49 protein-coding genes, 1 pseudogene and 1 riboswitch (1 of these 51 only partly in view) are annotated in these 48,458 nt (G+C 40.2%); of the genes and pseudogenes, 31 read left to right on the forward strand and 19 right to left on the reverse strand.

Annotated features, from left to right (window positions below; genetic code table 11):
* Positions 1 to 131: the end of an Hsp20 family protein gene (locus tag HC725_RS11825; RefSeq protein ID WP_190332026.1), read on the forward strand. 307 nt of this gene lie to the left of the window's left edge; 131 of the gene's 438 nt are visible here — the last part of the coding sequence; its start codon lies off the left edge, out of view; it ends in the stop codon at positions 129 to 131.
* 59 nt (positions 132 to 190) lie between these two features.
* Here HC725_RS11825 and HC725_RS16920 read toward each other — a convergent pair whose 3' ends face one another.
* From HC725_RS16920 to glyQ, 6 genes are all read right to left on the reverse strand, one after another.
* Positions 191 to 376 (reverse strand): KTSC domain-containing protein, encoded by a 186-nt coding sequence (locus tag HC725_RS16920; RefSeq protein ID WP_190332027.1) that lies wholly within the window; start codon positions 374 to 376, stop codon positions 191 to 193.
* 334 nt (positions 377 to 710) lie between these two features.
* Positions 711 to 1,499, reverse strand: a complete 789-nt coding sequence (locus tag HC725_RS11835; protein WP_190332028.1) for a carbohydrate-binding protein — start codon at positions 1,497 to 1,499, stop codon at positions 711 to 713.
* Positions 1,500 to 1,716: 217 nt separating this feature from the next.
* A complete protein-coding gene (locus tag HC725_RS11840; RefSeq protein ID WP_190332029.1) occupies positions 1,717 to 2,973 on the reverse strand; it encodes a valine--pyruvate transaminase in 1,257 nt (418 codons plus the stop codon).
* 141 nt (positions 2,974 to 3,114) lie between these two features.
* Positions 3,115 to 4,143: an ion channel gene (locus tag HC725_RS11845; RefSeq protein ID WP_190332030.1), complete on the reverse strand. Its 1,029-nt coding sequence runs from the start codon at positions 4,141 to 4,143 to the stop codon at positions 3,115 to 3,117.
* 137 nt (positions 4,144 to 4,280) lie between these two features.
* Positions 4,281 to 6,347 (reverse strand): glycine--tRNA ligase subunit beta, encoded by a 2,067-nt coding sequence (gene glyS, locus HC725_RS11850; RefSeq protein WP_190332031.1) that lies wholly within the window; start codon positions 6,345 to 6,347, stop codon positions 4,281 to 4,283.
* A gap of 2 nt (positions 6,348 to 6,349) precedes the next feature.
* A complete protein-coding gene (glyQ, locus tag HC725_RS11855; protein WP_190332032.1) occupies positions 6,350 to 7,279 on the reverse strand; it encodes a glycine--tRNA ligase subunit alpha in 930 nt (309 codons plus the stop codon).
* A gap of 214 nt (positions 7,280 to 7,493) precedes the next feature.
* Here glyQ and HC725_RS11860 point away from each other — a divergent pair, with 214 nt between their 5' ends.
* A complete protein-coding gene (locus tag HC725_RS11860) occupies positions 7,494 to 8,048 on the forward strand; it encodes a manganese efflux pump MntP (RefSeq protein ID WP_190332033.1) in 555 nt (184 codons plus the stop codon).
* A 110-nt stretch (positions 8,049 to 8,158) separates the two neighbouring features.
* Here HC725_RS11860 and tusA read toward each other — a convergent pair whose 3' ends face one another.
* The gene (gene tusA, locus HC725_RS11865; RefSeq protein WP_190332034.1) at positions 8,159 to 8,404 is read right to left on the reverse strand and encodes a sulfurtransferase TusA; all 246 of its coding nucleotides are present in this window, start codon (positions 8,402 to 8,404) and stop codon (positions 8,159 to 8,161) included.
* Positions 8,405 to 8,407: 3 nt separating this feature from the next.
* The gene (cyaY, locus tag HC725_RS11870; RefSeq protein ID WP_190332035.1) at positions 8,408 to 8,722 is read right to left on the reverse strand and encodes an iron donor protein CyaY; all 315 of its coding nucleotides are present in this window, start codon (positions 8,720 to 8,722) and stop codon (positions 8,408 to 8,410) included.
* 135 nt (positions 8,723 to 8,857) lie between these two features.
* Here cyaY and lptM point away from each other — a divergent pair.
* The 9 genes and pseudogenes from lptM to HC725_RS11915 form a co-directional block, all read left to right on the forward strand.
* Positions 8,858 to 8,956: pseudogene (gene lptM, locus HC725_RS16720) on the forward strand (LPS translocon maturation chaperone LptM); the annotation flags it as partial.
* 137 nt (positions 8,957 to 9,093) lie between these two features.
* Positions 9,094 to 10,344 carry a diaminopimelate decarboxylase gene (lysA, locus tag HC725_RS11880; protein ID WP_190332037.1) on the forward strand — a complete coding sequence of 417 codons (1,251 nt, stop codon included), beginning with the start codon at positions 9,094 to 9,096 and terminating at the stop codon, positions 10,342 to 10,344.
* 79 nt (positions 10,345 to 10,423) lie between these two features.
* Positions 10,424 to 11,254 (forward strand): diaminopimelate epimerase, encoded by an 831-nt coding sequence (dapF, locus tag HC725_RS11885; RefSeq protein ID WP_190332038.1) that lies wholly within the window; start codon positions 10,424 to 10,426, stop codon positions 11,252 to 11,254.
* A gap of 26 nt (positions 11,255 to 11,280) precedes the next feature.
* Positions 11,281 to 12,030, forward strand: coding sequence for a DUF484 family protein (locus HC725_RS11890; RefSeq protein ID WP_342365950.1), 750 nt, complete (start codon positions 11,281 to 11,283; stop codon positions 12,028 to 12,030).
* A 2-nt stretch (positions 12,031 to 12,032) separates the two neighbouring features.
* Entirely contained in the window at positions 12,033 to 12,983 is a 951-nt protein-coding gene (xerC, locus tag HC725_RS11895; RefSeq protein ID WP_190332039.1) for a tyrosine recombinase XerC, read from the forward strand.
* 51 nt (positions 12,984 to 13,034) lie between these two features.
* On the forward strand, positions 13,035 to 13,763 hold the full coding sequence (yigB, locus tag HC725_RS11900; protein WP_190332040.1) for a 5-amino-6-(5-phospho-D-ribitylamino)uracil phosphatase YigB: 729 nt from the start codon (positions 13,035 to 13,037) through the stop codon (positions 13,761 to 13,763).
* 143 nt (positions 13,764 to 13,906) lie between these two features.
* Positions 13,907 to 14,701, forward strand: coding sequence for a transporter substrate-binding domain-containing protein (locus tag HC725_RS11905; RefSeq protein ID WP_190332041.1), 795 nt, complete (start codon positions 13,907 to 13,909; stop codon positions 14,699 to 14,701).
* Positions 14,702 to 14,795: 94 nt separating this feature from the next.
* Positions 14,796 to 15,743, forward strand: coding sequence for an amino acid ABC transporter permease (locus HC725_RS11910; protein ID WP_190332042.1), 948 nt, complete (start codon positions 14,796 to 14,798; stop codon positions 15,741 to 15,743).
* Positions 15,744 to 15,783: 40 nt separating this feature from the next.
* On the forward strand, positions 15,784 to 16,509 hold the full coding sequence (locus HC725_RS11915) for an amino acid ABC transporter ATP-binding protein (protein WP_190332075.1): 726 nt from the start codon (positions 15,784 to 15,786) through the stop codon (positions 16,507 to 16,509).
* 30 nt (positions 16,510 to 16,539) lie between these two features.
* Here the strand turns inward: HC725_RS11915 and HC725_RS11920 are convergent, their stop codons facing one another.
* On the reverse strand, positions 16,540 to 17,172 hold the full coding sequence (locus HC725_RS11920) for a tRNA-uridine aminocarboxypropyltransferase (RefSeq protein ID WP_190332043.1): 633 nt from the start codon (positions 17,170 to 17,172) through the stop codon (positions 16,540 to 16,542).
* A gap of 90 nt (positions 17,173 to 17,262) precedes the next feature.
* Positions 17,263 to 18,816 carry a hypothetical protein gene (locus HC725_RS11925; RefSeq protein WP_190332044.1) on the reverse strand — a complete coding sequence of 518 codons (1,554 nt, stop codon included), beginning with the start codon at positions 18,814 to 18,816 and terminating at the stop codon, positions 17,263 to 17,265.
* Between the two features lie 84 nt (positions 18,817 to 18,900).
* Between HC725_RS11925 and HC725_RS11930 the strand changes: the two genes are divergently transcribed.
* Complete coding sequence (locus HC725_RS11930; RefSeq protein WP_190332045.1) at positions 18,901 to 19,353, forward strand: EVE domain-containing protein; 453 nt, start codon at positions 18,901 to 18,903, stop codon at positions 19,351 to 19,353.
* Between the two features lie 63 nt (positions 19,354 to 19,416).
* Here the strand turns inward: HC725_RS11930 and HC725_RS11935 are convergent, their stop codons facing one another.
* Entirely contained in the window at positions 19,417 to 20,241 is an 825-nt protein-coding gene (locus HC725_RS11935) for a Cof-type HAD-IIB family hydrolase (RefSeq protein ID WP_190332046.1), read from the reverse strand.
* A gap of 114 nt (positions 20,242 to 20,355) precedes the next feature.
* Entirely contained in the window at positions 20,356 to 21,351 is a 996-nt protein-coding gene (locus tag HC725_RS11940) for an alpha/beta fold hydrolase (protein WP_190332047.1), read from the reverse strand.
* A 208-nt stretch (positions 21,352 to 21,559) separates the two neighbouring features.
* On the opposite strand from HC725_RS11940, the gene HC725_RS11945 reads away from it, so the two are divergent.
* Entirely contained in the window at positions 21,560 to 22,570 is a 1,011-nt protein-coding gene (locus tag HC725_RS11945) for an amidohydrolase family protein (RefSeq protein WP_238928495.1), read from the forward strand.
* On the opposite strand, the gene HC725_RS11950 is transcribed toward HC725_RS11945, so the two are convergent.
* Positions 22,554 to 22,895, reverse strand: a complete 342-nt coding sequence (locus HC725_RS11950; protein ID WP_190332048.1) for a DUF2500 domain-containing protein — start codon at positions 22,893 to 22,895, stop codon at positions 22,554 to 22,556. The two genes, HC725_RS11945 and HC725_RS11950, sit on opposite strands and share 17 nt — an antisense overlap.
* Before the next feature lie 171 nt (positions 22,896 to 23,066).
* Between HC725_RS11950 and HC725_RS11955 the strand changes: the two genes are divergently transcribed.
* From HC725_RS11955 to HC725_RS11965, 3 genes are all read left to right on the forward strand, one after another.
* The gene (locus tag HC725_RS11955) at positions 23,067 to 23,438 is read left to right on the forward strand and encodes a DUF4145 domain-containing protein (protein ID WP_190332049.1); all 372 of its coding nucleotides are present in this window, start codon (positions 23,067 to 23,069) and stop codon (positions 23,436 to 23,438) included.
* 797 nt (positions 23,439 to 24,235) lie between these two features.
* Positions 24,236 to 24,862, forward strand: a complete 627-nt coding sequence (locus HC725_RS11960) for a lysoplasmalogenase (RefSeq protein WP_190332050.1) — start codon at positions 24,236 to 24,238, stop codon at positions 24,860 to 24,862.
* A 53-nt stretch (positions 24,863 to 24,915) separates the two neighbouring features.
* A complete protein-coding gene (locus HC725_RS11965) occupies positions 24,916 to 25,500 on the forward strand; it encodes a YhgN family NAAT transporter (protein WP_190332051.1) in 585 nt (194 codons plus the stop codon).
* A 142-nt stretch (positions 25,501 to 25,642) separates the two neighbouring features.
* Here the strand turns inward: HC725_RS11965 and HC725_RS11970 are convergent, their stop codons facing one another.
* Positions 25,643 to 25,915, reverse strand: coding sequence for a DUF1145 domain-containing protein (locus HC725_RS11970; RefSeq protein ID WP_190332052.1), 273 nt, complete (start codon positions 25,913 to 25,915; stop codon positions 25,643 to 25,645).
* 3 nt (positions 25,916 to 25,918) lie between these two features.
* Positions 25,919 to 26,518, reverse strand: a complete 600-nt coding sequence (rsmD, locus tag HC725_RS11975; RefSeq protein ID WP_190332053.1) for a 16S rRNA (guanine(966)-N(2))-methyltransferase RsmD — start codon at positions 26,516 to 26,518, stop codon at positions 25,919 to 25,921.
* A gap of 215 nt (positions 26,519 to 26,733) precedes the next feature.
* Between rsmD and ftsY the strand changes: the two genes are divergently transcribed.
* The 8 genes from ftsY (at position 26,734) to ubiA (ending at position 34,218) form a co-directional block, all read left to right on the forward strand.
* Positions 26,734 to 27,984 carry a signal recognition particle-docking protein FtsY gene (gene ftsY, locus HC725_RS11980; RefSeq protein ID WP_190332054.1) on the forward strand — a complete coding sequence of 417 codons (1,251 nt, stop codon included), beginning with the start codon at positions 26,734 to 26,736 and terminating at the stop codon, positions 27,982 to 27,984.
* A gap of 100 nt (positions 27,985 to 28,084) precedes the next feature.
* Positions 28,085 to 28,759, forward strand: a complete 675-nt coding sequence (ftsE, locus tag HC725_RS11985) for a cell division ATP-binding protein FtsE (RefSeq protein WP_190332055.1) — start codon at positions 28,085 to 28,087, stop codon at positions 28,757 to 28,759.
* Entirely contained in the window at positions 28,749 to 29,723 is a 975-nt protein-coding gene (gene ftsX / locus HC725_RS11990; RefSeq protein ID WP_190332056.1) for a permease-like cell division protein FtsX, read from the forward strand. The genes ftsE and ftsX overlap by 11 nt, the downstream gene beginning before the upstream one ends.
* Before the next feature lie 316 nt (positions 29,724 to 30,039).
* Entirely contained in the window at positions 30,040 to 30,894 is an 855-nt protein-coding gene (gene rpoH / locus HC725_RS11995; RefSeq protein ID WP_190332057.1) for an RNA polymerase sigma factor RpoH, read from the forward strand.
* Positions 30,895 to 31,448: 554 nt separating this feature from the next.
* On the forward strand, positions 31,449 to 31,772 hold the full coding sequence (gene glpE / locus HC725_RS12000; RefSeq protein WP_190332058.1) for a thiosulfate sulfurtransferase GlpE: 324 nt from the start codon (positions 31,449 to 31,451) through the stop codon (positions 31,770 to 31,772).
* Positions 31,773 to 31,843: 71 nt separating this feature from the next.
* A complete protein-coding gene (glpG, locus tag HC725_RS12005) occupies positions 31,844 to 32,671 on the forward strand; it encodes a rhomboid family intramembrane serine protease GlpG (protein WP_190332059.1) in 828 nt (275 codons plus the stop codon).
* Between the two features lie 102 nt (positions 32,672 to 32,773).
* Entirely contained in the window at positions 32,774 to 33,319 is a 546-nt protein-coding gene (locus HC725_RS12010) for a chorismate lyase (RefSeq protein ID WP_190332060.1), read from the forward strand.
* Positions 33,320 to 33,363: 44 nt separating this feature from the next.
* On the forward strand, positions 33,364 to 34,218 hold the full coding sequence (gene ubiA / locus HC725_RS12015) for a 4-hydroxybenzoate octaprenyltransferase (protein ID WP_190332061.1): 855 nt from the start codon (positions 33,364 to 33,366) through the stop codon (positions 34,216 to 34,218).
* An 89-nt stretch (positions 34,219 to 34,307) separates the two neighbouring features.
* Here ubiA and plsB read toward each other — a convergent pair whose 3' ends face one another.
* Positions 34,308 to 36,743, reverse strand: coding sequence for a glycerol-3-phosphate 1-O-acyltransferase PlsB (plsB, locus tag HC725_RS12020; RefSeq protein WP_190332062.1), 2,436 nt, complete (start codon positions 36,741 to 36,743; stop codon positions 34,308 to 34,310).
* A 278-nt stretch (positions 36,744 to 37,021) separates the two neighbouring features.
* Here plsB and lexA point away from each other — a divergent pair, with 278 nt between their 5' ends.
* The 3 genes from lexA (at position 37,022) to dinF (ending at position 40,111) form a co-directional block, all read left to right on the forward strand.
* Entirely contained in the window at positions 37,022 to 37,645 is a 624-nt protein-coding gene (gene lexA / locus HC725_RS12025; RefSeq protein ID WP_190332063.1) for a transcriptional repressor LexA, read from the forward strand.
* A 202-nt stretch (positions 37,646 to 37,847) separates the two neighbouring features.
* The gene (locus HC725_RS12030; RefSeq protein WP_190332077.1) at positions 37,848 to 38,633 is read left to right on the forward strand and encodes a class I SAM-dependent methyltransferase; all 786 of its coding nucleotides are present in this window, start codon (positions 37,848 to 37,850) and stop codon (positions 38,631 to 38,633) included.
* Between the two features lie 128 nt (positions 38,634 to 38,761).
* Positions 38,762 to 40,111 carry an MATE family efflux transporter DinF gene (gene dinF / locus HC725_RS12035; RefSeq protein WP_190332064.1) on the forward strand — a complete coding sequence of 450 codons (1,350 nt, stop codon included), beginning with the start codon at positions 38,762 to 38,764 and terminating at the stop codon, positions 40,109 to 40,111.
* 98 nt (positions 40,112 to 40,209) lie between these two features.
* On the opposite strand, the gene sthA is transcribed toward dinF, so the two are convergent.
* Positions 40,210 to 41,610, reverse strand: coding sequence for a Si-specific NAD(P)(+) transhydrogenase (gene sthA, locus HC725_RS12040; protein ID WP_190332065.1), 1,401 nt, complete (start codon positions 41,608 to 41,610; stop codon positions 40,210 to 40,212).
* Between the two features lie 237 nt (positions 41,611 to 41,847).
* Here sthA and fabR point away from each other — a divergent pair, with 237 nt between their 5' ends.
* Positions 41,848 to 42,465, forward strand: coding sequence for an HTH-type transcriptional repressor FabR (gene fabR, locus HC725_RS12045; RefSeq protein WP_190332066.1), 618 nt, complete (start codon positions 41,848 to 41,850; stop codon positions 42,463 to 42,465).
* Between the two features lie 85 nt (positions 42,466 to 42,550).
* Here fabR and trmA read toward each other — a convergent pair whose 3' ends face one another.
* On the reverse strand, positions 42,551 to 43,657 hold the full coding sequence (gene trmA, locus HC725_RS12050) for a tRNA (uridine(54)-C5)-methyltransferase TrmA (protein ID WP_190332067.1): 1,107 nt from the start codon (positions 43,655 to 43,657) through the stop codon (positions 42,551 to 42,553).
* 171 nt (positions 43,658 to 43,828) lie between these two features.
* Positions 43,829 to 44,070: riboswitch (cobalamin riboswitch) on the forward strand.
* Positions 44,071 to 44,105: 35 nt separating this feature from the next.
* On the opposite strand from trmA, the gene HC725_RS12055 reads away from it, so the two are divergent.
* From HC725_RS12055 to murI, 3 genes are all read left to right on the forward strand, one after another.
* Positions 44,106 to 45,923 carry a TonB-dependent receptor domain-containing protein gene (locus HC725_RS12055; RefSeq protein ID WP_190332068.1) on the forward strand — a complete coding sequence of 606 codons (1,818 nt, stop codon included), beginning with the start codon at positions 44,106 to 44,108 and terminating at the stop codon, positions 45,921 to 45,923.
* An 86-nt stretch (positions 45,924 to 46,009) separates the two neighbouring features.
* Positions 46,010 to 46,672, forward strand: coding sequence for a Dph6-related ATP pyrophosphatase (locus tag HC725_RS12060; RefSeq protein ID WP_190332069.1), 663 nt, complete (start codon positions 46,010 to 46,012; stop codon positions 46,670 to 46,672).
* Between the two features lie 54 nt (positions 46,673 to 46,726).
* Positions 46,727 to 47,536 carry a glutamate racemase gene (gene murI / locus HC725_RS12065; protein WP_446751367.1) on the forward strand — a complete coding sequence of 270 codons (810 nt, stop codon included), beginning with the start codon at positions 46,727 to 46,729 and terminating at the stop codon, positions 47,534 to 47,536.
* Here the strand turns inward: murI and HC725_RS12070 are convergent.
* Positions 47,490 to 47,945, reverse strand: a complete 456-nt coding sequence (locus HC725_RS12070) for an RNA recognition motif domain-containing protein (protein WP_190332071.1) — start codon at positions 47,943 to 47,945, stop codon at positions 47,490 to 47,492. The two genes, murI and HC725_RS12070, sit on opposite strands and share 47 nt — an antisense overlap.
* Between the last annotated feature and the right edge of the window lie 513 nt (positions 47,946 to 48,458).

Genomic DNA, 48,458 nt, shown 5'->3' on the forward strand with positions numbered 1-48,458 from the left:
ATTATGTCAAAGTGATTGGCGCGACCATGGAAAATGGTTTGCTGCATGTCGATCTCGAGCGTGAAATTCCAGATGCGATGCAACCGCGTAAAATTGCGATTAATGGCAGTAAACTTCTCGAAGATAAATAATCGAGTCGGTTGATATGTTAATAAATGAAGATAAGGGTGCTGATTAGCACCCTTTTTTGTTATTTAGAAAGTTTTATATATGGGTAAGTTCCTTTTATTTCTTTGTTTAAAAATGTCCCTTTTGACTCTGAAGTTTTAAAGGATTCAAATATATCACTGGGCACATGGTTATAACGATATATTAAGGAGTCTTGAAATTTTATATCTAGAACTTGGCTTAAATATGAATATCCATAACTGAGCATTGCAGTGCTATTACTAGGGTATTGATTAGCAATTGATGGTTGATGTTAAGTTCTGTAAACTTATGTAAAGCGACTTGTTTGAATTGCTGTAAGAAAGGCTCACTTGGGTTCCAAGAACCACTAGAGCTAATGCTAATATTAGGTGTTTTATCTTTTAAATTATCTTGAATGAAATTATGTAGTTAAATTATGTAGTTAAATTATGTTTTTGTTATAGCTTTTTTGATTTGTGAACATCCCATTAACGTAGTAAACGCTTGTGCTATCCACATTGTCGATACAATTAGCATAAGATAAATTAGAAATAGATAAGATAAAATAATTATATATTTCATTACTTCACCTTAAATGATTGACAAATTTTTTCATCAATATAATTTTTATTCATATCGATTATTTTTGCTAGTTTTGATTCTGCCATACGATAAGCGTAAGAACGGTTAATAGTATTAAAATATAATTCTGAAGGTGGTGTGTATTCGTTATTTACATAATATTTATCTTGAGAGCAAGAGTATAATGAGCTGGATAAGGTAGTTATATTTTTAGCTGTTTCTTTATCTATTAATTCTGGCTCTATAAAATAAAATTCACTTATTGATCTCCAGCTTATCCCTAAAGCCTTAGCCAGTTCCTTATCTTTTTCATTACTGTAAGTCTCTTCAATTTTTTCTTCATACACATCATCAAGGCCATTATTGTTTGAGTCTATCCCTAAAATTGCTTCTTTACTTTCGGGATCTAAAGGTGTGTCTGGTTTCGTGGGCGGAGTTGGTTTCTCTGCTCCAATTAATATCAACCAAGAGTCACTATTATGCGGTGTCGAGCCATTGTTCCAGTATTTAGATAAATAGAATTTGTCTTGATAGGCAACCATATCACCACCGTGGTATGTAGTTGATGCATCCCATTCTGGCTTGTTGTTTGGGAATTTAATCCAGCCATCCCAATTGTTTTCATTATTGACTGGCGGTGAACTTTTGTTCCAGTGAGTAGAAACATAAATTACACCGTCTTTCGTGACCATATCCCCAGATAGGTAAGCTGTATTTTTATTCCAAGCCTCATAGGAATAGCTCAAAGATGAGTATAAAAATAAGCTTGATAGCAATAGCCTTTTCATTATTTTTCCTTTGTTTAATCAATTGTTCAAAGGAAATTACTTAATTTTATGGGTAATGTTGAGTGAATTTTTTCTTAGGAAGAAAGAGAATGTTTTATTTTAGAAAGAGGTGAAATTTTAATGGATGAACATCAATAATTTCTTATTTTTGAGAGAAAAAACACCAAGATAACTAGGTTGTATATTGGTGCTTTTATCGGGATAAATAAGATGAGCTTTAGCCTTGATACGCCTTATTCACTTCCTCGGCAATGATCTCAATACCTCGCTGCATATCTTCATCACTTTGCACATAGTTCATGCGCAGGCATTGATGCGCGTGATCCCATTTTTCTGCTTTAGATTCTTGCCCAAAGAAAAAGTATTCGCCGGGAACAATTAATACCCCGCGAGCTTTTAAGCGTTGATACAATTCCATGGTAGTGATTGGTAGCTCGTCAAACCATAACCATAGAAAAATAGCCCCTTCCGGTTTATGAATTTTAAAACGAGGATCAGAAATAGCGGCTTGCAATAATTCCACCGCATGCAGGGCTTTGCGCTGGTAAAATGGCTTAATTACATTTTCGCTTAATGGTAATAAGTCACCTTGTTCTATCATGTGATTGGCAATAGCTGGGCCGATGCTGCACGGCGCGAGGTTAACAATGCCGTTAATGTTGGTCATGGCTTGCGTCATTTCCTCACTGGCGATCACGATGCCGCAGCGCACACCAGGTAAACCCAGTTTTGATAAGCTCATGCACAATATGGTGTTTTGATTCCAAAAGGGCGTCACATCTTCAAAGATAATATTGGGGAACGGGGTTCCATAGGCGTTATCGATGATCAGAGGAATATTATTATCGCGAGCCAGTTTATCGAGCTTGCGAACTTCTTCATCAGTTAATACATTACCGGTTGGGTTGGTGGGGCGTGAAGCGCAAATAGCCGCTATCGAATCATCCACATGCACTTGCTCAAAATCAACGTGATATTTGAACATGCGATTTTCCAGTATTTCAATTTCTGGATGGTAAGACACAAAGATATCGTCATCGATTCCCGCATCGCTGTAGCCAATATATTCAGGTGCAAGTGGCAGAAGTATTTTCTTATGATGCCCATCACTTTGCTGACCTGCGAATAGATTAAAAATGGAGAAAAAAGCACTTTGGCTACCGTTAGTGAGGCTGATGTTTTTACTGCTAATATCCCAACCATAAGTGTCTTTTAATAGTTTGGCTAAACTTTCAGTAAAGGTATTTTTGCCTTGCGGGCCATCGTAGTTGGTCATGGCATTAATGAGTTCACCACTGGCGAGCATGTCGGCGCTGGCTTGTTTAAAATATTCCACCATTTCTGGGATAGCGGCTGGGTTTCCCCCCCCAAGCATAATTGCACCCGGTGTACGCAGGCCGTCATTAAGATCATCCATTAACTGGGTAATACCAGAATAACGATTGAACTTGTCACCAAATTTAGAAAACTGCATATTTTATATCCAAGGTTACGGTTATCGATTGAATGCTGAAACATACCTGATTGTGGTGTTGATAAAAAGAGGCAGTGTAGAGGCGAGCAACAAAAAAGCCATGAGTTGAGTCATGGCTTTAAGGGCTCGGTGAATAAGATATTAAATAAAGGCTTTCCAATCAATGTTGGTGATGCGTTCATCTGCAATATAAACCAACACATCGCCAGATTGAATGACATGTTCCAGCGGTGGATTGAGAGCCAAGCCATTACCTTGATTAATGGCGATTAAAATCGCATCGTATTGCTGCTTAAAGCGAGAAAATATTGTATTAAAGCTGGTGGGTTGGCCTTGATATTTGACCATGTATTGCGTCATGCCGAGCGCGTTATTCACCAGTTCATAATGCAATTGACTTGAGCCGGGATCAACGGCTGATTTGGCTATCATTTCTGAGGCAATGGATGGAATGCATTCGACATTCTTACAGTGCTGCTTAAGTAGGGTACCAAGATGTGCATCTCTAAAGTAGGTCACGATATGTGCGTTAGGATTTTCATTAGCACAATTTAATCCAGCCGCCATAATGTCGTTATCGCTGTCTAAATCAATGATGATGGTTTTAGCTTTATTGACACAGGCTTTTTGCATATCGGCTTGGTCGGTAAAAGAGCTGACATGAACAAATTCGATCTTGCTTGGAAACGGGTTTTCAATTTCTTGTGCTGAACACAACACGATGTCTTGATGTGAGCTTTTGATTTCATGTAACAGCATTTCGATAAGGTGGGGTGTGCGTTCTTCGCTCCAACCTAAAATTAAAATATGATTTTCTACGTTCACTTTTTTGTGTCCCATTAGTCGTGCTTTCCATAGTTGAATAGCATTAGCCGCTAAGCGGCCAACCACCATTGCAAATAGCCCCACGCCACCGGGAATAATAAATAGAGCGGTGATCCATTTTCCTAGTTCGGTTTGGGGTGACATATCGCCATAACCGACGGTTGATCCCGTTACCATGATGTAATAAATAAAATCAGAAAAAGGCGTTAAAGCCTCTTCTTGAGCAAAATTCAATAAACCCCAAGCGATGACCAAGTAGATCAGTAAAGCGAACAGTAGGTTTTGCCCGCTGAGTCGATTGAATTTAGCCGTGAACCAGCGGTGAAGCTGTTGCAATATTGGCACGTAAATCGAATCCTTTTCTTTTCGTACTCAAAAATAAAAAGCCCAAGCTAAATTATAGCTTGGGCTTATCATGACCAATATTAACGTTAATCCCAAGAGTCTTTTAGTAACAACTCTTATCGGTTCACGTTATTGGTTTATTTTTGCAATAAAGAGATGTCCGCGATCTGTAAGAACAAGTTACGTAAGTTATTCAGCAGAGTTAAACGATTTTTCTTTAGTGCTTCATCGTCGCTCATAACCATCACGTTATCAAAGAAAGCATCCACTGGCTCACGCAGTGCTGCCAATTTACTTAACGCTTGTTGGTAATCACCCGTTGCGAATGCAGGTTCGAGTGCTTCGGTCATCACTTCAACTTCTTCTGCTAAAGCTTTTTCAGCATCTTCTTGCAATAAAGTAAGATCAATGTCGGCGCTTAATTTACCATCAAATTTAGCCAGAATATTACCCACACGCTTGTTTGCCGCCGCAAGTGCTTCGGCTGCATCTAGACCACGGAAGTGTGATACCGCTTTTACGCGTTGATCGAAATCTAATGGTTTAGTCGGACGACGAGCCAATACCGCTTGGATGATATCGATGCTAAAGCCAGCATCTTGATACCAAGCGCGGAAGCGACCAAGCATGAATTCAAGTACGTCGTCTTCTACATTCTTGTTACTAAGATCAACTTTAAATTGAGCTTTGGCTTGAGCAATTAATTCCACTAAGTCTAGGTTATAACCTTTCTCAACGATGATGCGCAAAATACCTAATGCAGCGCGACGCAACGCAAATGGATCAGAACCTTTTGGCGCTTGGCCAATACCGAAAATACCCACCAGCGTATCCAGCTTATCTGCCATAGCAACGCTTGCTGCTACATCTGAACTTGGTAGTGAGTCACCGGCAAAGCGTGGCATGTATTGCTCATTTAGCGCCACTGCTACTTCTTCATCTTCACCATCATGGCGAGCATAGTGCATACCCATGACGCCTTGAGTGTCGGTAAATTCAAATACCATTGACGTCATCAAGTCGCACTTAGCTAATAAGCCTGCTCGTTTTGATTTAACCACATCCGCGCCAATAGCTTCGGCAATTAAGCCCGCCAATTCAGTGATGCGATCGGTTTTGTCTTTAATGGTGCCAAGTTGTTTTTGGAAAATAGCCGTTTCAAGCTCTGGCAGATGGGATTCTAGCGTGCGCTTGCGGTCTGTATTAAAGAAGAATTCCGCATCGGCTAATCGTGGACGAACCACTTTCTCATTCCCTTCGATCACTTGGCGAGGGTCTTTTGATTCGATGTTCGATACGAAGATAAAGTTAGGTAATAGCTTCTTGTTGTCATCGTAGACAGGGAAGTACTTTTGGTCGCCTTTCATAGTGTAAACCAAAGCTTCAGAAGGCACTTTTAAGAACTCTTCTTCAAACTTAGCGGTTAATACTACTGGCCATTCAACCAAAGAAGTCACTTCTTCGACTAGATCATCTTCTAGATCCGCAGTACCGCCAACCGCTGCTGCCGCTTTTTGTGAATCACGTAAAATGATCGCTTTACGTTCTTCGTAATCGGCCATTACTTTGCCTTTTTCAGCCAGTAATGTTGGGTATTGATCGGCGTTATTGATAGTAAACTCACGTTCACCCATAAAGCGGTGACCACGAATAATGCGAGCAGACGCCACACCTAAGATTTCACCTTCGATAAGCTCATCACCTAACAAAATGGTCAAGGTTTTGACTGGGCGAATAAATTGGATGTCTTTATCTGCCCAACGCATTGGTTTGGCGATCGGAAGATTAGCCAGTGCTTTAGCGGCCATATCAACCACTAAATCTTTTACCGCTTGGCCTTTGACTTGTTGTTTGTGCAGTAACCATTCGCCTTTATCGGTTTTCACACGCTCGGCTTGCTCAACCGTAATGCCATTACCGCGAGCCCAGCCTTGAGCCGCTTTGGTTGGGTTACCATCAGCATCAAATGCAGAAGCGATCGCGGGGCCACGCTTTTCAATGATTTTATCTTGTTGGCCTTCTTCCAAATCGGTTACTTTTAATGCTAAGCGACGAGGTGTGGCGTACCATTTAATTCCAGCGTGAGCGATATTCGCGGCTTTTAATTCAGATTCAAAGTTAGCTGCAAAGCTTTCCGCTAGCGTGCGAAGTTGTGTTGGTGGCAGTTCTTCTGTTCCGAGTTCGATTAAGAAATTCTTCGCCATGATTACTTCTCCTCGCTAGTGTTGGATGTATTTTTAAGCATCGGGAAACCTAATGCTTCGCGAGAGGCGTAATAAGCTTCTGCAACTGATTTGGTTAAATTACGAATACGCAAAATATAACGCTGACGTTCAGTTACTGAGATCGCTTTACGCGCATCGAGTAAGTTAAACGCATGACCGGCTTTTAGAATACGTTCGTAAGCAGGAAGGGAAAGCGGTTTATCTAGCGCAAGTAGCTCCTGACATTCTTTTTCACATTGGTCAAAGAAGCCAAATAGGAAGTCCACATCTGCGTGCTCGAAGTTGTAAGTTGATTGTTCAACTTCATTTTGATGAAAAATATCACCGTAAGTTACTTTACCTAATGGGCCATCTGTCCACACTAAGTCATAAACAGAATCAACACCTTGGATGTACATCGCCAAGCGTTCAATACCGTAAGTGATTTCGCCGGTTACTGGTTTACACTCAAGGCCACCGACTTGTTGGAAGTAAGTAAATTGTGTTACTTCCATACCGTTTAGCCATACTTCCCAGCCTAAACCCCAAGCGCCCAGCGTTGGGTTTTCCCAGTTGTCTTCTACAAAACGAATGTCGTGCACTAAAGTATCAATGCCTAACGTTTCAAGTGAACCGAGGTACAGTTCTTGAATGTTGTCTGGAGATGGTTTGATGATTACTTGAAATTGATAGTAATGCTGTAAACGGTTCGGGTTTTCACCGTAACGACCATCAGTAGGGCGACGTGATGGTTGAACATAAGCCACTGCAATTGGCTCGGGACCGATCGCGCGAAGGCAAGTCATAGGGTGAGAAGTGCCAGCGCCTACTTCCATATCTAAAGGTTGAACAATGGTACAGCCTACTTGGGCCCAATAATCCTGCAGCGCGAGGATCATTCCTTGAAAGGTTTTGACGTCGTATTTTTGCATAATGTGATTTGCCTACTAATGTTCGCGCGATCTTTTAAAATAGTGGATTAGTATAGCGAGTTCACTTATTCGCCTCAATCTGTGATTACAGTAAAAGCTAAGGATTGCAGTAAAAGAGAAGAACTTATAAGCTTTGGCCGAAAAATAAGCCTGAAAAAGGCAAAAAGAATCACATTGATGTAAGTTGAGTGGCGATATTGGAGAGAGATAAGCAATGTTGGATGTAATTTTGTTGGCTTTAGCGTTAAGTATGGATGCTTTTGCGGTATCGATTGGATTGGGATCCAAAATAGGCACAGAGCAAACTAAGCCAATTAATTTAGCATTAAAAGCGGGTATTTATTTTGGCGTGTTTCAGGCATTAATGCCATTTATTGGTTTCCTTGGAGGTCATGGCGTTTTAGGGTGGGTTGAAGATTATGCTCCTTACATTGCTTTCATTTTATTGTTATTTATTGGCGGCAAGATGGTGTATGAGTCTTTTTCAGAAGGAATTGAAGAGGATATTAGCCAAATTACTCACCGTATAATGCTTACGCTTGCGATTGCGACCAGTGTCGATGCGATGGCTGCAGGATTTAGTTTACCTTTATTGGATGTGAATCCATTTTTAGCTTGTGCCATTATTGGTTTCATCACTTTTGTATTCAGTTTCTTGGGTGTGTTTATTGGTCGAAGAAGTGGGACTTGGCTTGAAAGTAAAGCTGAACTGGCTGGTGGTGTGGTGTTGATATTGATCGCGTTTAAGTTTTTATTGCTTGATGCTTGATGCTTGATGCTAGGCAAAGTATCAACTGGGTAATACAAGTTCTATCATGTTTTAAGGCCGTTAAGTGAATACCACTCAACGGCCTTTTTGATTTTGGAATACTGAGAAACTCATAACCCTTTTTTGATCAAAAACTGATAAGGCAATTGCTCAATTTGAGCGGCAATCAATTGATGATCCATAAAACGGCAAAAGCTTGGAATATCACGCGTGGTGGAGGGATCATCGGCGGTAATAAGCAAAGTTTCTCCATCTTGCAGTGTGCGGATGGTTTTACGCACCATCATTACCGGTTCAGGGCAGCGCAGTCCATTAGCATCTAAAACCTTATTAGCGTTGTTGGGATCAAAAGGCATCGCTTATACCCACTCAATCTCTTCATCGGCATGCTTGGCACATTCTTCTTTGACCAAGGCAAATAATTCAATGCCTGTTTTTGAGCAGATCCAGTTGTTATCAACATACTTAAAATGATAACCGCCTGATTTAGACGCCAGCCAAATTTCATGCATTGGTTCTTGGCGATTAATAATAATTTGACTACGGTTTTCAAATTCAAGCGTCATCACATTTCCCGACACTTCGTAATCAATATCTGCGCCTGAATCGTCAATGGCTTCTTCGATGGCGGTCATTTGAATATCGACCAATTGGTGGAATTCGGTATCATTCATTGTTTGGTTGTCCTTTGTTGATAAACATGGGCAGATAATGCTTTCGATATCACTTGATCTTGGGGTGTTTGGTATTGCTTTTCTTGTGTGTGGTGCGATTATAGAGGGCATTAAATCATTAATCACGATATCGATATGAAAAAACATACTTTAGCATGGTTTGCCTTGATGGTAACAACGTTAGCAGGATGCGGTCAGACGGGTCCACTTTATTTACCAAAAGATGAACCAAAGCCAACCAATACGGGCACAATCTCGATTAAAGGTTCTGATGGTTCGGTTACCACTACACCAGTAGAAAGTGATGAAAAATCGAAGACAGAAACGCAACAATCTCAACCTACAGAATCGGCACAGTAAGGAAGACAAAATTGGATTATTTTAATTATCAGGATGATGGTCAGCTTTGGGCTGAAGATGTATCGCTTACTGAACTTGCACAACAGCACGGAACTCCACTTTATGTGTATTCACGTGCCACTCTTGAGCGTCATTGGAAAGCCTTTGATTCTTCGGTAGCAAACCATCCTCATTTGGTGTGCTATGCCGTTAAAGCCAATTCGAATATTGGTGTGTTAAATGTGTTGGCTCGCTTAGGTTCTGGTTTTGATATTGTTTCTGGCGGTGAGCTTGAGCGTGTTATTGCAGCCGGTGGCGATGCGAAAAAAATCGTATTCTCTGGTGTGGGTAAAACTGCCGCAGAAATGAAGCGAGCTTTAGAGTTAGGGATTAAATGTTTTAACGTTGAATCAGAACCTGAGCTTGAGCGTTTAAATAAAGTGGCGGGTGAGTTGGGTGTGATTGCCCCGATTTCTCTGCGTATTAATCCTGATGTTGATGCGCATACTCATCCTTATATTTCCACTGGTTTGCGTGATAATAAATTTGGTATCGCGTTTGATCGTGCGCCACAAGTATATGCGTTTGCTAACAGCTTACCGAATTTGAATGTGCAAGGCATCGATTGCCATATTGGTTCTCAGTTAACCGAACTAACGCCATTTATTGATGCCACTGATCGTTTGCTGGCCTTAATTGATGAGCTAACCTCGCAAGGGATTCATATTCGTCATCTTGATGTTGGTGGCGGTTTAGGTGTGGTATATCGTGATGAATTACCACCACAACCATCCGATTATGCTAAAGCGTTATTGTCTCGCTTAGAAAATCACAGTCATCTTGAATTAATTTTTGAACCTGGACGCGCTATTGCTGCGAATGCAGGAATTTTATTGACGAAGGTTGAATTGCTAAAACCAACTGAGTACAAAAACTTTGCCATTATTGATGCAGCAATGAATGACTTAATTCGTCCTTCTTTATACCAAGCTTGGATGAATATTGTGCCTGTCGCGCCGCGTAAAGGTGAAGCGCTCATGTATGATTTGGTCGGCCCGATTTGTGAAACCGGTGACTGCCTTGGGAAAGACCGTGAATTAGTGCTTGAAGAAGGCGATTTACTGGCGATACGTTCTGCTGGCGCTTATGGTTTTGTGATGGCATCAAATTACAACACTCGCGGTCGAGCCGCAGAAGTGATTGTCGATGGCAGCCAAGCGCATGTGGTTCGTCAGCGTGAAAAAATTGAGTCTTTGTGGGAATTGGAAAGTTTACTTCCGTAAGACCTAAATTTTATCGCCTTAACCTAATATTGTAGGTTAAGGCGATGTTTTATTTAAAACGAGTTATTAACGAGGCGATATGCATTTCCATTTTTCTAAAATGCACGGGTTGGGTAACGACTTTATGGTGGTCGATTGTATTACCCAAAACATCTTCTTTTCCCCTGATCTGATCCGTCGTTTAGCCGACCGTCATACTGGTGTTGGTTTTGATCAATTGTTGGTGGTAGAAGCGCCTTATGATCCAGAAACAGATTTCCATTATCGTATTTTTAATGCCGATGGCAGCGAAGTAGAGCAATGTGGCAATGGCGCACGTTGTTTTGCGCGTTTTGTGCGTATGAAAGGCTTAACCAACAAATACAGTATTAATGTCAGCACTAAAAAAGGTCGCATGATATTAAAAGTGGAAAGTCACGATCTCGTTACCGTGAATATGGGGCATCCAGTATTTGAGCCAAGTAAAATTCCATTTAAAGCTAAGCAAGCCGAAAAGACCTATATCTTGCGTGCGGGTGCACACACTTTATTTTGTGGCGCCGTTAGTATGGGCAATCCGCATGTTGTCACCATTGTTGATGATGTGGATACCTTTGATGTTGAATCGATAGGGCCATTACTGGAATCGCATGAGCGTTTTCCTGAGCGTGTTAATGCGGGCTTTATGCAAATTATCGATCGTAATAACGTGAAATTACGTGTGTATGAGCGTGGCGCGGGCGAAACCCAAGCCTGCGGCAGTGGCGCGTGTGGCGCTGTGGCTGTTGGTATAGATCAAGGCTTACTCGATTCAGAAGTCACCGTACAATTACCGGGTGGAGAGTTACGTATATTCTGGGTTGGAGAAGGTCATCCATTGCATATGACTGGCCCTGTGGCGCATGTGTATGATGGTCAAATTACTTGCTAAATAATGAATAAAAAGAGTGCATTGTGGTGTCCGTAACTGAACAGAAAATAGCAGCTGATAATTTAACTGCCGAAATTGTGGCTGATTACTTAAAAGATCATCCTGATTTTTTTGCTGAGCGTGGGCGTTTATTGGATCGATTAGCTATTTCGCACTCTCAGCAAGGCGCGGTGTCGTTAGTTGAAATTCAAATGCGTCGTCAGCGACAAAAAATTGAAGAACTTGAAGAAGACATTACTCAACTTATGTCACTGGCGGCGAAAAATGATCGAACGTTTCATCAACTTATGGATCTGCAACAACAGCTATTACGTTGTGATTCGCTGACTCAAATAGTTGAAGCGCTAGATGGTTATTCCAATGCTATTGGGTTGAAGTCGCATATCTTTTTGCTCGATCAAAATCATAATAAATGGGCTTTGGAATCTGAAACCTACCAACGTTTTATAACCAATCATCTTAATGGTAAACCGGCTTATTTAGGGCGTTTAAATCGACATGATCGCCACGCTTTATTTGGTGGTGAACGTTTTAGTAATGATGAATTATCAGAGCTAGGATCTTATGTGATTTTACCTTTAGTGCGTAAAGATTCGTTGGGCCTACTGGCATTTTCTAGCCAAGAAGGTGGCCACTTTCAACCGGAGATGGATACTTTATTTTTACGACATCTGTGTGCTTTAGTGGCATTTTTAGTGGTGTCGATAAATGATAATAAAGAGGTTGAATCTTCCGCTGTTAGTGTTGAAAAACTCAGTTGTGTGAATGAGTCTTAAGCATGAGCTTTGAATCAGACGAACTTTCCGACAGCTTCGCGCAACCATTACAGCAGTTTTATGATTATCTCATCAATGAAAAAGGCTTGAGTGAGCGCACTAAAGCCAATTACCAACAACAACTTTGCACTATCGCGTTGCAGCTCTCTGAATCAGGTCTTACGGGTTGGCAGGAGATTGACGCTGCTTGGGTTAGACAAGTGGCAAGCAAAGCTAAGCGCGAAGGCCTAAAGGCTAGCAGCATTGCCACGCGCCTTTCTTCTCTCCGCAGTTTTCTTGATTATCTTATTGTGATTGGGTTATTGAAAGCTAATCCTGCCAAAGGTGTATCCGCGCCTAAAAAACAACGACCATTACCGAAAAATCTTGATGTCGATGAGATGGGAATTTTGCTGGAAGTGCAAGATGACGATCCATTGGCTATTCGAGATCGTGCCATGATGGAGCTTATGTATGGCGGTGGTTTACGTTTGGCTGAATTGGTAAGCATTGATGCCAAACAAGTGCATTTAAGTCATGGCAAAATGGATCAAGGCGAGATTCGCGTGATTGGCAAAGGAAATAAAGAGCGAAAAGTACCGGTATCGGGTTACGCAAAAGAATGGTTAGAACGTTGGTTAAATATTCGCTCATCCCTTGCGGCGGAAGGTGAGCCGGCTTTATTTGTGTCTCAACTCGGTAGCCGTATTTCGCATCGTAATGTGCAAAAACGTATGGCTGAGTGGGGAATTAAGCAGGGTGTCTCAAGCCACATTAGCCCGCATAAGCTGCGTCATTCTTTTGCTACCCATCTGCTTGAGTCCAGTGGTAATTTACGTGCGGTACAAGAGCTACTCGGGCACGAAAATATCTCCACCACGCAAATTTATACCAGTTTAGACTTCCAACATTTAGCACAGGTGTATGATAAAGCGCACCCAAGAGCTAAGAAAATCAAAAAATCGGACGACTGAGTGGATTAATACCATTATCGCTTCTCGTGACTGCTTGTATAAGGATTATTTATGCCACTTCGATTCTACCGTAATATTCCGACCATTAAAGCCATGACCTTTGACCTCGATGATACCCTTTATGACAATCATCCTGTGATCATGTCGGTAGAAAAAAGGGCGAATCAATGGATGCATCAACATCATCCGATTAGCAAGGAGATGGATCAGAAGCAATGGCGCACCTTTAAACTCAATCTTGCCAAGCAAACGCCATTCTTGCAAAGCGATGTTAGCGAGTGGCGCTTTCAACAGATCCGTCAGGGGCTAATGCATTTGGGTTACGATGATCCAAGCGCCTCTCAAGCAGCGAAAGATGTCATGGAACAAGTGCTAATTTGGCGCCATGAGATTGATGTTCCTGATCTTACTCATCAAGTGATGAAAGAGTTGAAGCAACATATGCCTTTGATTGCGATCACTAATGGTAATGTGAACCCGGCTAACATCGGCTTGGGCGAGTATTTTGACTTGGTTCTAAACGCAGGACCAGATGGTTGGGCTAAACCGCATGTAGATATGTTTACGACTGCATTAGCCTACTTAAATGTACCAGCCGAAAATGTGTTACACGTTGGCGATAATTTGATTTCTGATGTTGCTGGAGCCAAATATGCAGGTATGCAAGCGTGCTGGATGAATGATTTTGGCAAAGTATTGAAACAGCAAGATGATGCCATATTGCTGCCAGATGTGGAGATCACTTCGATGAATGATTTATTGGCTTTTATTGGTCTATAGATGTGAGGGAGGTTGTGACAGGTCGATTAAAAGGTTTAATGCTATTGATAAGTTTGTTATAAAAGCATGAAGGCTTATTAGTTAGGTCTATTCTTCGAGGTTCATGATGAGCTCGATCTATAATTATAAACACGGATGTTATTATGAAAAAAATGATCCAAGCGGCTGCTCTTGCAGTATCGCTTTTTGCCGCGACGTCAACGATGGCAGATACTACGTTACAAAACATTTCTAAATCAGGTGAGCTGCGTGTGTGCTTTGATGCCGGTTATATGCCTTTTGAGATGAAAGCCAAAAATGGTGAATTCATTGGTTTTGATATCGATCTTGGTCAAATGTTGGCGAAAGCGATCGATGTGAAATTTACGCCAGTGAATACTTCTTGGGACGGTATCATCCCTGCTCTATTAACCAATAAATGTGATGTGATCATGGGGGGTATGACTATTACGGCCAAACGTAATATGCAAGTCAACTTCACCCAACCTTATGTCGTTATTGGTCAAAGTATTCTATTAAATTCTAAATTGGCCGGTACGGTTACCAGTTATCGTGATCTCAATGATGCTAAATACACCATTGCCACGAAGCTTGGTACGACAGGTATTGTGGCGGCTGAACGCTTCCTTCCAAATGCAAAACAAAATAAATTTGAAACGACCGCTGATGCCGCTCTTGAGGTTTCGAATGGTAAAGCTGATGCGTTTGTTTATGACTTACCTTTTAATGCGATTTATGCCGCGCAAAATAAAGGCCAAGTGGTTCATCTTGACCAACCCTTTACCTTTGAACCGCTTGGGTTTGCAGTTCGTCAAGGCGATGCTGATTTCCTTAATTTCCTTAATAATTATTTAAACCAAATTAAAGGTGATGGTACTTACGATCGTATTTATAACAAATGGTTTAAATCGGCTTCTTGGTTAAGCAAGGTTCAATAATCTCCTCTTAAATACGGCCAGTGATTTATTTTTACAATGAACACTGGCCGTATTTTATTGATGCAATTTTAAATATGTTCACTAGAGAATTTTTATGCAACCTAGACCCAATAAAGTTTTTTGGAATTTAGTGTTTGTAGGCATTGTTGTCGCATTGTTTTCACTCATTTATTTATCCACTTCACGTATTAATTATCATTGGAATTGGGAGCGTGTCGTTCCTTACGTTATCAATACTCAACCCGAAATCATTACCGCGCCTCGTGATGGGGATGTTGTGACTAATTCACAAGGAAAATTGATCCTACAATCGGTTTCTGGTGATGAGTTAATGGATTTGTCTCCGTTTAAAAACTTGAATGTGACAGATGGTGACTTGGTATTTGAAGGCGACACTCTAGCGGAGCGTAGCCAATGGCGACTCGGCACGTTAAGTAAAGGCGTGATCGTGACCATTCAATTATCTGTTATGTCATTAGTTTTTGCTGTAGTTATTGGTATGGTGGTCGCGTTAATGCGGTTATCAAGTAATATCGCACTGCGCAATTTAGCCATTAGTTATATTGAATTAATTCGTGGCACACCATTATTAGTTCAAATCTTCATTGTGTATTTCTTTATTGGTACGGTTTTAGATTTAGAGCGATTCACTGCAGGGGTTGTCGCTTTGTCTATGTTTACCGCCTCTTATGTGGCAGAGATTATCCGTTCTGGTATTCAATCTATCCATAAAGGTCAAATGGAGGCTTCTCGTTCATTAGGTATGACATATCCTCAAGCGATGACTCATATTATTTTGCCGCAAGCCTTTAAACGCGTATTGCCACCCATGGCAGGACAATTTATTAATTTAATTAAAGACTCTTCTTTAGTTTCTGTGATTGCGATTACCGATTTAACCAAAGCGGGCCGAGAGGTCGTCAGTGGTAGTTTTGCGCCATTTGAAGTGTGGTTTACCGTGGCTTTATTGTATTTGCTGCTAACAGGTAGTTTGTCGTGGGCCATTCAGATATTAGAAAAGAGGTTATCTGTCAGTGATTAATTCTAATGAAACTCACTCGCCGACACTACAAGGTGAGCCAATGATCGTCGCCGAAAAAATTAATAAGATTTATCCTAACGGTTGTCATGCTTTAAAAAATGTTTCCGCGACAGTTAAGCGTGGCGAAGTTGTAGTGATTGTTGGGCCTTCAGGTTCAGGTAAATCAACTTTTTTACGTGCTTTAAATCAATTAGAAACCATTAATGATGGCAGTATTGTGATTGATGGTACTGATATGTATGCGCGTAAAACTAACATAAATACTTTGCGTGAGAATGTAGGAATGGTATTCCAAAGTTTTAATCTATTCCCGCATAAAACCGCATTAGAGAATGTCATGCTTGCGCCAATGGTGGTATCTAAGCGCAGTAAAGCTGATGTTGAAAATGATGCCAAAGCATTAATGGATAAAGTGGGGTTAGCCGATAAGATGACGAATTACCCAAACCATTTGTCTGGTGGTCAGCAGCAACGAGTGGCAATTGCTCGTGCGTTAGCGATGCAGCCGCATATTATGTTATTTGATGAACCAACTTCTGCTCTTGATCCTGAAATGGTAGGGGAAGTATTAGAAGTTATGAAAAATCTTGCTAGCGAAGGGATGACCATGGTGGTTGTGACGCACGAAATGGGTTTTGCACGTGAAGTGGCTGACCGAGTGCTGTTTATGCAAGATGGCGAATTACTGGTGGATGCAAGTCCGAGTGATTTCTTTGATAATCCAGAGCATCCTCGATTACAGCAATTTTTATCTATGCTGCTTTAAATTGGCAGAGATGAGCTCGTCCAATTGTGCCTATTTTCTATGGGTGCTATTGGTTTGAGCATGCACCCGATGATGCCTATCATCTTCATATACTTCTAAAAACAGCTCGAAGTAATCTTGTAGCTGTTTTACCTCTTGCTTATGTCCAGCCTCTAATTCAGTCAATAACCCAATCCCTACTTCACAGGTACATAAGTTACCAGTGGCTTGATTGCGGCGCAGTGCGTAATGAGACTCTTGTTTCGGTTGTAATATAACTTTGGGCAAGGCGCTTAACCACGGGCTTTTGTTGATCATCTTTTTGGCTTCTTGCCATGTACCATCCAAAATAATAAACAGTGGTGAAGTATGATCGGTTTGAGTTTTTAGCGTATTCATATCGACCGCATCTTCATTTGGAAATACCACATAACTTGGTCTTTGCTTAATTTGTTCAAGTAAAGCGGCTGGTGGATGCAGGCGATCCCAAATATGTACTTCGCAATGAGGTAAGCACTGTTGCAGCAGTTTGCCAGTATTGGTGGCACGAGTGAGTTCTTTGGGGTGCGAGAGCAGAGCAATGTTGAGTGAGGAAGATAGTATTGGGCGCTGATTACACAAACACTGGTAACGTAAACTGCATTTAGGGCAAGCAGGAGGTGTGGATGATGTAGTATTGGACATGCTGAACTCAATAAAAAATATGCAGAATAAATTGTATCATTACTCCGCGTATTTTAGGCCGCAAGACATCTGGTAATATTGGTGTAAGCCTTACATTTTCACCCCGTGGGTCGGTGATGTTTGGTCTGAAAATAATACGACTGAACTTAGTGATTTATTGTTTTCTTCCTTAAAGTCTGGTGCCATGCTCGCATTGTTGGGGTAGCTTACCCCGGTATATTCCAATGTGCGGTTAGACGCTTTTGCACCGCCACCGCTAACCGGGATAATAAGATCACGCCAGCCATTGTGTTCATAATTCGCTAATGTTATTGGACCGCGAATACTGGTGATACGGCTATTGAAGCGCCAATCATCATTGTGGTTTTCAAATATTAACATGGTGCAACCGCCCGTTCCGCACCAGTTCATCATCGCCAATAACTCGTCTTTACCATCGCCATTTAAGTCATAAGTTAGCCAAATATAACGATTATCCTTTGGATTGGTGCGATGCATAGCAAAGTAATCTCTCAGTGTTTTATCTATTTTTTCATCAAATTTTTTGCTGGCGATGATGGATGTACTGGTTAAATCGGGCAGAGGCCCTTGAGTTTTTTTATCCTGACTCTCAATCATGGTGACTTCTGATTGCATGCGATTGAGCTCTAGGCGTTGTCCAAGTGGGTAGATTTGATTGTTGATTTGTTCTTTATCGGTACTTAATTCAAAACCTCTTATGGTGAACAAGCGTTGCGATACCACTGATTTGTCTTGGTGTTGGGTCATGACAACATGCAGTTGTTGACCGTTCGCTTGTTGCCAAAATCCATGTTCGATTAAACTTGGGTTGCCATTTTTATATATATAACGAGTGTTCGCAGTATGGTCCGAATTTAATTCTAATTGAGTCGATAGGCCATGTGTATAGCCTTGGCTTTGATAGGTGCCGGTATACGTTACTGAGTCATTTTGGCTGGCCAGTGCCGCGCAACCTTTTAAGTTTGTATCTGGAGTGTCTAAATTGGCACTCCAGGCAAATAAAGCTCCGCTCATGGTGTCTTGGCAGGTTTCTTTATCGAGGGTTAGAGTGCTCTTCCCAAATTGATAGCGGCGCTGAGTTTGGCTGCTGTTGCTTTTATTGATGGCGCTGTTGGTTTGGCTATTATCTATATTCGTTTGGGTGGCCATACCTTTCTCTATCGCGATATTCCAGCTTGGTTCATTACCAAAAGCCCGTAATGTTGTATGCGAGATCTGGCATTGATTGCCCATTTCAGGCGATATTTGGTTAAGGTCTGAAACGACAAAACGTGCAATATAAGCAGAAGAATTACCCTTGGTTGGCGTTGGTTTTAGTTCACCCAATAACTCTGCATAAAATGAAGTGTGAGAGTCTGCTTTGAGTTGATTGAGCTGCGCTAAGATACTAGCTGGCAATTCTAGCCAATATTGAGTTTGGCTATTGCAAGGTTGAATCACATAACCATTATCCTTAAAGCTTACTTCGCCAAACAGAATATAAGGTTGTACCTCAACGGTTTTCACCACAGAAAGTTCGGTCGTTTTTGGCTTAAGTTCTTGTGGTTGGGTTGGGGCTTGACTAGAACAAGCCACTAAGAAAGAAACCACAACAAAACTCAGTGGGATTGTAAAAGCCTTCATGTTACTTTTCCTTGTTGTGAATGAGAGGAATAATACCCGTTAATTATTTTGGGTATAGACTGACAATAACGAGTAAGGTTCATTATGGCATATTGGTTATTTAAAACAGAACCAGACACTTTTTCTATCGATACTTTGCAGACAAAAAATGTGTCGTGTTGGGAGGGAGTGCGCAATTATCAAGCTCGCAACATGATGAGAGATGAGATTAAACTTGGTGATGAGGTATTAGTTTACCATTCGTCTTGCAAGCAGATTGGGGTGGCCGGAGTTGCCAAGGTTGTTAAGGAGGCCTATCCCGATTATTTTCAATTTAATGAAGCCAGTGCGTATTTTGATCCAAAATCTGATTTTAGTAATCCGCGCTGGGTAATGGTGGATATTGAATTTGTGCGAAAATTCGATCGCATTATTAGTTTGAGCCAAATGAAAGCGATGCCAGAACTGAGTGAAATGCCACTGGTTAAAAGAGGTAATCGATTGTCGATCATGCCCGTTTCTAAAGCTGAATGGTTCGCTATTTTAGGGAAGGAATAAAAGAAAATAATAAAGGGAAAGAATCGCTGATTTAGGATCAGCGATGTCTATTTGAAATAAAAACTACAGTAAGTGGTCTTCTAAATAATGTGCGACTGCTTCATCGATACAGCAACCAATGACTTCGTTATTTGGCAGAGCCAGTTTCACTTTTTCATGTGCTGTTTCCATGACTAAACCTTTATGCGCGGCTAATAGCATTTCTACATCATTCATTCCATCACCAAAAGCAATGCAATTCTCTAGCTCTTTACCGAGAGTTTGAGCGACAGCTTGCAATGCATCACCTTTAGATACATTAAGCGCCATCATTTCTAAGCACCAAGGTGTTGAGAACGCGATACTTAAACGGTCACCATATTGCGCTTTCAGATCCGCTTCATATTTCGATAGATGTTCATGATCTGGATGAGTGAAGAATAGTTTAGCTATATCTTCCGTAGGCGCGTTGTTGTCATCAAATAGTTGGTAATTGAATCCAGATTCTTGATGATGTTGGCTGAGTTTTAAGTCTTCTTTATTGGTGAGCCAATCATTGCTGCGATAAATATGGATGCTGTTGGTTGGATCTTGCTTGATGATATTCACAATTGGTTGAATCAGGTCAGGTTCAATGTTTTTGCTATAAAATAATTCATTGTCTGGCGTATGAACACGTGCGCCGTTTGAGGTGATCATATAAGCCGGAATGCCCGCGATTTCACGAAAACTTTCTACATCCACATGATGACGGCCTGTAGCAAAGATAAAAGTAAAGCCTTGTTGGTGCAGCTTTTTCAGTGTTTGTTTGGTGAAGTCACCCAAGGTGTGATCGGGTAAGAGTAGTGTGCCATCTAGATCTGAGGCCACAATGTGGTAAGGATGAACCGGTTGCGAAGAATTTGACATATGACCTCTATTATTAATCAATTTATAAACTTTTATGCGTGAATGTTTAATCAAGTTAGTGCGATTTAAACCGTTAGTGTACGTGAATTAAAGCGGAAGAAAGAGGGTAAACTTTTATTTCTTCTTTTCCGCTTTAAGGAATTCTAAAGTAGCCGTTAATGCTTGATTGCGTAGTGCATCGGTTTCAAAAAAGATCTCATGCCGCGCTCCTTTTATTTCCACCAGTTGGGCTAAATTAGGTGTATGTTGATTGATTTTTTTTACAAAACGATACTGAGCGGGGTTATCGACAACGACATCTTCTGTGGCTTGCAATAATAATACTGGGATGTCTATCTTATTAGCTTGCTGATGACATAAGCGCGCACTGGTAAGGGATTGATTCACCCAATGACTACTTGGTCCACCGAGCTGAATTCCGGGGATACTGTCATACAGTTCACGAAACCACTGATAACGAATTGGGCTATGAGTGAGCGCATTAACAGAGAAAGGTTTGACGTAGTAGCCTTTTTTTCCAGGTAAATACGAAAGTGGATTTCGAAAGGCCATCCAACGAGTTAGAGGTCTTGATAGCCAACGTAAATACCAAGGCATGTGGATACCCACCATCGGCGCACTTAACACCACACGATCAAATCCATGTTGGGGGTAGGTTTGTAAGTAACGAGTGCCAATCGCTCCTCCCATTGAGTGAGCAATTAAAAATTTACTTTTATACGAGGAAAGATCAAAGTGCTTAAGAATATGATGGAAATCTTTAATGTAGTAATCGAAGTGTTCGACATAACCAACATGAGGATCGGGCGTACTGCGATCAGATAAACCTTGACCACGGTGATCATAAGAGTAGATATCATAACCTTGTTGGAATAAATCGTAGAATAATTCTTGGTATTTGCACACACTTTCAATTCGTCCATTGACCACCACAATGGCTTTGGTGTTTTCAGGGTGAGTGAAAGAGACCCAGTACAGTTTTTTCCCTTCTTGGCCTTCAATGGTCCCTTCTTTTTTTGTGTTCCAAAAAGGGGTTAATGTACTTATTGAAAATGCTAATAAGTTCTCTTCTTGACTAAAAGACGGATATTGATGACTTGGGAGGCTCATGATGATTCCGAATTGATAATATTGCCGTTAATAGCCATAAACTATGCCATTAATTGCGCATGATCCGTAGTGTTTTTTGGAGTGAACTAAAAGCTTAGTTCATCTTTATATTGAACCTTCGTTGGCTTGTTTGGTCTTTTAAAGAGATCTTATCGAAGATATAGAGGTCTATAATAATTGTGAGTTTAAAGCGTGATTGGAGGAAATATTGAAATTAAGTGCATATTTTAGCATTGGTGCGTTGATCTTTAGTACGGTGGTGTCAGCAAAAGAAGTAAGGAAATATCATTATACTGACGGCCATTTGCATTATGTAGATTTCTTTCAAGAAACGGAAGGAATGAAGAAATTGTTGATGGATATGGATAATAACCATGTTGACCATGCGATGATTTCAGGGATCAGTGTGGTGAAAAAATGGGATAAAGATGAACCGCAGAGACCACCATATTACATGGGAGATGATGCGAACGTTTATTGGTATAGCGCAACCGATGTATTAGTGGCTAAAGCCGTTCAGAAATTACCGAAAAGCCAACAAGATCGTTTTCATCCTTTCATCACCGGATTTAATCCAACCGATCTTAACGCGGCTGAACATATTGAACGTATGTTGGAGTGGGATCCTAATTTTTGGCAAGGTATTGGCGAAGTCTTTGCTCGTCACGATGATTTAAGTGCATTAACTTACGGGGAATCGGCAACCGCAGATCATCCAGCAATGATGAAAGTGTATCGTTTAGCGGCCAAGCATCATTTACCTGTGATGATTCATTCCAATATCACTTCAACCCGAGTTAAAGAACCTATTTATTTAAGTGAAATGGAAACGGCGGTTAAACAAAACCCGAAAACGACCTTTATTTGGGCGCATGCTGGAACAAGTGCTTCGATTAATCGTCGGATCCATCTGAAATTTTTATACTCCGAAGTCAGTCGAATGTTGAAGGCATACCCTAACTTGTATATCGACATGTCATGGAGTTTATTGGATGACTATTTATTAAATGAAGATAAGTCACCGAATAATAAATGGTTAGAATTGGTTGAGCGTTATCCAGACCGATTTTTCATTGGATCGGATGTGGTGGGTAAATTTGATTCTTTAGGGCGCATTTTACAAGAGTTCAATGGATTCTTAGACGCGCTCCCTGAAGCTGTTGCTAAAAAAGTGGCTCGAGATAATTTCTTAAACTTATTACCTAGGCGTCACGATTAATCGTTTTAGCAAAGTGCATGAATTTAGTACCACGATACGTTAGCACGCCTTTATCCCCAGGGCTTAACGCGTGGTAATAATGTATGCCAATCTTAAATTCTCGTTTAGGGCCGATTGGTTTTTTTTGCACATAAATCCAATACTCTTGGTCTTCTTCACCTGGTTGTGCATTTGGAATATCAATGGCTTGTTTGTCTAATACCACCACTTGAACTTGCTGCTCTTTAGCGTTTGTTCCTAGTGTGTGCTTCTGATGGAATGAAGAATAGGTAATAAAAGAGACAATAATCAGTAACAGCAAACATAAGAGTAAAGTGATAGGCATTATAAATATCCTGATTAAAATTAGGATGTTAGTGTATCTATTTGTAGATGATCATGATGAAAATGTATCGTAAATTCGTGATCTAGGTTGTTTTTAATAAGAAATTTCCATCTGTTGGCATTACTTTGCAGTAAGCTATTTAGACAGTTAAGGGCAAATAAGGAGGGGACGGTGTCAGATATTGAAAAAGTAGTCTCTTGTACTCGGCGTTTAGAGCGCCTACTTAGAGAGAAGTACTATGCTCAAGGCCAAGGGTTAATGGAATTAGCTCAGAGCTGCGAGCAACGTTTACCTCATGCAATTATTAAGAAAATACATCACATTGCTGATATTCGTCAAAAAGTTGTCCATGACGATGACTACCAATTAGATGATCCCATTGCTTTTGAACGAATGTGTATTGAATGCGAAAAAGAGTTGACCCCGAGAAGTGGGAGATTTATTTGGGGGGTTGCGATTCTTTTGGTTTTAGCTATGACGATAGGTGCAGTTGTATTTTATAACATTCATTGGGATGTTATTGAGCCACATTTACCTCGTTGAAGAGATTTGAATGCTAGATAAACAAAAGGACGCTTGAGAGCGTCCTTTTTGTTTGTCTGTCAGATTAAGAAATCATCGGTAATGTCATTAAACCAACCATTACTGCGATCATTACTAATCCTTGTTTTTGTGATGTTGTCATTATGCAAATTCCTTCGGTTGGTTAGCTTTAGAACAACTATACCAATAAAATTGCTGTTGGTATAGATCTATTTGATAAAGGCTTAAAAATATAAGTTTAATGTCATGGTTTTATCTATATTAAGTCATTCAGTGGTTATTGATTTTAATGTGGAATGATAAGTTTCATTTATGGTGCTTTGTGTTTTGTTGTAAGTTATTGTTTTATAATTATTTTGTTTTATTTTTTTTTGGTTGTTATTGTTTTCTCTATTATATTGAGTCATTTTAGCTGTAGGGGCTTTGAGGTGGTGTTATCTAACGTTTTTTCATTTTTACTTTTTGGCTTGTTGTTTTTGTATACATGTTCACTCATTTTTCATACTCAACTTGTGTGATCTAGTCGTGTTTTTTAGTTTTAATTTTTTGTTGTTGTTTTTTATTGTTCACTATTTTGTTTGACATTAACTTAAATCATTGTTTTATAGTGATTTAAATTATCCATTTTATTTATAATGTTTATTTTAGGTCTGGTTTTAGTGGTTTTGATCCCATAAGGGCTCCTATGGTGGTTTTACAGGTAAATACGTCCATGTTTGGGTGGAGTTGTTTTTAATCTTTACCTTCTAAAGGTGTCTCTTTACACTGAGTTCATTATTTTTAAGCTTGGAGGTCACATGAGCTATTGGTTAACAATGGGTTTATTGACGATATTCATGTGTATTGGTATTAAGAAAGAGTCTGCTACGGCTCTAAAATTTTTAAAACCTGCTTCCTTGGTGGTTTTGCTCTTATCTGCCTTCTTATTTACCACGACTCCCCATTCTTTATCTTATTTCGCATTATTGTGTGGTTTAGCTTTGTCTTTGTTTGCACAAATAAAAGAAGCGTCTGGTAATCAAAATAAAAGATGGCAGTTGATATGCTTTGCATTGGTATCTCTTTGTTATAGCGTGATGTTCTGGATTCAGGTTGATAAGGTGAGTTGGGTCGTGCCTGTCATCTTGCTAGCTTTTTCTATTGTCTTATTTTTTTTATTACTTCCTCTATTCGATGGCTTTGTCATTCCGGCTGCGGTGATTGGCATTATTGTATGGCAGTTATCTTGGGCAGCTGGTGAAGTGTGGAATCAGCACCATGCTTGGTCTAATTTTATCGGATTCATTGGGAGTCTGTTTCTCGCGCTTTCTGCTTTAATTTGGGTCATCCATCATTTTAAGAGTTCTTTTCGATATTCTAATTATTTGTTCTTAGTTACCTACTTTGCTTCTCAAACGTTCATTACCAGTTCTATTATTTTTTAATGAGTATGGTCTGATGACATGTATTTATCTGATGTGATGCCTTAAGGAGAACAATGGAAATCATCTCTGCCGCAGTAATGTTATTTTTAATTATGGACCCACTGGGGAATTTACCCGTGGTGCTGTCGATTTTAAAACATTTGGATCCTAAACGACGTCGAAAAGTGCTGGTGCGAGAGTTATTTTTTGCATTAGGTATTTTGTTGCTTTTCTTGTTTGCTGGAAAATCTATTTTAGGTTTTTTACATGTTCAACAAGAAACCTTGAGCATTTCTGGTGGATTGATTTTGTTCATCATTGCGATAAGAATGATTTTTCCACAACCTGGAGGTGTGGTGGGGTTAGCGGCGGGTGAAGAACCTTTCTTTGTACCTTTAGCAGTTCCTATGATTGCTGGACCGTCAGTGATAGCCTCATTGTTATTGTTATCAAGTAAAGCGCCTGATCAGATGTTGGATTGGTCTTTGGCGGTATTATTGGCTTGGGCGGCGACATCGGCTATTTTGATGTTCTATAGTTTCTTCCATCGTGTATTAGGGGAAAGAGGCCTGAAAGCGATAGAGCGTTTGATGGGATTATTGTTAGTTATGATGTCGACTCAAATGTTCTTAGATGGATTAAAGAAATTTCTAGAGTAGCGTTATTTATAACCGAACATATAGAAAGCCGTATCGAAACTGGATACGGCTTTGTTGTTTTTGGTTTGGCAAAAATTACGATGTTAAAAGAACGTTGGGATAGAAATGGCGTGAAGCTAAAGTGCTTTTAGATAATCCCCAGTTATTTTAAATATTTATTTTTAATATCGATTAGCGCAAAAGTGCCAAAAATAAAGATCGATATTTTTTCCCAACGTGTCAGTTGAACCTCTTTTCCTAAGGCGTCACCAGAAAAGAGCAAGCTTTGTAGACCATGCATAAAAATAGTAAATATCGCCATTACGTTCAATGCAATGTGAGCAACACCGGGGAAAGGTCGAATGACATTAATAATAAATACAGCCCACACGACCAGCATGAATAGCTTAGCAAAAAGAGTGAATATAGTTTTCATAACTTACTCTACGTTACGTTGATAAAGGCGGTAGCAAACTTGCCCAGCCGTTTTCTCGCGATGTAACTGCCAATCTTGTGGTAAGGATGGCAATCTTAATTCTTTTTCGGTTTCGATATAAATAAGAGCTTCAGGGCTGAGCCAGTTGTTCTTGTCTAATAATTCGATAGTTTTATCTAATAAATCTTGGCGAAAAGGGGGATCAATGAAAACCACATCGTAAGGATTCCCTGATTGTTGCAAAAATAACAGGGCATCTTGCTGTAATACTTCAATATTACTCGCTTTTAGATCGGTGACATTTTTGCTTAATTGTTGTTTGGCCGACTTATTAAGCTCTAACATGGTGACGTGAGCGGCTTGTCGTGATGCTGCTTCAAAACCAAGTCCGCCAGATCCTGCAAATAAATCTAAGCAGCGGGAGTGAGGAATATCGGAAGCTAACCAGTTAAACAGAGTCTCTTTGACTCTATCGGTGGTTGGGCGTAATCCTTCTGCATCATATACAGGCAGTTTTCGGCCTCGCCACAAACCACTAATAATGCGAACAAAACCACCAGTTGACTTTTTTGCTGATGGTTTTGATGTGTTACGTTTGACCATTGTTTTTCTCACCACAGATAGATTTTTTTGACCATAGAATAAGTGATAGTATATACCGAAATACCCTTGAAATACTGCTTCAATCAGCAAGACTGTTTAGAATAGTATTAAAGATAAACAGACCGTAGTTTGTTATTATTAAGCCAATGGCTATGAATTATAGTTTTCCCATATTATTTCATCACTTTTATTTAGATGAGCGCTAGGATTTCCCGATGACAGGTAAAAAGAAACGCGGTTTACTTTCATGGTTAGGTTTTGACGATGAAGAAGAGAAAAAAAACGCAGCAGTCGAATCAGAAACGAATGAATCATCAGAACCGAAAATTGATGAGTTATCCTCATTAGAACCCGATTCTTTAGCTCAAGATGTACAGACTGAATCCGAGGGAGAATCGGAATCTCAACAAGAAAGTGAACTGGATACTGATCTTGATCCCACAGAATCGATCTTACAAGATGCTGAACCGGTTTCTATAGAGCCTAATGATCATAAAGCGAAAGAACTGGAAAGTAGTCGAGTTCAAGAGCAAGTAAAACCGACAGAAAGCTTTTTTGCTCGCTTAAAGCGCAGTTTACAGCGTACCAAACAAAATATTGGTGCTGGTTTCTTTGGCCTATTCAAAGATAAAAAAATTGATGAAGATTTATTTGAAGAATTAGAAGAACAATTATTAATTGCTGACGTTGGCATGAGCACCACCAGTAAAATAATTGCTAGCCTTACTGAAAAAGCATCCCGCCAAGATTTGAAAGATGGTGAAGCCTTATACGGCATCTTAAAGCAAGAAATGGCCGATATTTTAGCAGAAGTTCAACAACCACTAGAAATCGATACGAGCAAAAAGCCGTATGTGATTTTAATGGTTGGTGTAAACGGCGTAGGTAAAACCACCACGATTGGTAAGCTAGCCAAGCAATTTCAGTCTCAAGGACAATCGGTCATATTAGCGGCGGGAGATACTTTCCGCGCGGCTGCAGTTGAACAACTGCAAGTATGGGGACAACGTAATGGTGTTCCAGTTATTGCTCAGCATACTGGCGCAGACAGTGCCTCTGTTATTTATGATGCAATAGAAGCGGCTCGTGCTCGCGGAGTTGATGTGGTGATTGCTGATACTGCTGGTCGCTTGCAAAATAAAAGTCATTTGATGGAAGAGTTACGCAAAATTGTACGTGTTATGAAGAAAATTGACGATTCAGCACCGCATGAAGTGATGTTAACGTTAGATGCTGCAACCGGCCAGAATGCGATTAGTCAGGCGAAATTATTCAGTGAAGTTGCACCAGTGACAGGAATTAATTTGACGAAATTGGATGGTACGGCAAAAGGTGGGGTGATTTTTGCCTTAGCCGATCAATTTAAAATTCCAATTCGTTATATTGGTGTGGGTGAAGGTATTGACGATTTGCGTCCATTCGATGCGCATGATTTTATTGAAGCATTGTTTAGCCGAGAAGAATAGTTTAGTCGAGAAGAAGAGTGGTCGAGAAGAATCGTAGCCGCGAAGCAGAGATACTTGCGAAGAATCGAAATCACGGCATGCCAGTGACTGAGGGAAATAAATGATCCAGTTTCAACAAGTGAGTAAAGTATATCGCGGTGGGCATCAAGCACTGCAAAAGGTTAACTTTGAACTGCATAAAGGTGAAATGGCCTTTTTAGGTGGTCATTCTGGAGCGGGGAAAAGTACTTTACTTAAGCTTATCTGCGCGATTGAACGCCCAAGTGATGGCAAGATTTTATTTAATGATCATGATATTAGCCGGATTAAAAGTGGAGATATCCCTTTTTTACGTCGTAATATCGGGATCATTTTTCAAGATCATAAACTCTTAATGGATCGTACCGTCTTTGATAACGTGGCGATGCCAATGAGAATTGAAGGCGCATCAGAAAATGAGATTAAACGTCGAGTTTCTGCCGCTCTAGATAAGATAGGTATGCTAGATAAAGCACCTTGTTTGCCTCGTCAGTTATCTGGTGGTGAGCAGCAACGCGTTGGGATTGCTCGCGCGGTTGTTAATCGCCCACGTTTATTATTGGCGGATGAGCCAACGGGTAACCTTGACCATGATCTTTCCCACCAAGTATTGCGGTTATTTGAAGAGTTTAACCGTGCCGGTGTTTCTATTATTTTAGCAACGCATGATCTGGAATTGGTGAATAGCCGCCCTCAATATCGTCGTCTGGAATTGAATCAAGGTTTCTTAAGTGAGGTTGATCGTTATGGTCAGTAAGTCCGTTAAGGCGATGAACAAAGGTAAAGCTAACAAAGCTAGACCGAAGTCTGAAGGCTTTTTTAGAACACACATTAAACAAGCAAAAGAATCTTTTAATAGCTTAATGCAGCGGCCAATGGGAACAATTTTGACTATTACCGTGGTGGCGATGTCATTGGCATTACCTGCTATTTTTTATACCGCAGGTAAGAATATTGCCACTTTAGCGGAAGATATGAATAGCGCTTCTCAAGTGAGTGTTTATTTTAAAGAAGGCACACCAGAAGCACGTTTAATGGTGTTAAAAGATGAAGTGGAAAGTTGGCCAGATGTTCAATCGGTACAATACATTTCTTCACAGCAAGGTTTAGAAGATCTCAGCCATTTTGCCGGTTTAGAGCAAGCGATGTCCTTGTTGAGTGATGCGGCATTACCGCCAGTATTAGTTATTTTGCCAAAGAGCGAATCACAACAAAGTGATATTGTGAAATCGATGGCGCAAAAACTGCAGCGCGAAAATGGTGTAACCGATGTTCGCATGGATGAAGATTGGTTTTCGCGACTCGATGCGATTAAGCACCTTGCTTATATTGTGTCGTGCTCATTTGCGGTTTTAATGTTGGTATCGGTATTCTTGATTGTTGGTAATACGCTACGTTTTAATGTCTTAGCGCATAAAGATGAAATTCAAGTGATGAAGCTGATTGGCGCAACCGATCGCTTTATTTTGCGTCCCTATTTGTATACGGGGTTATGGTTAGGCTTGATTGGGTCAGTAACCGCGTGGGTCCTTACCGTATCGGTGACTTTATTAGTTAGTGGCGCAGTGGATAGTTTATCTGAGTTATACGATAGTCATTTCAGTCTAATGGGATTAGGTTGGGATGAAAGCGTTCTATTACTGATGATAGGCTCAATATTAGGTTGGGGGGCGGCTAACTTGTCGGCGCGTAAACATCTAAAAGAAATTGAACCAGTGTAAAGTTTAGTGTTCTAATGAATATTGAACTCGGCCTCTGGGGAAATTCAGAGGCCGTTTTTATTGATATTTTCTTATAGAGATATCAATTTCATGGCTGCAGCTACCCACTTGTATCCATACCGCGTCATTACTTTAGCTAGATCACTCACATTTTTTATCTTGGCTTTTATTTATTAGATTGATCGACTTGCATTCAAGTTTTTTACTATGAATAATAGTTACCCCCTTGAAGCTGGTTAAATTTAGGTCCAGAATAGATGGGTTAAATCGAAGTAAATCTCTAGTTTTGTATTCATGAGAGAAAACGAGGAATAGAATGTCTAACGCATATCCAATGGCTTTTGTCACAACAGATAGTCTAGATAGTTACATCCGAACAGCAAACAGCTATCCAATGCTGAGTGCTGATGAAGAGCGTGACCTAGCAGAGCGCTTACATTATCACGATGAAATCGATGCTGCGAAAGGTCTAATTTTGTCTCACCTACGATTCGTTGTTCATGTTGCGCGTGGTTACTCTGGTTACGGGTTGCCTTTAGCTGACCTAGTTCAAGAAGGGAACATTGGTTTGATGAAAGCGGTTAAACGCTTTAATCCCGAGGTTGGTGTCCGCTTGGTTTCTTTTGCTGTTCATTGGATCAAAGCTGAAATCCATGAATATGTATTACGTAATTGGCGTATCGTCAAAGTGGCAACCACTAAAGCACAACGTAAATTATTCTTTAACCTGCGTAAGTCAAAAAAACGTTTAGGTTGGTTTAATAATGGTGAAGTAGAAACAGTCGCGAAAGAGCTTGGTGTTTCACCAAAAGAAGTTCGTGAAATGGAATCTCGCTTAGCGGCGCAAGATCCGACCTTTGAAGCGCCATCAGAAGATGATGATGCCGTTTCATCGTACACTGCTCCAGTATTGTATCTGGAAGATAAACATTCTGATCTCGCTGAAAGTGTTGAAGCTGAGAACTGGGAACAACATACTACGGGTCGTTTAAGTCATGCGATGGCAACACTAGATGAACGTAGTCAACATATTGTTCGTTCTCGTTGGTTAGAAGATCAAAAATCAACACTACAAGAATTAGCAGAAACTTACAGCGTATCGGCTGAGCGTATTCGCCAACTAGAAAAGAACGCGATGAAGAAACTAAAAGCAGCAGTAGGTGATTTTTAACCATTGAGCTACTTTAAATAGATTAGATGAGTTGATATTTATTAAGAGCCAAGATCATTTGATCTTGGCTTTTTTGTTGGATCAAAACCTGCGATCCAAAAGAGATAAGATCGAATATGTCTCTGTGGATAAATGTGTGGGGAACTTATGTGTCGATTAAGATCAAGACACACAATATATAGGGTATGTCGGGTTTCATGAATGTGAGTAAATTTAAGCTTACCCACACTTAGATCAGGATCCTTACTACATGTTGTGGATCTGAATTTAGAAAACCACGTTATCAACGTAATTCACAGCTTTATCCACAGTCGGTTATAAAACAAACAAAAAAAGTATCCTCATTTTTTCTCTGTCTAAGTTTACTGTGGGATACGTTATACTGTTGCCCGATTTTGATGCATGTAACGCTTTATCATATCGCACTTATGTACCTGTCTTACTTGAAGCTGTATCTTGGTTGGCTACGTTGACTGAAATTTCAATGAATTTGGGTATCGACATTCACTATTCAGTTATTATTGATTGAATATTTGCATTATAAAGGAAGAAAAATGGACCAGTTTCAGCATATTAGTGTCGAACAAGCTCAGCAGTTGTTAACAAATCAATCGACAGTATTATTTGATATTCGCGATCCACAGTCTTTTGCCGTCGCACATGCTTTACCGGCTCAACATCTCACTAATGATACGATGGTTGGTTTGTTAGAAGAGGTTGAGTTTGATCAGCCTATTCTAGTGATGTGTTATCACGGTGTGAGTAGCCAAGGTGCTGCGCAATATTTGGTGAATCAAGGTTATGAAGAAGTGTATAGTGTTGATGGTGGTTTTGAGGCTTGGCAACGAGCAGATTTACCACAACAAAAAATGGCTTAAAAGTTTAGGTCTAAAGGATTGATTTCAGAAGATGGATGTATCGAAATTCATTATTAGCAGTAGGTTGTCGCATGATTCGTTTGGTTTCTATTAATAATCCCCGTGTCGCTCAAGCTTTTATTGATTATATGGCTTCTCGCCAAATTACCATTCAAATGCTGCCAGAAGGTAGCGGTCAGTTTGCTTTGTGGTTAAAAGAAACCGAACACCAAGTAGAAGTTGAGGCTGAGTTGTCGATGTTCTTTGATAATCCTAACGATCGAAAGTATCAAGCGGCCTCTTGGCAAGTAGCGGATACTCGAACTCAGAAATTTAATTACCATACTCCGAGTATTATGGCGATGGTGAAAGCCAAAGCCGGTCCGTTGACTTTGGGCGTGATGGTGATTTGTGTTGTTATTTATGTGCTGCAATTTTTAGGATTAGGGACGCAAATTTTTCAAGCGTTTCATTTTCCAGCTGATCCTAAGCAAGAATGGCAAATATGGCGTTGGGTATCCCATGCTTTTTTACATTTTTCTGTTGCACATATTGCCTTTAATATTTTGTGGTGGTGGCAATTTGGTGGTGATATTGAGAAAAAATTGGGTAGTGGTAAATTACTGCAGATCTTTTTAATCTCCGCCGCTTTATCGGGTGCTGCTCAATACTGGGTTGGTGGTGCTAACTTTGGTGGTTTATCTGGGGTAATTTACGCTTTGATGGGCTACTTATGGGTTGTGGGTTGGCGCTTTCCTGAAAAAGGCGTTTCGGTTCCACGCCCTTTGGTGATTTTCATGTTGGTTTGGTTGGTGCTTGGTTTTATTCAACCGGTCATGGCGATTGCGAACAGTGCGCATTTAGCGGGTTTACTCGCCGGTTGTTTATTAGGTGCCATTGAATCTAAAAAAAGCGCCTAAAATGGTGGCGAGTGCGTATTCTTGGCCTTGCCCATATTTTCTATTTAACCGACTTGGTACAATACTGTTCGGTTTCGATTAAAACGTATTAACTGTCTAGCTATGATAAAACAAGATTATTCTCATAATTTTAAAAGTTTAAAAGATATTGATTGGCAAGGTGCTGATGCTTTCGATTTTGCTGACTCATTAGATTCAGATTGGCTACTTGAGCAGGGCTCGCTGTCGCGTTTATTTTCGCAACATTGCCAAAAATTAAGTGCGCATGTGGTGCAAAATATTCGCATTGAAGCAGATCAATTAACAGATTTTCAACGCAGTATGATTGGTGATGAAGCGTGCTTGCTACGTGAAGTTATTCTAGCGGCGGATGATGACGCATGGCTATTGGGAAGTACGCTGATCCCAATTTCGTCTCTGAGCGATGCCCAGTTTGATTTAGCTAAGCAAGGCTCTATTCCTCTAGGTTTAACCGTATTTCAAGCTCAAGAAGTAAAGCGTAACGGTTTGCATTTAGGGATGTTAGCCACCGATTTAGGGCATTTGGCCGCCCGATGCTCTCGTTTATGGATGAACGATAAGCCGATGCTTGTGACGGAGTTGTTTTTACCACTGTCACCGATTTATCGAATAAATTCAGTGAAATAAATATGATTGTTAATGGATGTTGTGTAAGAGGGATGTCGTTATAAATGAACATAGTTAAGGCTCGCGCATTTTGGCAACTAACACGAATGAACCGACCGATTGGTTCATTGTTGTTAATGTGGCCGACATTATGGGCATTGTTTCTTGCCAGTGATGGTTTGCCGCAATGGGATGTCGTGGTGGTATTTGTTTTGGGGGTATTTTTCATGCGTTCGGCTGGGTGTGTGATCAATGATTATGCTGACCGAAAATATGATGGCCATGTAAAGCGCACCAAAGCCCGTCCCATCCCATCTGGTTTAGTTAGCCCGAAAGAAGCGCTGATATTGTTTTTTGTGCTGGTTATTGCTTCGTTCTTATTGGTTTTGAGCATGAACGCACTCACTATTGAGCTTTCTTTGGTTGGTGTTGTATTAGCGTTTATTTATCCTTTCATGAAGCGTTTTACGCATGTTCCGCAATTATTTTTAGGTTTGGCGTTTAGTTGGGCGATTCCTATGGCATGGGCGGCGGAAGCTGGACATTTGCCGATGGAAGTATGGTTATTGTTTATGGTTAACGTGATGTGGACCATTGCTTATGACACGCAATATGCGATGGTTGATCGTGACGATGATTTAAAAATTGGGATTAAATCGACGGCAATTTTGTTTGGCCGTTTTGATAAGTTGATTATTGGCGCATTACAACTGCTCACCTTATTACTATTAATGCTATTAGGGTCATGGATGGAGCTAGGTTCTAGCTATTATTGGGGCATATTAGTGGCCGCTGCTTTATTTGTTTATCAACAACGTTTAATCCGAAATCGTAGTCGAGATGGTAGCTTTAAGGCTTTCTTGAATAACAATTATGTTGGTATGGTCATTGCTGTTGGTATTTTTATTAGCGTGTGGTAATCGATCTTAAATGATTAAAAAACCGCGTACATTCATATTGGGTCACTTCAATATGAATGTACGCGGTTTTTATTATAGATTCTAAAATGTTACTTTATTTTATGTAACACGCTTTCTTGTAAAGTCAGTAATACTTCAGAAGACAGTAATTCACCAAGCAAATCAACCAGTTCTTTGGTCTTGTGTTGATCATTCTCATTTGTGCTTTCAATATAGCCTTGTTGTTTTAAGGTTTGGAAGAAAGTAATGAACACGCCTTTATCGAAAAACTCTGGTGCATTAATGCCATGCAGTCGGCCTAAGCGTTGTGCAATATCTTGGCTCTGCTGCTCTAGACTCGTTTTATCAATATCGGGAATGGCAACCAATTGAGTGAGAGCAATCGCATAGCGTTGTAGTGTTTCGACGATGGTACGTGATAGCAATATTAAGGTTTGCACTTGTGTTGGATTGGTCGATAGCTCTCCATTGGTTTCAATAATTAATTGTTGGCGCAATAATTCATCTATCAACTTATCTACTGCACTTTCTAACCCTTGTTCTGAATGATGTAAGAATAATTCCGCTTTTAAGAAGGGATAAATGAGCCCAATTGCCTGTTGTAACTCTATACGAGAGATATGTCCTTTTTGAATGATTAGATGGGCGATTAAAGACGGCAGAGCAAACAGGTGAATAATATTATTACGATAAAATGTCATTAAAATTGATTGTTGACGATCAAGAGAAATAATATCGCCTTTGCTGTCTTGCTCTACTTTAAATTTATCCAATTTTTCAGCGTGTTCCACTAATTCGGCTGCAGTGGCATTCGGTACGGTTGATGTCGCCGTGTAGGGAACTTGAGTAAGAAGTGAAATATAACAATTAATCTGTTGTTCCAGTTTCTTGCGAGACAGGGCTCTTTGGTTAGATGCGAGCAATGCTGTTGCGCATAAAGTAAGAGCGTTAGTCGCGGTCGCATCATTAATATGGGTCATCATTTTATTTGCAAGTTTATTGACCACAGGATTTATCCATTGTGGTTTTTGAGATAAGTCTTGCGGATCATTTTCAGTTTTACTCGACCAGCCAGGTATTTGTTCATTTAAGTATTGGTTTAGGTTAATGGGTTCACCAAAGTTGACATAACCTTGCCCAAAATTGCGCAGCTTACGAATCGTTTTCAGCACCATACCTGCATTTTCTTTCTCTTTACGCTTTCCTGTGAGCTCCTTGGCGTAAGTCGATACTTCCATAACATGCTCATAGCCAATGTAAACAGGGACTAAAGTGACAGGACGATTTAAGCCGCGCAACATAGTTTGAATCGTCATTGCGAGCATGCCGGTTTTGGCTTGTAGCAAACGACCAGTGCGCGAACGACCGCCTTCACAGAAAAATTCAACCGAATAACCTTTGGTAAATAATTCGGCTAAATATTCACGGAAAATAGTGGAGTAAAGCTTATTACCTTTAAAAGTGCGACGAATAAAGAAAGCACCGCCTCGTCGGAAAATAGGTCCTGCTGGGAAGAAGTTTAGATTTACACCGGCGGCAATATGAGGCGGTACCATGCCTTCGTGGTGTAAAACATAAGACAATAGTAAGTAATCCATATGGCTACGGTGGCAAGGAACATAAATGATTTCGTGACCATCTTGGGCTAATTTCCTAACCACTGACATATTATTGATGTTCAAACCTTGGTACAGCTTGTTCCATAGCCAGCCTAGGAATTTTGCCCCAACTTTAATTAACGAGTAAGAAAAATCGGCTGCTATTTCTTCTAAAATATCTTGAGCCTGCTTTTGGGCTTTTTCGTGTGAGATTTTTTTAGATTTAGCTTCATCATCGATGGCTTTTTGAATAGCCGGTGATTTTAATAAGCGATTAAACAGAACTTGGCGCTGTGGCAGGCTTGGACCTGATGCGGCAAGTTTTTGACGAGAGAAATGAATTCGAGCGACACGGGCGAGTTTATGGGCAATGACTTCATCGACACCGTGATTGTCAGCCATGTAACGCAGCGAAACAATTGGACTAAAGCGAATTAAACAATCTCGACCTGAAGACACCAACACTTTTGTTTTTTGGCAAGCGCTCATGGCTTCTAAATAAGGTTTCTCTTGACCTTCTTTACCGGGTTTTCTTCCCCATAATACCGACGTCGGCAAAATTTGAATATCGAGTTCGGCATCATCTTGGTGCTTTGCTAATAGTTCTGAAAATAATAAGACCGATTTTTTAGGTAAAATATTTTTTGCGCCGATTGACGTCCCTTTAGCAGTAATAAAAACAAAGCGGTCATATTCTTGTCCGTTAATCGCAAGAGGGGTTAACGGATCGGGCAAACCTAACGTCTTTGCTTGTGTTTGCAACGAAATTAAGTCGATATCAGAGTCAAAAGGTAAGACATAAACAATAGGTTTGGATAAATCGAGCTGTAATTCTTCGACTGGGTCGGCTGGTATGGTTTTACCTTTTACCATTACTGAAAGGGGTAACTTGAGAAGTGAACGAGAAATCAAGTGTCCATAAGACATAGCAATGTGAGCCTCAGAATATATACCCTTTTATTGGGATATAATTTTAGTTAATACGTATCAAAAATAGTAATCAAGAAGACTACTCATGCATTCAATCCGGCTATTCTACCTTTTTCATGATCATTTGGCTTGTTTTGATCAACGGTTGTTTTATTCGGTACGATATACAAAAAATGTTAACTATTTGTCTAATAGTAAAAAATTATGATTTCACTGGCGTTATTATTTTTCACTGTATATACTCACAGTCAACTGTATAAAAAGACAGGTGGAGTATGAAGCCCTTAACCCCTCGACAGCAACAAATTTTTGAGCTGATTAAAGAGAAAATAGACATCACAGGAATGCCGCCAACTCGTGCAGAAATTGCTCGTGAACTTGGGTTTCGTTCTGCAAATGCCGCGGAAGAGCATTTAAAAGCCTTAGCGCGTAAAAATGTTATTGAAATTATACCGGGTGCTTCGCGTGGTATTCGTATTGTTCAAACAGAAGCTGAATTACTTGAAGAGCAAGGATTACCCTTGATCGGTCGAGTGGCGGCTGGCGAGCCGATTCTGGCGCAGGAGCATGTTGAAAGCCATTATCAAGTCGATCCGAGTATGTTTAAACCTCAAGCGGATTTCTTGCTGCGCGTACATGGCATGAGTATGAAAGATATCGGTATTGTGGATGGTGACTTACTTGCCGTACACAAAACTCAAGATGTTCGAAATGGTCAAGTCGTGGTTGCGCGTGTCGATGATGATGTGACCGTAAAGCGATTAGAGCGCAAAGGTTCTATCGTTTTATTACATGCTGAAAATGAAGAGTTTAGCTCAATTGAAGTTGATTTAACTCAGCAGCAATTATCGATCGAAGGTATTGCCGTTGGGATTATTCGTAATAATACTTGGATGTAATCGTTTGTATTTATCGATGTGATTAAGGCAGCACTTAATCGGTTCAGCGATCATTTGCTTTCAGCTAATTGATTATTTAACTTGCCAGTACAAATGATAATCATTATCATCAGTTAATCTCAAATAAGGAGATTAACTGATGAATTCCCCTCAGCCCGTTTCATCTTCTGATACTAAGCCAACTAGGCTTGATTCTTTTACGATGCCTTATCAAGTTCCTGCTAATTTATTGCAACCATTATGGTTACGCAGTCGAGAAAGTTTGATTGATAATGGTTTGGTGTATGATCCGATTGCTGCACGAGCTTGCCAACGTTGTCAGTTATCTCTGGCTTGTTTGTCTGGTGATGTCGATCAAAAACAATTACTTCATGCCACACTCACGCAATTATGTGATATCGAAGTTCGTCAATTTTTAGAGCGATACCCTAATGCTTGGATCATTAATGTTGGTGCTGGTCTTGATACTCGCTTTTATCGTCTTGATAATGGGCGTTGTCATTGGATTGAGCTGGATGTGAATGAAAACTTAGTGTGGCGACAAAAATTATTTCATCATAGCGAACGATACAAAATGATGTGTGGATCGGTGCCAGATATGGATTGGCTAGAGCAGTTAGTTATTCCTGAAAGTTCGCCGATCTTAATTGTGTGTGATCAAGCTTTACTCACTCATCAACGTAATCAAGTCGCTCATTTTATTCAAAAATTAGGGCGTTATTTTACTCATGCCCAAGCTTGTATAGTGTTAGCCGGAGATAGAACTCAATCTTATTGGGGGCGAAAAATGGGTTGCGAAATTTATTCTCATGGTTTAGCTGAACCAGCTAAGAGCGTATTAAATTGGTTACCGTGGATTGTACGAATTAAAGCTCGATCTCCAATGGATCATAATTGTAAACGCTGGACAATTTGGCAAAGAACGGTATCTCGATTACCGTTTTTAAAGCATCGCTTAACGCCAGTATTAGTGTACTTCCGTTGGTAAGAGTCCACGCTAAGTAAGTGTCCACTGACTTCCATGGCTTGGCGTATCTCTCTATTCTGGTTTGATATCTTTATGCTCACATAAAGCTTTGCTTGGTATACACTAGCCACTCATAAAGAGAGGTTCTCGTGTTCAGACAACTCCAACATATTTTATCTCAACGATCCATTCACCAGCAGGTGTTAGTACTCGCTATTCCTATGGTGCTCTCTAATATTACGGTTCCCTTACTTGGCTTGGTCGATGCCGCAGTTATCGGTCATTTGGATCGTTCGTGGTATTTAGGCGGTGTTGCGCTAGGAAGCACTATGATCAGTGTGACGTTTTGGTTGCTTGGTTTTTTACGAATGGCAACTACGGGCCTAACGGCGCAAGCACAAGGAGAGCAAAATCCAGAGAAATTAGCGAAAGTATGGTTGCAGGGAATGCTGGTCGCACTATTGCTGGCGAGTTTGTTCTTATTACTTCATTCTCCACTCGCCGATCTTATTTTCTCTTTTAGCCAAGCCAGTGAAGAGGTGAAGCATTATGGTATGCAATATTTTTCGATTCGTGTTTGGAGTGCACCGGCAGCGTTAGCCAATTTTGTTATTTTAGGTTGGTTGCTCGGCACTCAAAATGCCCGATCCCCGATGTGGTTAGTCATCGTTATCAACCTCGCCAACATTGTTTTGGATATATTGTTTGTGTTGGTGTTTGATTGGAAAGTTGCGGGCGCTGCTTGGGCATCGGTATTGTCCGATTATACTGGTTTGGCTCTCGGTTTATTTTTTGTCGCCCGCACATGGACAAAGCAACAATTACCCTCGCTATGGTCACTATTACCTTCCGCTACCCACAATATGGGTCGAATGCTAAGACTGAATAGTGATATCTTTTTACGATCTTTATGCTTACAAGCCGTTTTCAGTTTTATGACCTTCCAAGGCGCAGCCTTAGGCGATGATGTTGTTGCCGCCAATGCGGTTTTAATGAGTTTTTTGATGATGGTGTCTTACGGCATGGATGGCTTTGCTTATGCGATGGAAGCTATGGTGGGTAAAGCCGTAGGGGCAAAAAGTCGAGATCAGCTTTTACATTCATTAATAGGAACTTCATTTTGGGGCTTGCTCTGTAGTTTGGGCTTAACCTTATTATTCTTGTGTTTTGGCGAAGGCTTAATTCGACTAGTAACTGATATTAATAGTGTTCAATTGCAAGCGAATACTTACTTGCCTTGGCTCATTATTATGCCGATTGTTTCCATGTGGTGTTTTTTACTCGATGGGATTTTTGTTGGTGCGACTAAAGGCAAAGAAATGCGTAACAGTATGTTGGTTGCCATGCTGAGTTTCTTTATTTTGTATTATAGCTGTGCTAACTGGGGCAATCATGCGTTATGGTTTTCGATGGTTATGTTTATGGGGATGCGTGGCGCAGGGTTAGCTTTTATCTTTATTCGACAGTGGAAATCGCAAAGCTTTGTTAAGGTAAACTAAAGCTAAGGTAAATTAAATATGGGTAAGGACAGGTAAAAACAGGGAGCTAAATAGCTCCCTTTTGTTTGTCTTTATCTATATAGAAAGTCTAATTCTATTTAAAACAACCGATTCAAACCATTTAGTGCTGCAACTCGGAAGGCTTCTGCCATGGTTGGATAGTTAAAGGTAGTATTCACAAAATACTCGATAGTATTAGCATCTCCTTTTTGTTCCATGATCGCTTGCCCGATGTGAATAATTTCCGCCGCGCGCTCACCAAAACAATGAATACCTAAAATTGCTTTAGTCTCTCGATGGAATAAAATTTTCAAACTACCCACGTCTTTACCGGCAATTTGCGCGCGTGCCAAGTGTTTAAAAGAGGCGCGACCTACTTCATACGGAATTTTTGCAGATGTCAGTTCTTGTTCTGTTTTTCCGACCGAACTAATTTCTGGAATGGTGTAAATGCCTGTTGGAATATCTTCAATTAAGAATTGATCGGCTTGGCCTTTTGCAATGGCTTGTGCAACAAAACGACCTTGATCATAAGCAGCGCTGGCAAGGCTTGGGTATCCAATGACATCACCAACTGCGTAAACATGCTCAACACTGGTTTGATAATGTTTGTTCACCGAAAGTTGGCCACGAGAATCAGGTGTTAATCCTACTTCTTGTAAATCTAATGTATCGGTATTACCTGTGCGGCCATTGGCGTATAACAAACAATCGGCTTTCATTTTTTTGCCTGACTGCATATGGACGATCACACCGTCAGATGTACCTTCAACTTTTTGGTATGTCTCATCATTGCGGATCACTACACCGCTGTTCCAGAAGTGATAAGACAAAGCATCGGAGGTTTCATTATCTAAGAAGGCTAATAAACGATCGCGAGTGTTGATCAGATCGGTTTTAACACCAAGACCTCGGAAAATAGAGGCATATTCACAGCCGATCACACCCGCCCCATAAATAATAATATGGCGTGGATCGTGTTGCAGATTTAATACGGTGTCGCTGTTATAAATACGTGGATGGTTAAAATCGATATCATCAGGTTGATAAGGACGAGAGCCTGTTGCGATAACAAATTTCTCTGCGGTGTAGTGTTCAAATGATCCGTCTGCTTGAGCGACAGAAACTGAATTTGAGCCAGTAAATCGGGCTTTGCCAAAAATTAAGGTACATTCATTTCGATCGTAAAACCCTTGGCGTAACCGAGTCTGTTTATCAATAACTATTTTGGCATGATCTAGAATATCTGAAAATGATGCGGTTAAGCTGGTGTTATTTTTGCAAAACAAAGGGTTACTATTGAATTCAATAATACGGCTAACGGCATGACGTAATGCTTTGGAAGGTATGGTGCCCCAGTGAGTACAACCTCCACCGACACTGTTTTCTTTTTCTATTATGGCAACGTTTAACCCAGCTTTGGCCAATCCCATCGCGGCACCTTCTCCACCTGGGCCGCTACCAATGACGATGACATCAAAGTGTGTTGAATCCTTCATGCTTTACCCTTGTTATATTTCACAACATAATATATTCACTATATTAACCTATTCATTTTATGGGTAAATGATCCACATGAAAACACATCGGGGGGATCACAAAGATAAGAAGGATTCATCTAAATTTTGTTGTATTGAAAATGAAAAGTTATTATGGAAGTGGTTGATGGCTCTATTTATAGGTATATTGTCTTGATGGTTTTTGGGTTCCGCACGTTAAAATAAGTAGATAGCATTATGGGTATTCGAGCTCAACAGAAAGAAAAAACACGTCGCTCCCTAATTGATGCAGCGTTTGGTCAATTGAGTGCTGATCGAGGTTTTTCTAATTTAAGCCTACGAGAAGTATCAAGAGAAGCAGGGATTGCGCCTACTTCTTTTTATCGTCACTTTAAAGATATGGATGAACTAGGTTTGGTTATGGTGGATGAGGGCGGTTTGTTATTACGCCAGCTTATGCGCCAAGCACGCCAACGTATTGTTGCTGAAGGGAGTTTAATTCGGACTTCGGTGCATACTTTTATGGAGTTTATAGAGCACAACCCGAATATCTTTCGTTTATTGTTGCGTGAGCGTTCTGGAACATCGACAGAGTTTCGAACTGCTGTCACGCGCGAGGTGCATCATTTTGGCGCTGAATTAACGGAATATTTAATGAGAACGGGTTTAGAGCGTGAATTTGCGGCTATTCAAGCTGAAGCGGCGGTCACCATTGTCTTCACTTCGGGAGCAGAAGCTTTGGATTTAAATGTTGAAGATAGAAATGCTTTATCTGAACGAATGATTTTACAGTTAAAGATGTTGTCGAAAGGTGCGATGTTAACAAAGAGAAAGTACCGTCAATCTGGTCGTTAATATATTGTTTGAATTTGAATGTTAGGGGTAAAAATATCGACTTTATGTAAGCAGTAAAGTCGATATTATTGTTCACCATGAATGATTATTTACGCTCTAAAAACACACCGACTTCCATATGATGGGTGTAAGGAAATTGATCAAACAGAGCAAAGCGCGTGACATGGTGAGTTTGAGTCAAAATGGCTAAGTTATCTTTCAGGGTTTCAGGGTTACATGAAATATACATAATACGTTCATAACCTTGTACCATTTTACAGGTGCCGTCATCCATGCCCGAACGAGGCGGATCGACAAAAATGGTGTTGCAGTGATAACTGTTTAAATCAATGCCATTATCTTTCAAACGACGAAACTCGCGTTTACCTTCCATTGCATCCGTAAAATCCTCTGCCGACATGCGAATAATTTGTACGTTATCAATGTTGTTTGCTTTGATGTTGTATTGCGCTGAATCTACGGATGGCTTCGCTAATTCTGTCGCGAGTACTCGATTAAAGTTTTGCGCCAAGGCAAGGGAGAAATTCCCGTTACCACAATACAGTTCAAGTAAATCACCTTGGCTGTCTTGAGTGCAATCAACCGCCCATTCCAACATTTTCTGCGCCACAATTCCGTTAGGTTGAGTGAAGCTATTTTCAACCTGTTGATAGATATAAGGCTTACCGTTGACTTGCAGTTTTTCTATCACATATTCGCGATCCATGACGATTTTCATTTTACGAGCGCGACCAATTAAATCTAGGTTAAATCCTTCATCGTTAAGGCGTTGCTTTAAGGCTTGTGCTTGTTGCTTCCATTCTTCATCGAGTTGGCGGTGGTATAACAGCGAAACTAAAATCTCACCACTTAATGTAGACAAAAAATCCACTTGAAATAGTTTATGGCGCAAGCTGCGATTCGGCTTCATTGCATCTAATAGCAGTGGCATTAAATCATTAATAAGGCGGCTAGCGGTTGGGAATTGATCAACACGGTATTTTTCACGAGTTTCTTGGTTAAACATGATGTAATACATGTCTTCACCTTCATGCCATACGCGAAATTCAGCACGCATGCGGTAGTGTTGTTCTGGTGATTCAAAGACTTCGATTTCTGGCGTCGTAAACTCACAAAACATCTCGTCTAGACGTTGCAGTTTGTTGGTCAGTTGTTGCGCATAGCGATCCGCGCTGCTGTTTACAGTTGCCATAAATAAGCCTTTTGGTGTTCTTTTTAAATAGAGATTGGAACAAGGAGCGCAGATTTTATCTATTGCAGCAAAGATGTCCAGTTTTGACTATAAATCATCGCTGACCTGAATAAATGAGAAATACATCATTCATTGCTCTTAATAATAGTGTAGACAAGGCGATCATAGCACTTTAGGATCGGCTTTGCTGGTGACCTCTGTATTTGATTTTATTGAATAGGGGAGGCTGAAAAGGGAATTTGGTGTAAATCCAGAACTGACGCGCAGCGGTGTGAAGAACGAAACTTTCAAGGTTAATGATTAACCGAGACACTGTTTTAGCTTGAGGTTAAGCAAGATGGGAAGTGGAAAGGAGTAGGTGGTAGCAATACCGAGCTTTAAGTCCGAAGACCTGCCAGCAACGGAGCAAATGCTCGCAATGTTTCTCGCGTTTTAGGACTTACAATAAATGAAAAAAACACTTTTAGCAGCGTCTATTATGTCGCTGTGCACCCCTCTCTCTTTTTCATATGCTGCTGAGGCAGTTTCACAACAAATAGTCACAGTATTAGGCACAAGTTTAACCGAATCAGTTGAAAATACGATTGTTCCTGTTGTCGTTGTTACAAAAGCGGATATTCAAGCCCAACAAGCTAACACGCTAACCGAAGTATTACGTCAACTTCCTGGTGTCCAGTTAACCCAGAATGGTGGTTATGGCTCTACAGGAAAAGCGTATGTTAGGGGTAGTAGTAATGTCTTATTCTTATTGAATGGTTCTCGGATAGGCAGTGCTACAACTGGTTATGCTGATATTGGTCAAATACCGCTTACAGGCATTCAACGTATTGAATATGTTCGAGGCGCAAGAGCTGCTGTTTATGGTGCGGATGCCAGCGCGGGTGTGATTAATATCATTACTGCGACTAATCCAAGCAAGAATACAGCAGGCATGAGTGCAACTGGAGGTAGCGATCAATATCAATCATATACTGGGAATGCGAGTATATTGATCGGAGATAAAGGCTGGTTGAATTTGGTCGCTAAGCATCAAGAATCTAATGGTTTTGACGCATTGAAAAATAATGATCCTGATGACGATGGATTTAAAAATCAAGATATAGTCGCCGATTTAGGTTATCAATTATCGGATAACTGGTTGCTTAGGCTTGGTGGGCAATACCATGATGGGCAAGTTGATTATGATGACAGTTATACCAATGGTGCAACCAATGATAATTATAACTACACACTTTCCACTCAGTTAGAATATCAATCCGCTCGTTATGCATCGACCTTTGCAATGACTCAAAATAAAGAAGAATTAGTCGATAGTTTATATGGTGAAACTACGACAGAGCGATATACATTTAGCTGGCGCAATAACGTAGCTTTAAATAATACGAATAATATTGGATTCGGAGCAGAATATTATAATGACGATGTTGGTTCATCGGATACACAATACGATGAAACGGAGCGTTATAATCGAGCTGGGTATTTAGCTTATGGTTATAATGACGGTACTTACCAGTTAGAGTCGAGCGTTCGACTTGATGATAATGAACAATTTGGTTCGCATACTACTTGGCAGCTTGGGTTGGGTTGGCAGTTTGCTTCAGAATTACGATTAACTGCCAATGCGGGTACTGGTTTTAAAGCACCTGATTTTAATGCTCTCTACTACCCTGGAAGTTACTCAAATTCAGATTTAGAACCAGAAGAAACGACAAGTTATGAAGTTGCCATTGAAGGTGAGCATAGTTGGTTAGATTGGCGTTTGAGTGTTTACCAACAAGATATTGATAACCGTATTAGCTGCCAGGATAATAATAGTTGTGGTAATGATGATGTCTTGATCAATGGTGTTGAATGGACCGGAACTTTCATGACTGGTTGGTTACAACATACGCTCAGCTTAGAGTATTTAGATCCTAAAGATAAAAGTAATCAAAACAATAATCCACATAACCAAGCAACTCGTATAGCGAAAGAAAATGTGAAGTGGACGATTGGTTATCAAGGTGATAAATGGCAAGCGGCGATTAATTATCTTTATCAAGGAAAACGTTATGATACCTCTTTTGGTGGAGCCCCAAATTACTTACAAAATGTTGAAACACTTGACGCCTACTCGTTGGTTGGTTTAACAGCAAGTTATTATATAACTCAGCAATGGACTATAAGTGGCAGAATTGAAAACTTACTCGATGAAAATTATGAAACAGTGTATGACTATAATACAGCTGAACGTAGTTATTATGGCACCCTCGCTTATTCATTTTAAATGATCAGATAGACCGCCAACGGTTCAGTTTGGCGGTTTTTTATAGGAAGATATAAAGGTGCAGTGATAACAAAGGTGAACAATATATGAAAAAAGTCATGGTCAGTTGGTCATCTGGAAAAGATTCGTGCTTAACTTTAATTCGATTATTGCAGGATCCTACTCATGAAGTGGTTGGAGTCTTTACATCGTTTGTGGGTGAACAAGTTCCTTACCAAGTGACTCCTATTTCAGTGGTCGAGATGCAAGCTCAATTAATGGGATTACCACTGATCAAGATTGAGCTACCAGAAGTCTTTCCATCCAATGCAATTTATCAAGCGTGCATCGTCAATGGATTAAAGTCGTGCGAGCTAGAGTTTGATTGTGTTGCCTTTGGTGACATGTTTCATAACGGTATTGCCGATTATCGACGAAGTTATATTGAACCGGCTGGTTGGAAATGCATTTTTCCTTTATTAGGCACTTCAAGTAATCAACTGGCAAAAGAGATTCTAGATGTAGGTATAAAAACCATTTTGGTCACTACTCAAAATGAAATGTTACCAGCAGCATTTTGTGGACAGTGGTACACCTCAAGCTTGCTTAATCAACTTCCTGAGAATGTCGATTGGTGCGGTGAAAATGGGGAGTTCCACACTTTGGTGACTCAAGCTCCTTGTTTTACTGGGAAATTACAGCTTAGTCAATTACACATTGAATCTTTATCGGATTACTGCCACTTACGCTATCGAGCCGTTATTTCTTAATACATCACAAAGCGGTATGATGGCCCTCTTAATTGACTTGTAATGGTTAGGCGGATGCAAGCAGAAAAAAATGTGCTGATTTTTGATTCTGGCGTTGGCGGATTATCCGTCTTTAAAAATATCCATGCACATTTACCCCATCTCAATTATATCTACTTATTTGATAATGAAGGTTATCCGTATGGGGAGCTTGATAGTGAGGTATTACTTGAGAGAGTAAGTCGTTTGGTCGGAAAAATGGTGACTGAACATAATATAGATTTAGTGGTTATTGCCTGTAACACGGCAAGCACGATAGTCCTACCTCGTCTAAGGCAAGAGCTTAAGATCCCAGTTGTTGGTGTCGTTCCTGCGATTAAGCCTGCGGCAATGATTTCAACAAAAGCCATTGGCCTTATTGCTACACCAGCAACCATCAATCGTCACTATACTCATAACCTAATTAAAGAGTTTGCTCCTCAATCTAAAGTTCATCTGCTTGGTTCTACTCGCCTTGTTACAATGACGGAAGAAAAACTAAGAGGCAATCCGATTGATTACGATGAATTAAAAGAAATACTTTCTCCACTTATTAATCAAATTGATGTGGCTGTTCTCGGGTGTACACATTTCCCTCTTTTAAAATATGAGATGCAGAGTGTTTTTGGGAAGGATGTAGTGTTGATCGATTCAGGAGAAGCTATTGCGGTAAGAGTTGGTCGATTATTAAATCAAAATGTAACAGATAGCAAATTAACGAAACGTGGGTACTCTATATATAGCAGCGCCACACCTTGGGAAGGCGTGGCGCTGAACTTGGGATTGGCTGAATTTGGATTTAATCCAGTTCGGACATTTCCCCTTCCGGGTGTTTCGGATCATTAGCAACGCGAACTTTTAAAGTGCGTTGCATATAATCTTTTTCATTAAGGTTATTAATGATGCTATCGGTATCTGCTTCTGCAACAACAACAAAACCAAAACCACGTCGCTTGCCAGTTCTTTTATCTTTCATTAAACGAACAGCGAACACCTCACCATACTCGGAAAAAATTTGACGAACATTCGATTCATTTGCTTTATAAGGTAAATTACCTACATAAAGTGTTTGAGTCGAAGCTGTCTCTTTATTCGAAGAGCTTGCTTGTGTTGACGAAGAAGTAGAAAGAATAAGAGTGGTTGCGACAACACCAACTAGAAAGCTAACAATAGGTGAAACGTTAAAATAGAAAAATAACACGGCACCTACTACTGCAAGCACCATAACCATCATAATTGATTTTTTTGAGTTCATATTTGAATACTACATATTGAATAAAAGAAAGTTAAGAATACGCCTGTATAAGAACAGACTTATTGATCTTACGTTTAATAGAGAGTTTTTACCAACTTATTGCTGTGATATCGCTCAAATGTTTAAATTATAATCAAAAAATAATGGTTTGATTATAATTTAAACGGTTGAGCGATAAATTAAAAAAAGCCCTTGCCAATGTGAACTTGATCTCTATAATGCGACCTCACTGACACGGAGCACACAGCTTAACGGCCGCAACGGGTCAGAGGTCACAACCTTCTCAAAAAGGGTAACGAAAAAAGATTGTAGAAAGTGTTTGACACTCTCAATCAAATCGTTAAAATGGCCGCCCTCTTAACCGGAAAGCAAAAAGCTTGCCACGTTAAGATTGCTCTTTAACAATTTAAACCTATCAATCTGTGTGGGCACTCGTTGATGATAATCAATAAGATTTATCAATGAACTGAGTGACCAAACGGCTATTAATAAGAACAGCCTTGAGCTTGTTTG

Source organism: Vibrio sp. S17_S38, assembly GCF_014694375.1.
GTDB lineage: Bacteria > Pseudomonadota > Gammaproteobacteria > Enterobacterales > Vibrionaceae > Vibrio.

What these genes read in the sequence shown, in the direction of transcription:
- fabR (WP_190332066.1), top strand. Translation starts at nt 41,848, where the DNA reads ATGGGTATTCGAGCTCAACAGAAAGAAAAAACACGTCGCTCCCTAATT.
- HC725_RS12060 (WP_190332069.1), top strand. Translation starts at nt 46,010, where the DNA reads ATGAAAAAAGTCATGGTCAGTTGGTCATCTGGAAAAGATTCGTGCTTA.
- murI (WP_446751367.1), top strand. Translation starts at nt 46,727, where the DNA reads ATGCAAGCAGAAAAAAATGTGCTGATTTTTGATTCTGGCGTTGGCGGA.
- HC725_RS12010 (WP_190332060.1), top strand. Translation starts at nt 32,774, where the DNA reads ATGATAAAACAAGATTATTCTCATAATTTTAAAAGTTTAAAAGATATT.
- HC725_RS12070 (WP_190332071.1), bottom strand. Translation starts at nt 47,945, where the DNA reads ATGAACTCAAAAAAATCAATTATGATGGTTATGGTGCTTGCAGTAGTA.
- HC725_RS11930 (WP_190332045.1), top strand. Translation starts at nt 18,901, where the DNA reads ATGGCATATTGGTTATTTAAAACAGAACCAGACACTTTTTCTATCGAT.
- HC725_RS11835 (WP_190332028.1), bottom strand. Translation starts at nt 1,499, where the DNA reads ATGAAAAGGCTATTGCTATCAAGCTTATTTTTATACTCATCTTTGAGC.
- plsB (WP_190332062.1), bottom strand. Translation starts at nt 36,743, where the DNA reads ATGTCTTATGGACACTTGATTTCTCGTTCACTTCTCAAGTTACCCCTT.
- HC725_RS11840 (WP_190332029.1), bottom strand. Translation starts at nt 2,973, where the DNA reads ATGCAGTTTTCTAAATTTGGTGACAAGTTCAATCGTTATTCTGGTATT.
- sthA (WP_190332065.1), bottom strand. Translation starts at nt 41,610, where the DNA reads ATGAAGGATTCAACACACTTTGATGTCATCGTCATTGGTAGCGGCCCA.
- glpG (WP_190332059.1), top strand. Translation starts at nt 31,844, where the DNA reads ATGATTCGTTTGGTTTCTATTAATAATCCCCGTGTCGCTCAAGCTTTT.
- cyaY (WP_190332035.1), bottom strand. Translation starts at nt 8,722, where the DNA reads ATGAATGATACCGAATTCCACCAATTGGTCGATATTCAAATGACCGCC.
- HC725_RS11960 (WP_190332050.1), top strand. Translation starts at nt 24,236, where the DNA reads ATGAGCTATTGGTTAACAATGGGTTTATTGACGATATTCATGTGTATT.
- HC725_RS11970 (WP_190332052.1), bottom strand. Translation starts at nt 25,915, where the DNA reads ATGAAAACTATATTCACTCTTTTTGCTAAGCTATTCATGCTGGTCGTG.
- HC725_RS11905 (WP_190332041.1), top strand. Translation starts at nt 13,907, where the DNA reads ATGAAAAAAATGATCCAAGCGGCTGCTCTTGCAGTATCGCTTTTTGCC.
- HC725_RS16920 (WP_190332027.1), bottom strand. Translation starts at nt 376, where the DNA reads ATGCTCAGTTATGGATATTCATATTTAAGCCAAGTTCTAGATATAAAA.
- yigB (WP_190332040.1), top strand. Translation starts at nt 13,035, where the DNA reads ATGCCACTTCGATTCTACCGTAATATTCCGACCATTAAAGCCATGACC.
- HC725_RS12030 (WP_190332077.1), top strand. Translation starts at nt 37,848, where the DNA reads ATGCCTTATCAAGTTCCTGCTAATTTATTGCAACCATTATGGTTACGC.
- HC725_RS11935 (WP_190332046.1), bottom strand. Translation starts at nt 20,241, where the DNA reads ATGTCAAATTCTTCGCAACCGGTTCATCCTTACCACATTGTGGCCTCA.
- ftsE (WP_190332055.1), top strand. Translation starts at nt 28,085, where the DNA reads ATGATCCAGTTTCAACAAGTGAGTAAAGTATATCGCGGTGGGCATCAA.
- ubiA (WP_190332061.1), top strand. Translation starts at nt 33,364, where the DNA reads ATGAACATAGTTAAGGCTCGCGCATTTTGGCAACTAACACGAATGAAC.
- rsmD (WP_190332053.1), bottom strand. Translation starts at nt 26,518, where the DNA reads ATGGTCAAACGTAACACATCAAAACCATCAGCAAAAAAGTCAACTGGT.
- trmA (WP_190332067.1), bottom strand. Translation starts at nt 43,657, where the DNA reads ATGGCAACTGTAAACAGCAGCGCGGATCGCTATGCGCAACAACTGACC.
- rpoH (WP_190332057.1), top strand. Translation starts at nt 30,040, where the DNA reads ATGTCTAACGCATATCCAATGGCTTTTGTCACAACAGATAGTCTAGAT.
- HC725_RS11950 (WP_190332048.1), bottom strand. Translation starts at nt 22,895, where the DNA reads ATGCCTATCACTTTACTCTTATGTTTGCTGTTACTGATTATTGTCTCT.
- HC725_RS11915 (WP_190332075.1), top strand. Translation starts at nt 15,784, where the DNA reads ATGATCGTCGCCGAAAAAATTAATAAGATTTATCCTAACGGTTGTCAT.
- glyQ (WP_190332032.1), bottom strand. Translation starts at nt 7,279, where the DNA reads ATGCAAAAATACGACGTCAAAACCTTTCAAGGAATGATCCTCGCGCTG.
- HC725_RS12055 (WP_190332068.1), top strand. Translation starts at nt 44,106, where the DNA reads ATGAAAAAAACACTTTTAGCAGCGTCTATTATGTCGCTGTGCACCCCT.
- lexA (WP_190332063.1), top strand. Translation starts at nt 37,022, where the DNA reads ATGAAGCCCTTAACCCCTCGACAGCAACAAATTTTTGAGCTGATTAAA.
- glyS (WP_190332031.1), bottom strand. Translation starts at nt 6,347, where the DNA reads ATGGCGAAGAATTTCTTAATCGAACTCGGAACAGAAGAACTGCCACCA.
- tusA (WP_190332034.1), bottom strand. Translation starts at nt 8,404, where the DNA reads ATGCCTTTTGATCCCAACAACGCTAATAAGGTTTTAGATGCTAATGGA.
- ftsY (WP_190332054.1), top strand. Translation starts at nt 26,734, where the DNA reads ATGACAGGTAAAAAGAAACGCGGTTTACTTTCATGGTTAGGTTTTGAC.
- HC725_RS11920 (WP_190332043.1), bottom strand. Translation starts at nt 17,172, where the DNA reads ATGTCCAATACTACATCATCCACACCTCCTGCTTGCCCTAAATGCAGT.
- xerC (WP_190332039.1), top strand. Translation starts at nt 12,033, where the DNA reads ATGAGCTTTGAATCAGACGAACTTTCCGACAGCTTCGCGCAACCATTA.
- HC725_RS11910 (WP_190332042.1), top strand. Translation starts at nt 14,796, where the DNA reads ATGCAACCTAGACCCAATAAAGTTTTTTGGAATTTAGTGTTTGTAGGC.
- dapF (WP_190332038.1), top strand. Translation starts at nt 10,424, where the DNA reads ATGCATTTCCATTTTTCTAAAATGCACGGGTTGGGTAACGACTTTATG.
- ftsX (WP_190332056.1), top strand. Translation starts at nt 28,749, where the DNA reads ATGGTCAGTAAGTCCGTTAAGGCGATGAACAAAGGTAAAGCTAACAAA.
- HC725_RS11925 (WP_190332044.1), bottom strand. Translation starts at nt 18,816, where the DNA reads ATGAAGGCTTTTACAATCCCACTGAGTTTTGTTGTGGTTTCTTTCTTA.
- HC725_RS11965 (WP_190332051.1), top strand. Translation starts at nt 24,916, where the DNA reads ATGGAAATCATCTCTGCCGCAGTAATGTTATTTTTAATTATGGACCCA.
- HC725_RS11940 (WP_190332047.1), bottom strand. Translation starts at nt 21,351, where the DNA reads ATGAGCCTCCCAAGTCATCAATATCCGTCTTTTAGTCAAGAAGAGAAC.
- HC725_RS11860 (WP_190332033.1), top strand. Translation starts at nt 7,494, where the DNA reads ATGTTGGATGTAATTTTGTTGGCTTTAGCGTTAAGTATGGATGCTTTT.
- glpE (WP_190332058.1), top strand. Translation starts at nt 31,449, where the DNA reads ATGGACCAGTTTCAGCATATTAGTGTCGAACAAGCTCAGCAGTTGTTA.